Source organism: Streptomyces sp. NPDC107521, from assembly GCF_055598485.1.
In genome coordinates this window covers 115,343-170,592 of the sequence record NZ_JBVKAT010000012.1, presented here as the reverse complement: position 1 = coordinate 170,592, position 55,250 = coordinate 115,343, and the positions used below count along the sequence as shown (strand labels likewise).

Sequence of the window (55,250 nt, the reverse complement as noted above, 5' to 3'; positions counted from 1 at the left end):
TCAGCCGCCGCTCCTGCTCGTCCCGCACGAAGGGCCGGGGCAGGTCGCGGGGGTCCTCCGGACCTTCCGGGGGCCGCTCCCCCTCGGCGGGGGGCGAGGGGGGCACCGGCCGGTGCGGCCCGTACTCGGCCACCAGCGCCCCCGGTTCGACGCCCAGTTCCTCCAGCGCCCTCGTCTCCAGCTGCTCGATGCGCAGCCGCTTCTCGGCGCCGAGCACCTCGCCGCGGTGGACCGAGTCCGTCAGGGTGTCGAGCCGCGCGGTGAGATCGCGCGCGGCGGCCCGGGCGGTGGCCAGTTCGCCCTCGCACGCGGTCCGGGCCGTCTCGGCGGCGGCGCGCTCCGTCCCGGCGCGGACCAGGGAGACCTCGATGTGCGCCAGCAGTTGCCGGGCACCGGAGGCGACGGCCCCGGCGACCGCGGCCTCGTGGCGCAGCCGGGCCCGGCGCCGCTCGGCGCGGGCGCGGGCCTCGCGCTCGGCGCGGGCGGCGCGGTCGAGGGAGTCGGCGCGCCCGGCGAGCGCCTTGACCCGTTCCTCGTGGGTACGGGCCTGGAGACGGGCCTCCATCTCGGTCTGGCGGGCGTTGGCGCCGTCGGCGGCGAGCCGGTCACGGACGGCGGTGTCGGGCTCCTCCTCCACCGGCATCTCCTCGGCCGCGGTGAGCCGCTCCTCCATCTCCCCGGCCTCCGCCAGGGCGGTGTCCAGCGCCTCCTGGGCCCGCTCGGCCGCGGCGGCGGACCGCTCGGCCTCCCCGGCCGCGCCGCGCGCCTGCCCGGAGAGCCGTCCGAGGCGCTGGGCGACGGCGGACTTCTCCCGGTCGGCGGTGCGGCGCCGCTCCCCCAGTTCCTCGACGAGCCCGGCGGCCCCGGCGCGCTCCCCGGCGGCCGTGTCCTGGGCGGTTGCCAGCTCCCGGCAGCGCACGTCGAGTTCGGCGAGTTCGGCGGCGGCCTCGTCGACGGAGGCCCGCACCTCCAGCAGACTGGGCGCCCCGGCGGAGCCGCCGTGGGCGAAGTGGGCGCCGAGCAGGTCGCCCTCGGCGGTGACGGCGGTCAGCGCGGGCCGGGCGCGGACCAGTTCCTCGGCGTCCTCCAGGGTGCCGACGACGACGATCCCGCGCAGCAGGCGCCGTACGGCGGGCATCAGGTCGGCGGGGGCGCGCACCAGGTCGGCGGCGTAGCGGGCCCCGGCGGGCGGGGGCGGGGCCGTGTCGGCGGGGTCGTCGGGGCCGCCGGCGAGGAGGAGGGCGGCGCGGCCGGCGTCCTGCTTGCGCAGCAGCCGCAGGGCGTCGGCGGCGGCAGCGGCGGAGGTGACGGCGAGGGCGTCGGCGGCGGTGCCGAAGGCGGCGGCGAGGGCGGTCTCGTGACCGGGCGCCACGGTGAGGAGTCCGGCGGCGGGGCCGAACACACCGCCGAGCCGGTCCCGGGCGGCGAGCAGCGCCCCGGTGCCGTCCTTGCGGCGCAGCCCGAGGGCGAGGGCGTCGTGCCGGGCGCGGGTGGCGGCGCGGGCGCGCTCGGCGGCGGTGGCGGCCTCCCGGGCGGCGGCGAGGGCGGTCTCCGCCGAGGCGAGCCGCTGCCGGGCGGCCTCGTGCCGGGCGGCCAGGTCCCGGTCGTCGGCGTCGAGGGCGTCGACCTCGGCGCGCAGCGTCTCGTACTCCTCCCGGGCGGTGGCGGCGCGTTCCCGGGACTCGTCGCGGGCCGCGGCGAGGCGTTCGATCTCGGCCTGGGCGGCGGCGGCGCGCGAGCGGGCGGCGGCGGCCCGGCCGCTGAGCCGGGCGAGTCCCTCGCGGCGGTCGGCGAGGGCGCGGGCGGCGTCCTTGAGACGGCGTTCCTCGTGGGCGAGGGCGCGTTCGAGGTCGGCGCGGTGAGCGACGGTGTCCTCCAGGGCCCGTTCGGCGGCCTCCAGGGCGGCTTCGAGTTCCGCCTCCTGCTCGCGGACGCGGGCGGCCTCGCGTTCGAGTTCACCGGGGTCGCGGCCGGTGCGCTCCTCGGGGGGCGCGGAGGTGGCGCTGCGCACCCGGGCGTCGGCGAGGGAGACGGTGCCGCGCACCCGCTCGGCCAGTTGGGACAGTTCGTACCAGGTCTGCTGGGCGCGCCGGAGGCGGGGCGCGAGCCGGCGCGTCTCGTCCTCCAGGGCGGCCTCCCGGCTCAGGGCGGCGGCGAGGTCGCGTTCGGCGGCCTCCTTGCGTTCCTTGAGCGCGGCCTCGTCGGCGATCTCGGTGCTCAGGGCCTCGCGCAGCCGGACGAGGTCGTCGGCGAGCAGGCGCAGCCGGGCGTCGCGCAGGTCGGCCTGGATGACGGCGGCGCGGCGGGCGACGGCCGCCTGGCGGCCCAGGGGCTTGAGCTGGCGCCGGAGTTCGTCGGTGAGGTCCTGGACGCGGGCGAGGTTGGCCCGCATGGCGTCGAGTTTGCGGAGCGCCTTCTCCTTGCGCTTGCGGTGCTTGAGGACGCCGGCGGCCTCCTCGATGAAGGCGCGGCGGCCGGTGGGGTCGGCGTGCAGGACGGAGTCCAGGCGGCCCTGGCCGACGATGACGTGCATCTCGCGGCCGATGCCGGAGTCGGAGAGGAGTTCCTGGATGTCGAGGAGGCGGCAGGTGTCGCCGTTGATCCGGTACTCGCTGCCGCCGTTGCGGAACATGGTCCGCGTGATGGTGACCTCGGCGTACTCGATGGGGAGGGCGCCGTCGGAGTTGTCGATGGTGAGCGACACCTCGGCCCGGCCGAGCGGCGGGCGGCCGGTGGTGCCGGCGAAGATGACGTCCTCCATCTTGCCGCCGCGCAGGGTCTTGGCGCCCTGCTCGCCCATGACCCAGCTCAGCGCGTCGACGACGTTGGACTTGCCCGAGCCGTTGGGCCCGACCACGCAGGTGATGCCGGGTTCGAAGCGGAGCGTCGTCGCGGAGGCGAACGATTTGAAGCCGCGCAGGGTCAGGGCCTTCAGGTGCACGCCGCCGGACTCTACCGTCCGCCGGTGTCTCACTCCATGAACCGGTGAACGGCCGCGGTTTCGCCGGTGAACGCGGGGGGCACATCACGGTGAGAAGAGGGAGGGACGACGCGGGGGCGGAGAGGGCCGTCGGGCCGGGGCGCCGAGGACGGGCGGGAAGAAGAGAAGGGACGCCGGGGCGTCCCTTGCGACTCCGGCGGTTCAGCGACCGGGAGGTGAGTCCCGCCGCTGTCGCCGTCGTGGAGCGGTGCGGATGATGCGGTGATCAGGTGAGCGCAGGCTCCGCCTGGTGTGCGTCAACGCTCTCCATGATCCTGTCGTGAGAAGCGGCAGCCGCGAGTGCGTCGTTCTCCGCCTGGATGCGGAGGAGTTCCGATTCCAGGTCCTGGACGCGCTGCTGGAGCCGTCGCATCTCGGCGAGGAGTCGCGGGTCGGAGCCGCCGACGTAACCGAGAAGCGCCTTTGCCATGATGGATGGTCCTCCACAATGAGTGACCGACCGAAGCGGTGTGGGTCGTGAGGGATCGCACCCGCGGTGCTTGGCACTCTGGAGTTCTTGCGTGTTCTTGCTGGCCTTCGACCATGCCAAACAGCGGAGGTGCGCGGGGCTTTCAGCCTCTCACCAAAAAGTTTGACGGTCAACACGATCACGCCCCGCACGGGCCTCCGCCCGGGGGACGCGCGGCTCCGGCGCGGCGCGGCGGCGGCGCTTCGGGGGCCCGGGGGGCGTGGCGGTCGTTCCGTGCGGCGGAGCCTGTCACGGTGCGGCGTTCTTGGCAACCACCTGCCCGTTCTCCCTCCGGGCGGCCCGGCGACGGCCCGTCGTCCGAAGGCCGCCGCCGGGCCGCGGTCAGCGGATGGCGAAGCCCTCGTAGCCGCCCCGGGGTGTGTCCCAGATCTCGGTGACGCCGTCAACACGGCCGGGCGTGTCGTCCCCGTGCAGCCACTCCAGCAGCGCCTCGCAGCGCTCCCGGGGGCCCTCCGCGACCACCTGGACCCGCCCGTCGGCCACATTGAGAGCAAAACCACTCAGGCCCCCGAGCTCCAGCGCCCTGGCCCGCGTGAACCAGCGGAATCCCACGCCCTGCACCTGTCCGCGCACCCACGCGACCAGTCGTACGTCCTCGTTCATGAGTGCAACCTAGCCAACTGGTGCCACTCGGCACACTTCCTCCCCTTGCGTCATGGGGTACCGTCCCGACCCAGTGAACTCTTGAGCAAACTCACTCGATCGTGTGAAGTTCGCAAGGGTGATCGTTGCCATGGTGAACGTGGGGCCGCGGGGACGCGCACGGGCGCCGGCACGAGGAAGGCCAGGACAGAGGAAGGCCAGACATGGGACGCCACCGCCGCTCCGACGCCGGCCGTGCCGGAGGGGACCGCCCCGAGGGGGCCGGGCAGCCGGACGGCGCCGCCCCCGAGGGCCGCGCGCCGCGCTCCCCGGAACCGGTGGAGCACCCGCCCACCATGGGCTCCGCGCCCTACCTGGACTCCGACGCCTACGCCGAGGCCCGTGCCCGGAGCGACGCCTACCTGTACGCCTCCGGCGAGCCGGCCGGGGACGGCGGCTCCGGGTCCGGCCGCGCGGGACGGGCCCCGGAGGAGGCCGCGGGCTCCCCGCCCGCAGGCCGGGGCGCCGGGGACGCGGAGCGGGGCCGCCGCAGGCGTCTGGTCACCCCCGTCCGCACCGGGCTGCTCGGGATCACCGCCGCCGTCGCCCTCGGCACGGTCGCGGTGGCCACGGGCGCGGTGCCCGGCCTGGACAGCTACACCCTCGGCGGCAGCGGCTCCGGCGGCGAGCGCGCGCGGTCCGCCGGGGCACCGACCAACTCCCCCGCCGGTCAGGGCGGCACCTCCGGCGCCGTCGAGGAGGGCCCCTCCGGCGGCGGCACCGGCACCGGCCGGGGCACCGCCCCCTCCACCGGCTCCACCGCCCCCTCCGCGTCCGCGACGGACCCGTCGGCACCGGCGTCGGCGTCCCCGTCGCCCTCCACGCCCCCCTCCCCCTCCGCCTCCGCGCCGTCGGCGGCGGCGACCCCGGAGCCCGCGGCGCCGTCCCGGACGCCCTCCCGCGCCGCCGGGCCCGGCGAGGACCGGCCGGACACCGCCGCGCCGGACACCGGGGCGCCGGAGTCCGCCGCGCCGGCGCCCGCCCGCCCGCGCGCCCTCCCCCGGCCCCCCGCGCCCAGCGCCCCCGCTGCCGCGCCCGATCCGGCGGTCGCCGCCGCCGAGGCCGTCGCCCTCGTCAACGAGGAGCGGGGCCGGGCCGGGTGCAGCCCCGTCGCCTCCAGCAGCGCGCTGCGGGAACTCGCCGAGGCGTTCAGCCGGGCCATGGCCGCGCAGGGCTTCTTCGACCACACCGACCCCGCCGGGGCCACCCCCTGGGACCGTGCCGAGGCCGCCGGGATATCCGGTCTGGGCGCCGAGAACATCGCCCGCGGCCAGTCCGGCGCCCGGTCCGTCATGGACGCCTGGATGGACAGCCCGGGCCACCGGGCCAACATCCTGAACTGCGACTTCACGACCCTGGGCGTGGGCGTCCACTTCGGCGCCGGCGGTCCCTGGTGGACCCAGGAGTTCGGATACTGAGACGGCTCCGGGCCGGGGACCACCGGGACCACCGGCCTCCGGGCCCCCCGGGGCGCGGATGGCCGGGGCCCGCCGCGCCGGCGGCCGGAAAGGGTGTCCTGCGCGGACGCCCCCGGGTCCCTACGCTGGGGACATGTCGACCTCGCGGCCGGAGTCCCCGTACGACGTGTTCTCCCGGGAGTGCCCCTCGCGCGCCGCCCTGGAGCACGTGACCGGACGCTGGGGCGCGCTGACGCTCGGCGCGCTGGCCGGGGGGTCGCTGCGCTTCAACGAGCTGCGCCGCCGGATCGGCGGGGTCAGCGAGAAGATGCTGTCGCAGACGCTGCACGCCCTGGAGCGCGACGGCCTGGTGCACCGCGAGGCCCGGCTCACCAATCCGCCCCGGGTCGACTACGAGCTGACACCGCCGGGCCGCGAGGTCGCCACCCGGCTGACGGCGCTCTTCGCGTGCCTGGAGGAGCGGATGGACGGGGTGCTCGCCTCCCGCGAGCGCTACGACGCCCGCCCGGCCCCGGAGCCGCGTCCCTAGGGGATGCCCCGGACGGGCCTTCGGGGGGCCGTCCCCGAGAAGCCGTCCGCGGCGGGCGCGAGAGGGCGCCGTCCCTAGGCGTCCGTCCGCGGCGGGCGCTGGCAGCGGGGGCAGTAGTGGCTGGAGCGGTTCATCCACGGGCGGCGGCGCATCGGTGTCCCACAGCGGCGGCAGGGCAGGCCCTCGCGGCCGTAGGCGTCCAGGGAGCGGTCGAAGTAGCCGGACTCGCCGTTGACGTTGACGTAGAGGCTGTCGAAGCTGGTGCCGCCGACGTCGAGGGCGGCGTTCATCACGTCCCGGACGTGGCCGAGGAGTTCCAGGGCGCGGGGGCGGGTGAGGGAGGCGGTGGGGCGGTCGTAGTGCAGGCGGGAGCGCCAGAGCGCCTCGTCGGCGTAGATGTTGCCGACGCCGCTGATCAGGGACTGGTCGAGCAGGGCCCGCTTGACGGTGGTGCGCTTGCGGCGGAGCGCCCGGTGGAAGGCCTCGTCGTCGAAGAGCGGGTCGAGGGGGTCGCGGGCGATGTGCGCGATCACCTCGGGCAGCCCGTCGGCCCCGGTGTCGTGGAGCGAGAGGCCCCCGAAGGTGCGCTGGTCGACGAAGCGGAGTTCGGTGCCGAGGTCGTCGTCGAAGCCGACGCGGACCCGCAGATGGGTCTCGGCGGGTGCCTCGTGCGGCTGGACCAGGAGCTGGCCGCTCATGCCCAGGTGGGCCAGGACGGCCTGACCGCTCTCCTCCAGCGGCAGCCAGAGGTACTTGCCGCGGCGGCGGGGGACGCCGACGCGGTGGCCGCGCAGCCGGTCGGTGAAGTCCAGGGCTCCGGCCGGATGGCGGCGCACGGCGCGCGGGTGCAGCACCTCGGCGTCGGCGACGGTGCGGTGGGCGACCCACCGTTCCAGTCCGCGCCGGACGACCTCGACCTCGGGCAGTTCGGGCATGTGCGTCTCCCACGGCGGGCACGCCGAGCGCCCGCCCCGGACGGGGACGGGCGCTCGGGCCGTGCGGTGTCGGTCAGGCCGGTGCGGACGTCCCGTCGGCGGACGTCCCGCCGGCGGTGGCGTCGACAGCGGTGGCGTCGACGGCGTCCGCTTCCGCGCGGGCGCGTTCGTCGGCGGCGGCGCGGATGGACCGCCAGGCGGATTCCGCGGCCTGCTGTTCGGCCTCCTTCTTGCTGCGGCCGGTGCCGGTGCCGTACGAGACGCCTCCGACGCGGGCGGCAGCAGTGAAGGTCTTCTCGTGGTCCGGGCCGGTCTCCGTGACCAGGTACTCGGGGACACCGAGCCCCTCGGTCGCGGTGAGCTCCTGGAGACTGGTCTTCCAGTCCAGTCCGGCACCGAGGTTGGAGGACTTCTCGATCAACGGGTCGAACAGCCGGTGCACCAGCTCCGACGCCGCGTCCAGACCCCGGTCGAGGTAGACGGCGCCGATCACCGCTTCGAGGGTGTCGGCGAGGATGGACGCCTTGTCCCGGCCGCCCGTTCCCTCTTCACCGCGGCCGAGCCGGATGAAGGAGCCCAGGTCGAGCCCTCGGCTCACCTGTGCCAGCGCACGCGAGTTGACCACCGCGGCCCGGAGCTTGGCCAGCTGGCCCTCGGGCAGGTCGGGGTGGGTGCGGTACAGCGTGTCGGTGACGACGAGGCCGAGGACGGAGTCACCGAGGAACTCCAGCCGCTCGTTCGTCGGCAGACCGCCGTTCTCGTACGCGTAGGAACGGTGGGTCAGCGCACGCACCAGAAGGGCGGACTCGATCTCATAGCCGAGCCGCCCTTCCAGAAGCGTGTGGGACGAGGCCTGCTTGTCGCCCGCGGCGCCCCCGCGTCGACGGGGACCGCTGGCTTCGGCGTCTTCCGCCTTCTTGGCAGTGGACACAGTGCCTCTCACCAGCCGCTCAGACCTCGAGGACCTGGCGCTTGTTGTAGGTGCCGCACGACGGGCACGCGATGTGCTGCAGCTTGGGCTCGTGGCAGCGCTCGCACGCAACCAGGGTGGGGACCGCAGCCTTCCACTGCGACCGGCGGTGGCGCGTGTTGCTGCGCGACATCTTCCGCTTCGGAACAGCCACGGCTACTTCTCCTGCTTCTCGGCGGCGTCTGCTGAACGAGGCGCGTCGCCGCTCATATCGTCCTTCTCGCCGTCTCCGAGTGATCCGGCGAGTCCCTGCAATGCCGCCCAACGGATGTCGACGGCGTCGTGGTGGTGGTCCGGATCGTCCGCCAGGCGCGCTCCGCACTCGGAGCACAGACCCGGGCAGTCCTCCCGGCACACCGGCTGCATCGGCAGTGCGAGCACCACCGCATCACGCAGCACGGTCTCGAGGCCGATCAGACCGTCCTCGACGAAGAGCCTGTCCTCGTCGTCCTCGGCGTCGTCGCCCGGTTCCGCGGTCACGCGGCCCCGGTCGTCGGCGTCAGGGTACGAGAACATCTCCTGGAACTCCGCTTCGAGCTGCTGCCCGACCGGCTCCAGACACCTTACGCACTCCCCCTCGGCCCGGGCACGGGCGGTGCCCGTGACGAGCACCCCTTCCATGACCGACTCCAGCCGCAGCTCCAGCTCCAGCGGGGCGCCTTCCGGCACTCCGATGACTCCCGGGACACCGAGGTCCCGGGGAGCGTCGACCGTGCGGGTGAGGCGCTGGAGCGCACCGGGCCGCCGTCCCAGCTCGTGTGTGTCGAACACGAGGGGATCGCGGTGGTCGAGGCGCGTGTTCAGGGCCGTCCTGCTTTCGGTCTTCATGGCTGGATCTTCACGACGGGGGGAGGAACGCCGCCCTGCGGTGTCCCCGGGCAGCGCTGATCGCGGACATAGGCGCGACCGAGGAGCCAGGATACTTGACCATCGGCTCTCGTCCCAATCCGGTTCCCGGCGGCCCCTGCGGCCGGGCTCCGCCGGGGGCGGCCCGGCTCAGAGACCGCGCCCCTGCTCGTAGGCCCTGAGCTGCTCGGCGCTGATCATGCTGGTGTCGAAGAGACTGGTCTCGTCGAGGGCCTGCGGCTGCTGCGGCGCGGTCCCCGGGGGCGGCGGGAGCTGCTGCGGCTGGGCGTAGGACGGGGTGGCGTCGTAGGCGGCCTGCTGCCCGCCGTCGTAGCCCTGGTAGGCGTAGGGGTCGGGCTGCCGGTCCGGGTAGCCGTAGGCGTCCCGGCCGCCGTCGTATCCCTGCTGGTAGCCGCCGCCGTACGGGTCGGCGTCCTGCTGCGGGTAGCCGTACGCCGGCTGGGGCGGCTCCGGGGCGGCGTGGGCCACCGCGGGCTCCGGGACGGCGTACTCCCGCTGCCGGGGCGGCCCGGCCGGGGTCTCGGCGAGGCCGGCGAGGTCCGCGAGGTAGTCGGCGTCGCTGGAGTGCTGGAAGGTGGTCGGGTCGTCGGCGAGGGCGCCGAGGTCGTCGGTGGCGATCCGGCCGTGGAGCTTCTGGCGGCCCCGGCCGACCGCCTCCAGGGTCTTGGCGAGCACCGCCTCGAAGGCCCCGAGCTTGGCGTCGACGTAGGCGTCGGCGTCGCGGCGCAGGATCTCCGGGTCGTGGCTGCGCTCGGGGGCGTCCTCGTCCTCGTAGCCGTTCTCGTCCAGGCCGGGTCCGGTGCCCAGGAGCTTCTCCCGGCCGCGGCCGACGGAGCCGAGGGTCTTGGTGAGGACGACCTCGAAGTTGGCGAGCTTGGAGTCGACGTAGTCGTCGGCCTCGGCGCGGACCTCCTCGGCCTCCTGGCGGGCGTCGGTGAGGATGCGGTCGGCCTCGGCCTGGGAGCGGCGGGCCACCTCGGTGCCGGAGATCAGGGAGCCGCGCTCGGCGTGCGCGCCCTCGATGATCCGCCCGGCCTCCTCGCGGGCCCGGGCGACCATCTGCTCGCGGTCGCCGATCAGCTCCTGGGCCTGGGCGAGGGAGCCGGGCAGGTCGGCGCGGAGCTCCTCCAGCAGGGCGAGCAGCTCGGCGCGGTTGATCACGCACGAGGCGGACATGGGCATGGCGCGGGCGCCCGAGACCAACCCGGTGATCTCGTCGAGCTTCTTCTGCACGTCCACCGTGGCTCGCCACTCTCTACGACTGTGTTGGAGACGGACGGGACGACTGTACGACCCCGGGGTGCCGGTGGGACACCGGGTGACGGTTTGTCAGGCTCCCGGCCCGGCGCCCGGCGCGGTCACTCCCCCCGCAGCCGTGCGGTGAGGGGGCCCAGGACCAGTGGCGGCACCAGGTGGGAGACGTCGCCGCCCCACGTCGCGACCTCCTTGACCAGGGAGGAGGACAGGAAGCTGTAGGTCGGGTTGGTGGGGATGAAGAGGGTCTCGACACCGGAGAGGCCGTTGTTCATCTGGGCCATCTGGAGTTCGTAGTCGAAGTCGCTGACGGCGCGCAGGCCCTTGACGATGGCGGGGATCTCGCGCTGCTTGCAGAAGTCGACGAGGAGCCCGTGGAAGGACTCCACGCGGACGTTCCCGTACTCGGCGGTGACCTGGCGGATGAAGTCGATGCGCTCCTCGATCGTGAAGAGGCCCTTCTTCGACTGGTTGATCATCACCGCCACATAGACCTCGTCGTAGAGGCTGGAGGCACGGGCGATGATGTCGAGGTGTCCGTTGGTGATGGGGTCGAACGACCCGGGACAGACGGCGCGGCGCACTTGGGTTTCCTCGCTCTCCGGTCCGGTCATCGTGCGGCTTCGCACGCGGGGGCGGCGCGACCGTACCAAAACGTTCCCTCTCCGTAGCGACGGGAGCGGAGCGCGTCGAAGCCGTGCGGCCAGCGGAATTCACCGCCTCTGGTGCTGCGCTCCACGGTGACGAGCGCGTCGGCGGTGAGCCACCCCCGGGTGCGGAGTGTGAGGAGGATCTCGCGGAGATCGTCGTCGGAGACGGCGTAGGGCGGGTCCAGGAAGACGACGCCGTACGGCTCGGCCGGGGGCGCGGCGTGGACGATCTGCTCCGCCCGGCCCGGCCGGACCTCGGCGCCGGGGAGCCCGAGGGCACGGGCGTTGTCGCGGACGGTGCGGGCGGCGCGGGCGTCCGCCTCGACGAGCAGGACGTGGCCGGCGCCCCGGGAGAGCGCCTCCAGGCCGACGGCGCCGGAGCCGGCGTACAGGTCGAGGACGCGGTCGCCGTCGAGCGGGCCGCCGAGCAGGGACTGCCAGGTGGAGAAGAGTCCCTCGCGCGCGCGGTCGGAGGTGGGCCGGGTGCCGGTCCCGGGCGGGACGGCGAGGCGGCGTCCGCCGGCCTTGCCGGCGATCACGCGGGTCATCTGGGGGTCCTTGGTCGAGAGGGCGGCGGGGGGGCACGGGGGGCGGAAGGGCGGGGCCCGGCCGGGGCGGTACGGGCCCGGGGCGGCCGGGGATCGCGACGGTGCGGGTCCAGTCTGGCAGGCGCCGGGCACCGGTGCGCTCCCGCCGGGCCGGGCTCAGCCCTTCTCCAGGTACCGCTCCCGCTCCTCGTCCAGGAGCGCGTCCAGGGCGGTGCGCAGCGCGGGCAGCCCGGCCAGCTCCGGGTCGGCGGCCACGGTGGCGGCGGCCTCCTCCCGGGCCTGGGCGATGATCTCCTCGTCCTCGATGACGGTGAGCACCCGCAGCGAGGTCCGGACGCCGGACTGGGCCTGGCCGAGGACGTCGCCCTCGCGGCGCTGTTCGAGGTCGAGCCGGGACAGCTCGAAGCCGTCCAGGGTCCCGGCGACGGCGTCCAGCCGGGTCCGGGCGGCGCTCGCCGCGGGCATCTCGGTGACCAGCAGGCACAGCCCGGGGGCGGAGCCGCGGCCGACCCGGCCGCGCAACTGGTGGAGCTGGGAGACGCCGAAGCGGTCCGCGTCCAGGATCACCATGGCGGTGGCGTTGGGCACGTTGACGCCGACCTCGATGACGGTGGTGGCGACCAGGACGTCGGTCTCGCCGGCCGTGAAGCGGCGCATGACGGCGTCCTTGTCGTCGGGCGGCATCCTGCCGTGCAGCACCTCGACCCGCAGCCCCCGCAGGGGCCCGTCGGCGAGCTGCTCGGCGACGTCGAGGACGGCGAGCGGGGGGCGCCGGTCGGCCTCGGCGTCACCGGCCGGCGCCTTGCCGCCGGGGGCGTCCTCCTCGTCGCCGATGCGCGGGCAGACGACGTACGCCTGGTGGCCGCCGGAGACCTCCTCGCGCACCCGCTCCCAGGCGCGGGTGAGGAAGTGGGGCTTGTCGGCGGCCGGGACGACATGGCTGGCGATCGGGGAGCGCCCGGCGGGGAGCTGGTCGAGGACGGAGGTCTCCAGGTCGCCGAAGACGGTCATGGCGACGGTGCGCGGGATGGGCGTGGCGGTCATCACGAGCAGGTGCGGGGGCTGCGCGCCCTTGCCGCGCAGGGCGTCGCGCTGCTCCACGCCGAAGCGGTGCTGTTCGTCGACGACGACCAGGCCGAGGTCGTGGAAGCGCACCTTGTCCTCGATCAGGGCGTGGGTGCCGATGACGATGCCGGCCTCGCCGGTGACCAGGTCCAGCAGGGCGGCGCGCCGGGCGGCGGCGCCCATGGAGCCGGTGAGCAGGGTCACCCCGGTGGCGTGCTCGGCGGCGCCGAGGGTGCCGCCCTCGGCCAGCGCGCCCATCATCTCGACGACCGACCGGTGGTGCTGCTGGGCGAGCACCTCGGTGGGCGCGAGCATCGCGGCCTGCCCGCCCGCGTCGACGACGGCGAGCATGGCGCGCAGGGCGACCATGGTCTTGCCGCTGCCGACCTCGCCCTGGAGGAGGCGGTGCATGGGGTGGTCGGTGGCGAGGTCGTCGAAGATCTCCCGGGAGACCCGCGTCTGGCCGTCGGTGAGGGTGAAGGGGAGCCGCTCGTCGAAGGCGGCGAGCAGCCCGTCCGGCCCGGGTCTCCGGGGGACGGCGGGGAGCTGGGTCTCGGCGTGCCGGCGGCGGGCCAGGGCGACCTGGAGGACGAACGCCTCGTCCCACTTGAGGCGGGCGCGGGCGTCCTCGACGTCCGCCCGGGTCCTCGGGCGGTGGATCCTCCGCAGGGCCTCGGGCAGCGGGAGCAGGCCCCGGCCCTCGCGCAGGGACCCGGGGAGCGGGTCGACGGCCTCCTCGGCGCTGGGCAGCACCGTCTGGACGGCCTTGGCGAGCTTCCAGGACTCCAGCTTGGCGGTGGCCGGGTACAGCGGGATCAGAGTGCCCGCCCAGGACTCGGCGGCCTCCCCGTCGCTCTCGCCGCTCAGCGGTTCGTAGGCGGGGTGGGCGAGCTGGAGACGGCGGTTGAAGACGGAGACCTTGCCCGCGAACATCGCGCGGGTGCCCGGCAGCAGGTCCTTGTGGGGCTTGTGGACGCCGTTGCCGAAGAAGACGAGCTGGACCCGGCCGCTGCCGTCCGTGATCGTGACTTCGAGGCGCTGGCCCTTGCCGCGCGGCGCCCTGGAGGAGGCGAAGGTGTGCAGCCGGGCGTCCGCTACCTGGGCGACCACGGTGACGTGCTCGTCCATGGGGAGGTCGGCGAGGTGCGTGAGCTGGCCGCGCTCCTCGTATCTGCGGGGGTAGTGGTGCAGGAGGTCGCCGACGGTGTGCAGGCCGAGGTACTCGGCCATCACCTTCGCGGTGGCGGGGCCGAGCACCGACGTCAGCGGCTGTCGCAGGGAATCGCGCGGTTCGGACACGCCCCCCATTGCACACCACGCCACCGACAACCACGGCCCGCCACCCGCCCGGAACCTCCACGGCCGCCCCTGTCACCTCGCCCGGGGGCCAGGGACCGGGGGTCCGGTCACTCCACGCCGATGAGGAGCAGGGACCCCTGGTGGCCGCCCCGGTAGGTGACGGTGTCGACGGCCAGGTAGGAGTCCCGCACCCGGGCCTCCAGGTACGGGGCGACGGCGGCCGGCGCCCCGGTGCCCAGGACGAGGGTGACGAGCTCCCCGCCCGCCGCGAGCATCCGGTCCAGGACGGTGGCGGCGACCTGGGCGACGTCCGTGCCGATGACGGCCACGTCCCCGTCGACGAGGCCGAGCACGTCACCGGCCTGGCAGATGCCCGCCGAGGTCCAGGACCGGTGCTCGGCCACGGTGACCTCCGCGTGCCGGGTCGCCCCGGCCGCCGAGGTCATCGCCACCACGTCCTCGTCGAAGCGCCGCTCCGGCTCGTGCACCGCGAGCGCGGCGATGCCCTGGACCGCCGAGCGGGTCGGGATCAGGGCGACCCGGACGCCCTCGGCGCGCGCCTGCTCGGCCGCCGCGGCGGCGGTGTGGCGCAGCTCGTCGTCGTTGGGCAGCAGCACGACCTCCCGGGCGTGCGCCAGCCGCACGGCCTGCACCAGCTCCCCGCTGGCGGGCGGCTCCCCCGGCCGGGCGAGCACCGCGGTGGCGCCCGCCCCGGTGTACAGCCCGGCCAGTCCCTCGCCCGGCACGACGGCGACCACGGCCCGCTGCGCCCGCTCGCGGGCCGGGCGCTCGGCGCCGGCCGCGTGGCCCTGACCGGCGCCGAAGTGGGTGATCCGGATGCGGTGGGGCCGCCCGGCCTCGACGCCCGCCTCCACGGCGGCGCCCGCGTCGTCGACGTGGACGTGCACGTTCCACAGCCCGTCGCCGCCGACCACCACGAGGGAGTCCCCGAGGGAGTCGAGCCGCCCCCGCAGCCGGGCGACGGCCTCGTCGCCCGCCTCCAGCAGATACGTCACCTCGAAGGCCGGTCCGGCCCCGGCGCCGTCGTCGCAGGCGCACCCCCCGGCGCCGGGCGGGGTGTCCGCCGCCCGCGCGGGCGCCACGAACGCGGGGACCGGCCCCCGGCCCGGATCGGGCGGCTCCCCCGTCAGCGTCTGGACCAGCGCCCCGAGCACCGCCACCAGTCCGCGTCCCCCGGCGTCGACGACCCCGGCGCGGGCCAGTACGGGCAGCCGCTCCGGTGTCCCGGCGAGCGCCTCGCGGGCTCCGGCGTACGCGGCGCGGGCCACCTCCCCGCAGCCGTCGCCCGCCGCGTCGGCGGCGTCGGCGGCGGCCGAGGCGACGGTCAGGACGGTGCCCTCGACCGGGTGGGCCACGGCCTGCCGGGCGGAGTCGGCGGCGCGGCGCAGGGCCCGCCGCAGCTCCGGGCCGCCGGCGGGGGAGGACTCCGGCCCGGCGGTCAGCACCTGGGCCATGCCGCGCAGCAACTGGGCCAGGATCGTGCCGGAGTTGCCGCGCGCGCCGATCAGCGCGCCGTGCGCCATGGCCTCCGCGGCCTCGGCCGTCGTCGGGCCCCCGGCGCCGTCCCCGGTGTCCGCGCCCGCGCCCATCGCGTGGGCGGCGAACACCGCCTCCACGGCGGCGGCGGCGGACTCCACGGTCAGGTACATGTTGGTGCCGGTGTCCCCGTCCGCGACCGGGTAGACGTTGATCGCGTCGATCTCCTCGCGCGCCCCGCCCAGCGCCCGCAGCGCCAGCCCGCACCAGGTGCGCACCGCCAGAGCGTCGAAGAACCTCTGCGGCACCTGCGCCACCTGTGCCTCCCTGGGCTGCCGGACTGGCTGGCAGCGTAGACCGTGGGAGGGCGCCCACCGGAAAGCGGGCCGGGGACGGTGGTCCGGACCTCCGTGGTAGTTTCGTTGTACGGGAGCAGTCGTTGTATGCTGCTCCGGTTGCCCGATCCGATCGGGCTCTCCCCCTGGCACCGCCACTCTGGTTCCCGTCCGCTCACGCGGCCCGAGTTCCCGATCCCGGCATGCCGGGATCAACCGTAAGTGCATCTGAAGTCTTTGGAGTGACCCGTGGCTGCCAACTGCGACGTCTGCGGCAAGGGGCCGGGCTTCGGCAACAACATCTCGCACTCGCACCGCCGTACGTCCCGTCGCTGGAACCCGAACATCCAGCGTGTGCGTACCGTGGTCGGCGGGACGCCGAAGCGCGTTAACGCCTGCACCTCGTGCATCAAGGCCGGCAAGGTCTCGCGCTGACGCGTCAGCTTGAGCGCGCGGCCACTGCCTTGCTCGCCGCACGGAGCCGGTCCACCGTCAGGTGGGCCGGCTTTCTGCTGTCCGCGGGTCCGCCGGACCTCCGCGTGCCGTGACCCGCGGCCTGCCGTGACCGGCCGGGGCCGGGGCGGCCCGCCGGGGCCCGGCTGACTCCCGCGCCCCCGCCCTGCCCTGACGGGCACCGGGCGCTCCCCGCCAGGTGGCCGCCCGGCTCCGGACCGCCCGCCGCCCGGTCCCATCCGGCGGCCCGGGTCCTCCCGGTTCCGGACCGTCCGACCCGTGACGTCCGACTCCGGCGCCTGATACGGACCACCCGATTCCGGACCGCAGTCACCGTCCTCCCGTCCCGCACAGCCCCTCCCCCGGCCGCCCCGGCGCCGGTTTCCCGGGTGCCGGACGGACCGACGGGCGCAGACGGACCGGCGGCCGAGCCCCTCGCCACCCCGCGGCGGAGGGCGTCACCGCCCGGAGCCCGGGCCCCACCGCCCGACGGCGGAGCCCGTCACCGCCCCGCGGCGGAGGCCCGTCACCGCCCGGCGGTGTCCCCTCCGGCGGTCTCCCGGCCGGCCGGGTCCCGTCCGAGCGCCCACCCGTGGTCGACCGGGCCGATGCCCTCGCCGAGGGCGAAACCGGCGGCGATGGCCCCCGTGACGTACTCCTTGGCCTCATGGACGGCGCGCGGCACGGACCGCCCCTTGGCCAGCCCGCAGGCGATGGCCGAGGCGAGGGTGCAGCCGGTGCCGTGGGTGTGCCGGTTGTCCAGGCGCGGCGCGCTCAGCCAGTGCTCCTCGGAGCCGTCGGTGAGCAGGTCGACGGCGTCGCCGGAGAGGTGGCCGCCCTTGATCAGCGCCCAGCGCGGCCCGAACCCCAGCAGCGCGTCCGCGGCCCGGCGCAGATCGTCCCGGGACTCCACGCGCACCCCGGTGAGCTGGGCGACCTCGTCGAGGTTGGGGGTGGCGACGGTGGCGGCCGGCAGCAGCGCGGTGCGCACCGCGTCCAGGGCGGAGGCGGCCAGCAGCGCGTCGCCGTGCTTGGAGACGCCGACCGGGTCGACGACGGCGGGCGCGTCGGTGTCCGCGATCAACTCCGCGACGGCCGCGACGAGTTCCGCGGAGGAGAGCATGCCGGTCTTGACCGCCTGGACGCCGATGTCGTCGACGACGCTGCGGTACTGGGCGCGGACCGCCTCCACCGGCAGTTCCCAGGCGCCCTGCACGCCGAGCGAGTTCTGCGCGGTGACGGCGGTGAGGACGCTCATGCCGTGGGTGCCCAGGGCGAGCATGGTCTTCAGGTCGGCCTGGATCCCGGCGCCGCCGCCGGAGTCGGAGCCGGCCACCGTGAGCACCAGGGGCGGCCTCATCCCTCGACCTCCCCGCCGAAGTGGTCCCAGCCGCCCTTGCTGGTCCAGGGCGCGCCGTCCACGGTGACCTGGGGCAGCGCGGAGGGGTTGAGGACCTCGCCGATGACCTTCCAGCGGGCGGGCAGCTTCACGTCCGGCGGGAAGGTGGCCACGATCGCGTGGTCCTCGCCCCCGGTCAGCACCCACTGCATGGGATCGACGCCGACGGCCTGGCCGATGTCGTTCATCTGGGACGGGATGTCGATCTGCCCGGAGGCGATGTCGATGCGCACCTTGCTGGCCTCCGCGATGTGGCCGAGGTCGGCGATCAGGCCGTCGCTCACGTCGCACATGGCGGTGGCGCCGAGCCCGGCGGCGGCCGGACCCGCGTGGTAGGGCGGCTCGGGGCGCCGGTGGGCCTCGACGAAGGCGCGCGGGGAGCGGAACCCCCGGGACAGCACCGCGAAGCCGGCCGCGGACCAGCCGAGCCAGCCGGTCACCGCCACGAGGTCGCCGGGCCGGGCGCCGCCCCGGGTGACCGGCTCCTGGTTGCGCAGGTCGCCGAGGGCGGTGATGGAGACGGTGATGGTGTCGCCGCGCACCACGTCGCCGCCGACCACGGCGGCCCCGGCGACCTGGCACTCGTCGCGCAGCCCGTCCATCAGCTCGGTCGGCCAGGTCACGGGCAGCTCGGCGGGGACGACCAGGCCGAGCAGGAGCGCGGTGGGCACGGCGCCCATGGCGGCGATGTCCGCGAGGTTCTGCGCCGCGGCCTTGCGGCCGACGTCGTAGGCGGTGGACCAGTCACGGCGGAAGTGGCGCCCCTCGACGAGGATGTCGGTGCTGGCCACCACCCGGCGGTCGGGCGCGGCGACCACGGCCGCGTCGTCCCCGGGGCCGACCCGGACCGCCGGCGTGGTGGTGAGACGGGAGGTGAGCTCCCTGATGAGCCCGAACTCCCCGAGCTCACCAACAGTGCCCTTCATGTGCCTTGGCTCCCCTTCTGTCCCTGTCCGCGCCCGGTCGCGCGGCGTCCCGGTGCTGGCTGCGGTCGCACGGACCGCCGGTGCGGCCGGCGTTGTCGTCAACGTGGTGTCGTGTTCTCACCCCGGCGCGCGGTGTCACCGCCCGCAGGTCTCCCCGCGGACGGCGGCGACGCGATACCGTGGCGTTCCTTTTCCCCCACATGATCCTCGTGGCCGCTCTGGAGGTTCCGTGGTACAGGCGTACATCCTGATCCAGACGGAGGTCGGCAAGGCGTCGGCCGTCGCCGGGACGATCCGGGGGCTGCCCGGGGTCGTCCAGGCCGAGGACGTGACGGGTCCCTATGACGTCATCGTCCGTGCCCGGGCCGACTCCGTGGACGAACTGGGCCGCATGGTGGTCGCCCGGGTCCAGCAGGTGGAAGGCATCACCCGGACCCTGACCTGCCCCGTCGTCCATCTCTAGCCCCCGACTACGCTGTGCCGGTGAACTCCTCTCGTCACCGGCTCCTCGGCCTGTCCGCGTCCGCCCTGCTGATCGTCGCCGCGGGCTGCTCCTCCGGGGACGGCAGCGCGGCGGTGGCGGTTCCGAGCCCGGACGCGTCGGTCGCCGGGATGTGCCAGAACCTGGACGAGGCGCTGCCGTCAACGGTGGACGGCCTGGAACGGAAGGATCCCACTCCCGCCTCCGCGTTGACGGCGGGCTGGGGAAACCCGCTGATCATACTGCGCTGCGGGGTGCCCCGGCCGCCCGAGATGGACGATCCGAAGGCCGACGGCGTGGAGGTCGACGGGGTGGGCTGGATGCTGAGCGAGCGGGACGACGGGGGCTTCCGGTTCACCACGACCCTGCGCGAGGCGTACGTCGAGGTGTCGGTGCCCGAGGAGCGGGTCCCGGACGGGATGGCGCCGCTGGTCGACCTGGCCCCGGCCGTGAAGAAGGCGATCCCCGAGGGGATCGCCTCCTGAGCCGCCGGGTCCGCCCGGTCAGCGCAGGCCGGTGGAGCGCCGCAGCGCCGCCTGGATGAGCCGGTCCACCAGCTCCGGGTAGGACACCCCGGTCGCCCGCCACATCTGCGGGTACATGGAGATCGGCGTGAAGCCGGGCATGGTGTTGATCTCGTTGATCACGAACTCCCCGTCCTCGGTGAGGAAGAAGTCCGCGCGCACCAGCCCCTCGCAGGAGACCGCGTCGAAGGCCGCCACGGCGAGCCGCCGCACCTCGGCGGTCTCCTCCCCGGTCAGCGGGGCGGGGACCACGCCGGGGGTGGAGTCGATGTACTTGGCCTCGAAGTCGTAGTAGGCGTGCGCGGCGGGCGGCGGGATCTCCGCGGGGACCGAGGCGCGCGGGCCGTCCTCGAACTCCAGCACCCCGCACTCGATCTCGCGTCCGCGCAGGGCGGCCTCGACGAGGATCTTCGGGTCGTGGCGCCGGGCCTCCTCGATGGCCGCGTCGAGGCCCTCGGGGCCGTCGACCTTGGTGATGCCGATGGAGGAGCCCGCGCGGGCGGGCTTCACGAAGAGCGGCCAGCCGTGCTCGCCGGCGAACTCCGCGACGCGGCGGCGGGCGCCGTCGCGGTCCCGGTCCCATTCGCGGGGCCGGACCACCAGGTACGGGCCGACCTTCAGCCCGTAGGAGGTGAACACCCGCTTCATGTACTCCTTGTCCTGGCCGACGGCGGAGGCCAGGACGCCCGAGCCGACGTACGGCACCCCGGACAGCTCCAGGAGTCCCTGGAGGGTGCCGTCCTCCCCGTAGGGGCCGTGCAGGACGGGGAAGACGACGTCGACCTCGCCGAGCGCCTTGGGCACCGCACCGGGTTCGGTGTAGACGACCTCGCGGTCGGCGGGGTCGACGGGGAGCACCACGGTGCCCTCGGTGGACTCCGCGATCTGGTCGACGCTGGGGGTGCGGCGCTCGGTGATCGCCATGCGTTCGGGCTCGTCGGCGGTGAGCGCCCAGCGGCCGTCCTGGGTGATGCCGATCGGCAGGACGTCGTAGGCCGTCCGGTCGATGGCCGCGAGGACGGCGCCGGCGGTGACCACGGAGATGCCGTGCTCGGAGCTGCGCCCGCCGAACACGACGGCCACCCGCGGCCTGCGGGGCGGCTGTTCGGGGCTCTGGGGGAGGTTCTCGGTGCTCATATCGGGTCGAGAGTACCCGCCCCGGGGTCCCGGAGTACGCGTCGGCCGGGCCGCGCGGCGCGGGCCGTCACCGGGTTGGCGTCCCCGGCGCGGCCCGCGTCGCTCAGCGTCGTTCGGGCTTCGCGCTGCGCGACATCAGTTCCTTGACGGCGGCCACCGGGGACTTGCCTCGGTGCACGATGGCGACGACCGTCTCGGTGATCGGCATGTCGACGCCGTGCCGCCGGGCCAGATCGAGCACCGACTGGCAGGACTTGACGCCCTCGGCGGTCTGCCTGGTGACGGCGATGGTCTCCTCCAGGGTCATGCCCCTGCCGAGGTTGGTGCCGAAGGTGTGGTTGCGGGAGAGCGGGGAGGAGCAGGTGGCCACCAGGTCGCCGAGCCCGGCCAGCCCGGAGAAGGTCAGCGGGTCGGCGCCGAGGGCGACCCCGAGCCGGGTGGTCTCGGCGAGGCCGCGGGTGATGAGGGAGCCCTTGGCGTTGTCGCCCAGGCCCATGCCGTCCGCGATGCCGACGGCCAGCCCGATGACGTTCTTGACGGCGCCGCCGAGTTCGCAGCCGGTCACGTCGGTGTTGGTGTACGGGCGGAAGTAGGACGTGTGGCAGGCGGTCTGGAGCCGCCGGGCGACGGCCTCGTCGGGGCAGGCGACGACGGCGGCGGCGGGCATCCGGGCGGCGATCTCACGGGCCAGGTTGGGGCCGGTGACCACGGCGACCCGGTCGGCGCCGACCCCGGCGACGTCCTCGATCACCTCGCTCATCCGCATCGCGGAGCCGAGTTCGACGCCCTTCATCAGGGAGACCAGGACGGTGCCGGGCGCGAGCAGCGGCTTCCACTCGGCCAGGTTGGCGCGGAGCGTCTGGGAGGGCACGGCGAGGACGGTGAAGTCGGCGCCCCGGGCGGCCTCGGCGGCGTCGGTGGTGGCCCGCAGGTTCGGGGGCAGCTCGACGCCGGGCAGGTAGTCGGGGTTGACCCGGGTGGAGTTGACGGCCTCGGCGAGGGCGGCGCGGCGCCCCCAGAGGGTCACCTCGCACCCGGCGTCGGCGAGGACCATGCCGAAGGCGGTGCCCCAGGACCCGGTGCCGAACACGGCCGCCCTGAGCGGCGCCGCCGCCGGGGCGGTCCCGGCCGCCGGCGCGGGGTCCGGGTCGGCGGGGACTGATTCCCGCCCGCTGTCGGGCCCGTTCACGCGCCCCGCCCTTCCGCCCGCTGCTCCCGGGCGCCGGTCTCCGTCTGCGCCTGGGTGCGGCGCCGCTGCTCGATCCGCTCCCGGCGCGGGTCGTAGGGGGTCTCGGGGGCCCGCTCGCCGCGGACCTCCTCCAGCAGGGCGGTGATGGCGGCCATGATGACCTCCGTCGCCTCCTTGAGGACCTCCGCGGTCATCTCGCGGTCGTAGAAGCGCGACAGGTCCACCGGCGGCCCGGCCAGCACCCGGTGGGTCTTGCGGGGCAGCAGGCGGGGCTTCTTCGCGTACGGCGGCAGGATCTCGTTGCAGCCCCACTGGGCGACGGGGACGACCGGGCACTTGGTCTGCAGGGCGACGCGCGCGGCGCCGGTCTTGGCCGTCATCGGCCAGCCGTCGGGGTCGCGGGTGAGGGTGCCTTCGGGGTAGAAGGCGACGCACTCGCCGCGCTCCACGGCGTCGATGGCGGCCCGGAAGGCGCTGAGCGCGTCCGTGGACTCGCGGTAGACGGGGATCTGCCCGGTGCCGCGCATGGCGGCGCCGACGAGGCCCTTCCGGAAAAGCCCGCTCTTCGCGAGGAATCGCGGCACGCGGCCGGTGTTGTACTGGTAGTGCGCGTACGCGAAGGGGTCGATGTGGGAATTGTGGTTCACGGCGGTGATGAATCCGCCGTCGGCCGGAATGTTCTCCATTCCCCGCCAGTCCCGCTTGATCAGAACCACCAGCGGCGGTTTGCAGATCACCGCGGCGAAGCGGTACCAGAAGCCGATTCTGCGGCGGGGCACGCGAACACCTTTCTTCCATGGCCTGGGGTCGGACAAGTGTCGCCCGGGGCCGCCCGTGTGTCGAGGACACCGTACGCCCCGCGCCGTGGAGCGCCGGGGGCCCAGGTCGGAATGGCGCGACGAGAAGAGGACGGAACGCTCGTGCAGTGGACCCTGGTCGTACCCGTGAAGGCCCTGGAGCGGGCCAAGAGCAGACTCTCGGACACCGCGGGGGACGGGCTCCGGCCGGGTCTGGCGCTGGCCTTCGCGCAGGACACCGTGAGCGCGGCCCTGGCCTGTCCGGCGGTGGCGGATGTGGCGGTCGTCACCGAGGACCGCCGGGCGGGCCGGGCGCTGGCGGCGCTGGGCGCGGGGATCGTCGCGGAGGAACCGGGCGGCGGGCTGAACGCGGCGCTGGCGCGGGGGGCCGCCGCGGTGCGGGCGGTGCGGCCCCGGCGTCCGGTGGCGGCGCTGAACGCCGACCTGCCGGCGCTGCGCCCCGGGGAATTGGCCCGGGTGCTGGCGGCGGCGGGGCAATTCCCGCGCGCCTTCCTCCCGGATGCGGCGGAAATCGGCACCACCCTGCTGACGGCGGCCCCCGGCCGGGAATTGGCCCCGGCTTTCGGCGGGGATTCGCGGGCCCGGCACCGGGCCTCGGGCGCGCGGGAGCTGCTCCTGGCGGCGGTCGACTCGGTGCGCCGGGACGTGGACACCGGCGCCGATCTGCGGGCGGCGCTGTCGCTCGGGGTGGGGCCCCATACGGCCGCGGTGGCCGCGCGGTTGCCGATCACCGGGCAGTAGGCTGCGGGCATGCAGGCGACCGCGTACACGTACGACCCCGACAGCCGCAGCGGGCAGGTGCTGCTCGACGACGGCACGCCCGTGCCGTTCGACGCGGCGGCCTTCGACGCGGGCGGGCTGCGGCTGCTGCGGCCGGGGCAGCGGGTGCGCGTGGAGACCGAGGGGGCGGGCGCGGAGCGCCGGATCACCCTGGTGACGCTGCAGACGTTCTGAGCGGCTCCCCGGGCCGTTCCACGACGCCGCGGGCCGGACTCCGGCGGGGAGTCCGGCCCGGCGCGTGAAATGCCCTGTGCCCGTGCCGCGTCCGTCCGGCGCGTCCGCCCGCGCGGTCCCCCGACCGTGCGTGGCGTCCGTGCGGGATGCGGGGTGCCGCTACTTCTTGCGGGCGGTGGCCTTCTTGGCGGTGGTCTTGCGGGCCGTCGACTTCTTGGCGGGCGCCTTGGTGGCCGTGACCTTCTTGGCGGGGGCCTTCTTGGCCGCCGTCTTCTTCGCCGCCGCGGTGGTGGTCTTGGCCGCGGTCTTCTTGGCGGTGGCCTTCTTCGCCGCGGCCGCCGCCGTCTTCGCCGTGCCCGCGGTCTTCTTGGCGGTGGTCTTCTTCGCCGCCGCGGTGGTGGTGGCCTTGCGGGCGGTCGCCGCCTTCTTCGCCGCGCCCGTGGCCTTCTTGGCGGCGGCCTTCTTGCCCGCGGCCTTGGCGATGGTGGGCGAGGGGCCGGAGAGGCTGCCCTTGGGGGCCTTCTTGACCGCGATGTCGTTCTTCGGAAGCTTCTTCGACCCGCTCACCAGGTCCTTGAAGCCCTGGCCCGCGCGGAAGCGGGGCACGGAGGTCTTCTTGACCCGAACCCGCTCGCCCGTCTGGGGGTTGCGGGCGTAGCGGGCCGGACGCTCGACCTTCTCGAAGGAGCCGAAGCCGGTGACCGAGACCCGGTCGCCCGCGACCACCGCGCGGACGAGGGCGTCCAGGACCGCGTCGACGGCGTCGGCGGCCTGCTGCCGTCCTCCCAGCTTGTCGGCAATCGCTTCTACGAGCTGCGCCTTGTTCACGTCTTCCCCTTCGGAACTTCGCCAGAACGAATGTGTTCAAGCTTTTTCGCACGTTAGGCAGATATATACCGCAAATCAAACACGAAACGGGCTAATCACCCTTGTGCCGCAACGGACTCGGTCGGCCCGGACCGTTCAGCGTTCCTCTCCGGGGAATCGCCCCGCGTCGAGGTCCGCGGTGAACCGGTCCAGACGCCGTACCGCGCCGGCCAGATCGTGTTTGGCCGCGGCCGTAATGACCAGCAGCTTCCGGGTCAGCGCCATCCGTACGCCCTCCGGGACTTGCAGTGCGCGCACTCTTGTGTGCGCCTCTTTCAGCCGGACCGCGACCGCCGCATACAGCTGGAGTTGGCCGTCGTGGTCCATGCACAGATTGTGCCATCTAGGGCGAGTTGTCACCTGCGCAGGGGGCAACTCCCGCCCGGCGAGCCCTTTCCGGCTCCCCCGGAGGGTGCCGTTCCACCCTCCGCTTACCCGGCCAACCAGGCCCGTAACCTGCGAAGTTGGGGTTTCGGAGGGGTGTCCGGCGGGCGGGCCGGGGCAGAAAAAAGGCTGTACCCCCGATCGGACCGATCGGGGGTACAGCGGGTGTGTCGGGTGGCCGAAAAGAGACCGTGGTCAGACGGGGAGGGTCCTCGGCTTGTGCGAGGGGCGCCGGGACTCGTACGCGGCGATGTCCTCCTCGTTCTGGAGGGTGATCGAGATGTCGTCCAGCCCGTTCAGCAGCCGCCAGCGGGAGTTCTCGTCCAGCTCGAAGGCGGCGGTGACGCCCTCGGCGCGCACCTCGCGGGCCTCCAGGTCGACGGTGATCTCGGCCTGCGGGTCGGCCTCGGTGACCGCCCAGAGGGCGTCCACGGTCCCCTGGTCCAGGACGACCGTGAGCAGACCGTTCTTCAGCGAGTTCCCGCGGAAGATGTCGGCGAAGCGGGAGGAGATCACGGTCCTGAAGCCGTAGTTCTGCAGGGCCCAGACCGCGTGCTCGCGGGAGGAGCCGGTACCGAAGTCGGGTCCGGCGACCAGGACGGAGGCGCCCTGCCGCTCGGGACGGTTGAGGACGAACTCCGGGTCCTTGCGCCAGGCCTCGAACAGCCCGTCCTCGAACCCGTCCCGGGTCACCTTCTTGAGCCAGTGGGCGGGGATGATCTGGTCGGTGTCGACGTTGCCGCGGCGCAGCGGGACGGCCCGGCCGGTGTGGGTGGTGAAGGCTTCCATGACTCTCAGACTCCAGCGGGCGTGGGGACGTCGGCGGCGGACAGGTCGGCCGGGGAGGCCAGGTGGCCCAGCACCGCCGTCGCGGCGGCGACCTGCGGCGAGACCAGATGGGTACGGCCGCCCTTGCCCTGCCGCCCCTCGAAGTTGCGGTTGGAGGTGGAGGCGGAGCGCTCACCGGGGGCGAGCTGGTCCGGGTTCATGCCCAGGCACATCGAACAGCCCGCGTGCCGCCACTCGGCGCCGGCCTCCTTGAAGACCGCGTCCAGCCCCTCGGAGACGGCCTGGAGGCCCACCCGGGCGGAGCCGGGGACGACCAGCATGCGTACGCCGTCGGCGACTTTGCGGTCCCGGACGATCTCGGCGGCGGCGCGCAGGTCCTCGATGCGGCCATTGGTGCAGGAGCCGACGAAGACGGTGTCCACGGCGATGGACCGCAGCGGCTGCCCGGCCTCCAACCCCATGTACTCCAGGGCCTTTTCGGCGGCCAGGCGCTCCGAGGCGTCCTCGTAGGAGGCCGGGTCCGGCACGGCGGCGGACAGCGGCGCGCCCTGGCCCGGGTTGGTGCCCCAGGTGACGAACGGCGACAGCTCGGCGGCCTCGATGACGACCTCGGCGTCGAACTCGGCGTCGTCGTCGGTGCGCAGGGTGCTCCAGTAGGCGACGGCCTCGTCCCAGTCGGCGCCCTCGGGGGCGTGCGGGCGGCCCTTGAGGTAGGCGAAGGTGGTCTCGTCGGGGGCGATCATGCCCGCGCGGGCACCGGCCTCGATGGACATGTTGCAGATGGTCATGCGGGCCTCCATCGAGAGCTTCTCGATGGCCTCGCCCCGGTACTCCAGGATGTAGCCCTGGCCGCCGCCGGTGCCGATGCGGGCGATGATCGCCAGGATCAGGTCCTTGGCCGTGACGCCCCCGGGCAGCTCGCCGTTCACGGTGATCGCCATGGTCCTCGGACGGACCAGCGGGAGCGTCTGGGTGGCCAGCACGTGCTCGACCTGGGAGGTGCCGATGCCGAACGCCAGCGCGCCGAAGGCACCGTGCGTGGAGGTGTGCGAGTCGCCGCAGACCACGGTGGTGCCGGGCTGGGTCAGGCCGAGCTGGGGGCCGACGACGTGCACCACGCCCTGCTCGATGTCGCCCAGCGGGTGCAGCCGGACACCGAACTCCGCGCAGTTCTTGCGCAGCGTCTCCAGCTGGGCCCGGGAGACCGGGTCCGCGATGGGCTTGTCGATGTCGAGCGTGGGGGTGTTGTGGTCCTCGGTGGCGATGGTCAGGTCGAGCCGCCGCACCGGCCGGCCGCCCTGGCGGAGGCCGTCGAAGGCCTGCGGGCTGGTCACCTCGTGCAGCAGGTGCAGATCGATGAAGAGGAGGTCGGGCTCGCCCTCGGCGCGCCGGACGACGTGGTCGTCCCAGACCTTCTCCGCGAGTGTCCTACCCATCGCTTTCCCTCCGGTCGGCGACGAGGCGCCGACCCAACTAGAGATTCTGAGGAAGCGGCGCCCCCACCCCTGGAATCCGGGCGACCGCCACCGGGCCCGCACGTCCGGGGCCCCTGTGCCTTCGTGCCCTCCAGAGTGGCGTGTTCCACGGAAAATTGAACTTGCGTTTCACAGAGTGAGACGCGAGTATCGTTGCATGGACAACAGTAGCGGCGTCGGCGTTCTGGACAAGGCGGCCCTCGTCCTCAGCGCTCTGGAGTCCGGTCCGGCCACCCTCGCGGGTCTGGTCGGTGCCACCGGACTGGCACGACCCACGGCCCACCGCCTGGCCGTGGCACTGGAACACCACCGTATGGTGGCGCGCGACATGCAGGGCCGCTTCATCCTCGGCCCGCGTCTGGCCGAGCTGGCCGCGGCGGCGGGCGAGGACCGCCTGCTCGCCACGGCGGGCCCGGTCCTCACCCACCTGCGCGACATCACGGGCGAGAGCGCCCAGCTCTACCGCCGCCAGGGCGACATGCGCATCTGCGTGGCCGCCGCCGAGCGGCTGTCGGGGCTGCGGGACACCGTCCCGGTCGGCTCGACGCTCACCATGAAGGCCGGGTCCTCGGCGCAGATCCTCATGGCCTGGGAGGAGCCGGAGCGGCTGCACCGGGGGCTCCAGGGCGCCCGCTTCACGGCGACCGCCCTGTCGGGCGTGCGGCGCCGCGGCTGGGCGCAGTCCATCGGCGAGCGGGAGCCCGGCGTCGCCTCGGTCTCCGCGCCGGTGCGGGGCCCCTCCAACCGCGTGGTCGCCGCCGTGTCGGTCTCCGGCCCCATCGAGCGGCTGTCGCGCCACCCGGGGCGGATGCACGCCCAGGCGGTCATCGACGCCGCCGGGCGCCTCTCGGAGGCGCTGCGCCGCAACGGCTGATCCCCCTTCCTCCGGTACCCGGTCACCCAGGGCCCGCCTCAACGCCGCGGCGGGCCCGGCGCGACCGGGTTCTTCTTTTGCCCGCGCCGCCGGTGCCGTACGGGGACCGCCCGGCCCCGCTCCCCGGTGGCGTCCCCGGAGCACCCGATCCCGCCCCCGGACCGCCACGGTTCCGCTCCGGCACCCCGGCCCCTCCCCCGGCGCCATCCCGGCCGCGCCGCCCCGGCCGCGCAGCGCCCGGCCCACTCCCCCGGCGCCACCGGCCGCGCCACCCCGGCCCGACAGCGCGCCGCCCGGACCCCGCCGCCCCGGCCCCGGGCCGCCCGGCTGCGCGCCCGCCGCGCGCCGGAGGCACTCCCGGCCCCGGTCCTCCGCCGGCGGCGCCCCCGCCCTCAGCCCTCCGCCTGCGGCGCCCCCGGCTCGGGGGCGGTCCGCCCGGGCGCGCGGTGGGCCAGCCGCTCCGCCGCGCTCCGGCCGCGCCGCTCGACGGGCACCTGGCCGTGGGCCGCGGCGAGCCCGAAGGGCGGCATGTCGACGTAGACCGACTCGTGCGAGCCCTCCGGGACGAGGTACGTCTCGTGCCACAGCCCCACGTGCCCCCGCCCCGCCGCCTGCCGCCGCCGGCGGTTGAAGGCCGCCCAGGCCGGGTGGTGGGTCAGGCCGGGCGCGTGGGCGTAGGCGCGCAGCTTCTCCCCGGACTCCCAGTACTGGACGAGATAGAGGACCCGGGGCGAGCCCATCAGCAGGACGTGGCCGAGCAGCCCGCTGTCCGGGTCCGCGGCCAGTTCGCGCAGCATCCGCGGCATGGCCAGGAAGACCGGCAGCCAGTGGCGCACGGCCCGGAAGCGGTTGATCCGCATCCCGATGAGCAGGACGGCCACGTCCCCCTCGGTGTCCGCGGTGGTCCGGCCCGCGGTGACGGACGTGCCGGGCATGGGGTCCCCCTGTCGTCGGTGAGCGGCACTCTCCAAGTGCGCATGCTTGGATAGTGCCGCTATCCATGAGGGAGGCGCAAGGGATGCGGCTGTCCGTACTGAGCGAGCGGAGCGGGATCTCCACCGCGACGATCAAGTACTACCTGCGGGAGGGCCTGCTGCCGCCGGGCCGGGCGGTCAACGCGACGACGGCCGAGTACGACGAGGGGCACCTGCGGCGGCTGCGGCTGGTGCGGGCGCTGATCCACGTGGGCGGGGTGCCGGTGGCGACGGCGCGCGAGGTGCTGGGGTACGTCGACGACGACTCGCTGGACCACCGGGCCCGGCTGGGCGCGGCCATGTGGGCGCTGCCCCAGGACACCGGGCCGGCCCGGCCGGACGGGCCGGAGGAGGAGGACCCGGCGACGACGTCGGCGCGGGCGGAGGTGGACCGGCTGCTGGAGCTGCTGGGCTGGGAGTGCGCGCGCGGTTCGGCGGCCGTCTCCCCGGCGCACCGTTCGCTGGTGGCGGCGGTGGCGGCGCTGCGGCGGCTGGAGTACCCGTGGGACGCGGAACGGATGGCGCCCTACGCGGAGTTGATGCGCGAGGTGGCGCGGCGGGACCTGGACTTCATGGAGACGTACGGGTCTCCGGCGGAGCGGACGGAGGTGGCGGTGGCGGCGGCGGTGCTGTTCCCGCCGGTCCTGCTGGCGCTGCACCGGCTGGCGCAGCAGGAGGAGACCGCGCGGCGCTACGGCACGGGGTGAGGGCCGCGCGGCGGCGCGCGGGAACGACGCGCGGTACGCGGGAACGCCGAAGGGGCCCTCCGCGAACGGAGGGCCCCTTCGGACCGTGTACCCCCGACCGGATTCGAACCGGCGCTACCGCCTTGAGAGGGCGGCGTGCTAGGCCGCTACACAACGGGGGCCTGGACTCTGCGTTTCCGCAGGCCCGAGCTGGTCTACCTGGACTCGAACCAAGACTAACTGAACCAGAATCAGTCGTGCTGCCAATTACACCATAGACCAATGATGGTTTAGACCAGTCAGTACCCCCGACCGGATTCGAACCGGCGCTACCGCCTTGAGAGGGCGGCGTGCTAGGCCGCTACACAACGGGGGCCCTAGCGATCCTGCATCGAGAGCGGCGGGAGCTACCCGGACCACCCTCGCGGGAAGGATCTGTACCCCCGACCGGATTCGAACCGGCGCTACCGCCTTGAGAGGGCGGCGTGCTAGGCCGCTACACAACGGGGGCTTTGCGGAGAGAGGATCTCCACGGCGCAGATGAGCTCTGCGAGCTGGCCTACCTGGACTCGAACCAAGACTAACTGAACCAGAATCAGTCGTGCTGCCAATTACACCATAGGCCACTGAAACGCAAGCCCCTGAGGACTTTTCGCTCCTGTCTCACGCTTCCGGTTCCGGCCTTTCGGCCCGCTCCCCGGCGGCGCAGGAAGAACATTACCCGAAGGTGGACGGCGCTCCAAAACGAGTTCCGGTGCGCAGCAGCGCGGGCAGTTCGGCCAGTGACGCGATGCGGTGCGGACCGGACGGCGCCTGCGGGCCGGCGGGCCGGCCGCCCCGGTCGATCCACACCGACAGCAGTCCGGCCTCGGCGGCGCCCCTGCCGTCGATCTCCGGGTGGTCGCCGACGTAGGCCACCCGGTCCGGGGCGAGGCCGAGCGCGTCGCAGGCGGCGAGGAAGGCCCCCGCCTCCGGCTTGGAGACGCCCAGCTCGGCCGCGCACAGGACGGCCTCGAAGCGGTCGTGGACGCCGAGCACGCGCAGCTTGCGGTCCTGGACCGTGAGGCTGGAGTTGGAGAGCACGGCGTGCCGGTGGCTGGCCGCCAGGGCGTCCAGGACGGGCAGGACGTCCGGGAAGAGCGCCCAGGCGGCCTCGTAGTGGGTGACGTACCGGTCGAACCACGCGTCGGCCTCGGTGTCCGTCAGTCCGGGCGAGCCGAGGAAGACCCGGGTGCGGTCGCGCCGCTGTGTGACGAAGTCCACCTCCCCGGCGGCGAACCGGGCCCACTGCCGGTCGGTGATCTCCCGCCACCGCGCCAGCGCCTCGTCCGCCGAGCCGTACCCGGCGAGCAGCCCCTCGGCCGCGAGGTGCTCGCGCATCCCCCGGCGGTCGGCGCTGGTGTAGTCGAACAGGGTGTCGTCGATGTCCCAGACCACGGCTTCGATCGGCATGGCACCCAGCCTAGGGTCTGTCGTTCGGATCCGGCCTGATCCAGACGAGAGGCCCTAAGCGGCCCCGGGCCCGGGGGACACGGCTCCCGGGAGCCGGACCTCCGCGTACACCGTCTTGCCCGGCCCGCCCTCCGCGCGCGGGGAGACACCCCAGCGCTCGGCGAGGGCGTCGACCAGCCAGAGGCCGCGCCCCGACTCGGCGTACGGGCCGGGCGGCGCGGCGGAGGGCTCCGGCGGCATCCGGTCGTCCCGGGTGTCGGTCACCTCGACCCGCACCAGCCGCCCCGGCCCGTCCAGCGTCAGGCGGAGCCTGAAGTCGCGGCCCGGCACGCGCCCGTGCGTCACCGCGTTGGCGGCCAGTTCGCCGACGACCAGGGTCACGGTGTCGTTCGGCTCCGCGTCGTACGGGTGCCCCCAGACGGCCAGGCGGTGCGCGGCGAGGCGGCGCGCCAGCCGGGCGCCGCGCGGCGTCGCGCTGAAGCGCATGTGGAACTCCCCGGCGGACACGGGGCGTCGGCGGGTCTCCACGGAAGGGTGCGTTTCTGTCGTCATGGGCCCGAGCGTGGCCGGACGCGCGTACGTTGACCAGCGACGACATCCCTACACAGCGTGGCTGTGCGACTGCGGTGGGTCTTCTGTCGGGGTCGGTGGTGAGACGGGTGCTGGAGGCGAGACCATGACGCAGGTTCCGGAGCAGACCGCCGTGCGGCGGAGCGAGGACCCGGCCGACGAGCTGCTGCGGTCGTTCGGCCGGCAGGTCAAGATCCTGCGGGAGCGGGCCGGGCACACCCAGGCGGCGCTGGGGCAGCTGCTGGGCTACAGCGAGGCGCAGATCGCGGCCATCGAGCAGGGGCGGCGGATCGCCCGGCCCAACGCCATCGACAGGCTCGACCAACTGCTGGAGGCCGGGGGCATCCTGCTCGCGATGAAGCGGCCGGTGGCGCTGACCCGGTACCCGGCGTTCTTCCGCGACGCGGCGCGGATCGAGGAGACGGCGGTCGAGTTCCACCAGTACGCCCCCCTGATCGTGCCCGGCATGCTCCAGACCGCGGAGTACGCCCGGACCATGTTCACCGTCTGGCGTCCCCGGCGGAACGACTTCGAGATCGAGCAGATGGTGTCGGCGCGTCTGGCCCGGCACAAGCTCTTCGACCGCAAGCCCTCCCCCGTGCTCAGCTTCGTCCTGGAGGAGTCGGTGCTCCAGCGGCCGATCGGCGGCGTCGAGGTGCTGCGGGGGCAGCTCGAACACCTGCTGCTCATCAGCGAGAACCCCAACGTGGAGATCCAGGTGATGCCCACGCGGGCGACGGACCACGCGGGAGTGGACGGTCCCTTCACCCTGATGGTGCCGGAGGGCGGCGAGCAGGTGGCGTACTTGGAGAGCCAGGGCAGCGGCCGGGTGCTCACCGATCGGGAGGCCGTCCGGGGGATCGCGGCGCGGTATGGAATCATCCGGGCACAGGCCCTGTCGCCCGCCGAATCCGGGCGCCTGATCGAGCAGTTGCTGCGAGGAGGAGACCTATGAACACCCAGCAGTCCGAGGTCCCGCAACTTCATTGGTTCAAGAGCAGCCACAGCGGCGGCGCTGGCGGTGACTGCATCGAGGTCGCCACCGCCCCCGCCGTCGTCCACGTCCGCGACTCCAAGACCCCGGCCCACGGCACCCTCACCGTCCGCCCCGACACCTGGACCGCCTTCCTCGGCCTCACCCGACAGGGCTGACCGGGACAGGCACCGCGCTGCGGAAGATCCCGTGGCCGTCCCCTCGGGGGGCGGCCACGGGTGTGTCCGCGGTCCGGATTCACCGGTCCCCGCAAGGGGAATCCCCTCGTATGGCGTCCACGGTTCGGGGCCCCACCCGTGCCGCAACGAGAAGTCGTCGCGAGGAGAGCCGTGAAGATCCCGCAGACCGCAGCCGAACCGCTCCGCTGGGCCAGGAGCACCTACAGCAGCGGCGAGGGCGGCGAGTGCGTGGAGGTCGCCCCGGCCCCCGCCGCCGTCCACGTCCGCGACTCCAAGACCCCGGCGCACGGCACCCTCACCGTCCGCCCCGGCACCTGGACCGCCTTCCTCGGCCTCACCCGACAGGACTGACCGAGGATGCGTGAGGGGCGGCGCCCGTCGGCCGGGTGCCGCCCCTCACGCGCGCCGGGTCAGACGCTCCGCGTCACGCCGCCAGCTTCGCCAGGGCCGCGTCCACGCGGGACAGCGCCTTCTCCTTGCCCAGGATCTCCAGGGACTCGAAGAGCGGCAGGCCGACGGTGCGGCCGGTGACGGCAACGCGGACGGGGGCCTGCGCCTTGCCGAGCTTGAGGCCGTGCGCCTCGCCCGCGGCGAGGACCGCCTCCTTGAGGGACTCGGGCGACGTCCAGTCCGCCGCGTCGAGCTTCTCGCGGGCGGTGCGCAGCAGGGCGTCCGAGCCCTCCTTCATCGCCTTGGCCCAGCTCGCCTCGTCGAGGACCGGCTCCGGCAGGAACAGGAAGTCGACGTTCTCGGTGATCTCGGAGAGCACCTTCAGCCGGGTCTGCGCGTGCGGCGCGACCGCCTGCCACTTGGCCTCGTCGAAGTCCTCCGGGGCCCAGGGGGCGGCGGGGGCGGTCAGCCAGGGGCGGCAGCGCTCGGTGAAGTCCTTCACGTCGAGCATCCGGATGTGGTCGGCGTTGACCGCCTCGCACTTCTTCAGGTCGAAGCGCGCCGGGTTGGGGTTGACGTCGGCGACGTCGAAGGCGGCCACCATCTCGTCGATGGAGAAGATGTCCTGGTCGGCGGAGAAGGACCAGCCGAGCAGCGAGAGGTAGTTCAGCAGGCCCTCGGGGAGGAAGCCGCGCTCGCGGTAGAGGTTGAGGCTCGCCTGCGGGTCCCGCTTGGAGAGCTTCTTGTTGCCCTCGCCCATCACGTACGGCAGGTGTCCGAAGGCGGGCATCCCCTTGGCCACGCCCAGCTCGATCAGCGCCTTGTACAGGGCGATCTGGCGCGGGGTGGAGGAGAGCAGGTCCTCGCCGCGCAGGACGTGGGTGATCTCCATGAGGGCGTCGTCGACGGGGTTGACGAGCGTGTAGAGCGGGGCCCCGTTGGCGCGGACGATGCCGTAGTCCGGGACGTTCTCCGGGAGGTAGGTGATCTCGCCCCGGACGAGGTCGGTGAAGGTGATCGCCTCGTCGGGCATCCGGAACCGGACGATGGGCTCGCGGCCCTGCGCCACGTACGCCTCCACCCGCTCGGCGCTCAGCTCGCGGCAGTGCCCGTCGTAGCCGGAGGGCTTGCCGGCGGCGCGGGCGGCCTCGCGGCGGGTGTCCAGCTCCTCCTGGGAGCAGTAGCAGTGGTAGGCGTGGCCGGCGTCCAGGAGCCTGCGGGCGACGTCGGCGTAGACGTCCATGCGCTGCGACTGGCGGTAGGGCGCGTGGGGGCCGCCGATCTCGGGGCCCTCGTCCCAGTCGAAGCCCAGCCAGCGCATCGCGTCCAGCAGTTGCCCGTAGGACTCCTCGGAGTCGCGGGCCGCGTCGGTGTCCTCGATGCGGAAGACCAGGGTGCCCTCGTTGTGCCGGGCGAACGCCCAGTTGAACAGGGCGGTGCGGACCAGGCCCACGTGGGGGTTGCCGGTGGGGGACGGACAGAAACGGACGCGTACGGGAGTGCCGGGTGCGCTAGCCACGCTTGACAACCTTGTTGGTGAGAGTGCCGATGCCTTCGATGGTGACGGCGACTTCGTCGCCGACGTGGAGGGGGCCGACACCGGAGGGGGTGCCGGTGAGGATGACATCACCCGGGAGGAGGGTCATCGCCTCGGAGATGTTGACGATGAGGTCCTCGACCGGGTGAATCATCTCGCTGGTGCGGCCGAGCTGGCGCTGCTCGCCGTTGACCGTGAGCCGGATGGCCAGGTCGGAGGGGTCGAGATCGGTCTCCACCCAGGGGCCCAGGGGGCAGGAGGTGTCGAAGCCCTTGGCGCGGGCCCACTGCTTCTCCCGGCGCTGGACGTCGCGGGCGGTGATGTCGTTGGCGCAGGTGTAGCCGAGGACGACGTCCTTGACGCGCTCGCGCGGGACCTCGCGGCACATGCGCTTGATGACGACGGCCAGTTCGGCCTCGTGGTGCAGCTCCTCGCTGTACGCGGGGTACTGGACGGCGTCGCCGGGGCCGATGACCGAGGTGGACGGCTTGAAGAAGGCGAACGGGACGTCCGGCACCGCGTTGTCCAGCTCATGGGCGTGCTCGGCGTAGTTGCGGCCGTAGGCGACGACCTTGTTCGGCAGGACCGGCGGCAGCAGCCGCACCTTGCTCAGCGGCACCTTGGTGCCGGACAGCTCGAAGTCCGCGAAGGGGATGCCCTTGATGATGTCGAGGACCAGCTCGTCGGGCTGGTCGCCCTCGACCGCGCCGAACGCGACGTTGCCGTCGATGGAGAACCTGGCGATGCGCACGGGTGGTGTCGCCCCTTGACTGGACCGGCTGGAGTCTGAGCCTCCAGGCTAACGCGGCAGGGGGCGCGGCCCGCGCGCGGTCGCCGCGTCCGCCGGGGGGAATCCCCGCGGGGCGGGCCGCCGCGGGGGCCGGGCGGCCGGGGCGGCGCCGCTCCGGTACGGGCGGGCCGCGGCGGCGGCCGGAAGAGGGCCGGAGGGGGTCCGGCCGGGGCCGGGGCGGGCCCTGGGGGCCCGGACCCCGGGGACCGGTCGCTACTCGGCGACGGCGACGGCCGGGGCGGGGATCTCCATGAGGATGGTGCGCCGGGGGTTCGCGGTCTGGGCGGGCAGCTCGACGGCGTGCTCCGGCGGTTCCGGCGTGCGCAGCGCCTCGGCGTTCTCGAGGTGTGCCAGCGTCGTGCGGCGGGGGTTCGCGGTCTTGGGGAACGTCGTCGTGGTCTTCACGGTGGTGGGGGAACCCTGTCCTGTCCGGGCGCCGGCCGGGGTGGTTCCCGAGGGCGCGGGTGGTCGGTTGTGCCTTCTCAGTAAAGCGTCAGGCTAAACACGCGATTCCCCCGCCCGTCCGGGAGATGTCACGATCAGGGTGTGAGTTTCCTCACTCAAGCAGGGGTAAAACGGTCAATTCAACCCTCGCCCTCACGGGGGCGAAGAGGACATTCCCCTTCCGAACCACCCATTCCTCTCCTGATCATGAAGACTGGGACACTCTTCCCAGGTCAACGGGTTGTTGTGGTACGCCCGAAATGCACCTGATCATCTTCTACATGAGGTGATACGACCCTCACGGCCCGTCACGTATGTCACGGCCTGGGCCGTGGCCCTTGTTGGAGATCCTGCACTGTGCTGGAATTCCACGGAACCGCCGCGGGGATCGGGCCGGCGCACAGGGGGGCGCACAGGAGCGCCGCGCGGCGGCACGAGGGGGAAATTCCGAGGCCGGTCTTTCACGACCACCACGAGGACGCATTCAGGGCGTTCCCATGGTGCCGACACCGTGTCCGTCCGCTCACGCGGAGGGGCGCCTGGTTCAGAGGTTGCGACGCTAGTGCAGGGACGTTTCAAGAGGGATGGCAGCGCTTCGGCCGAGCCGGAGCCGCACGGCGGGACTGGCCCCAAGGCCGTCGGCTCCTCGCCCCAGCACGCCCACAACCAGGGTCAGACCCCGGCCGGTGACCACGGCGGGCGTCCCGGGGCGACCGGTTCCCCGGCCGTGGCCGACAGCCCGGCCGCGGCCCCGAAGCGGGCCAAGAGCCCCGGCCCCGGGCCGCGAATAGCCCTGCGGAACTGGCGGATCTCCACCCGTCTGGTCTCGCTGCTCGCGCTGCCGGTGGTCGCGGCCACCTCGCTGGGCGCGATGCGCATCAACCAGTCGATGGACGACATCCAGCAGCTCGACAACATGAAGCTGCTGACCGAGATGACCAAGCAGGCCACCGAACTGGCCGCCGCGCTCCAGGAGGAGCGCGACCAGTCGGCCGGTCCGCTCGCGCACGGCTCCAAGAGCAGCGCCATCGCCGTCAAGGGCGACCGCGAGAAGACCGACCGCGCCCGGAAGAACTTCCTCGACCGGTCCCAGGCCATCGACGCCGCCAGCAAGGAGGGCAACCTCGTCGGCGTCCGCGACAGCCTCGTCGGCATCGCCAGCGACCTCAACGGCCTGGAGCGCATCCGCAGCAGCGCCTACCAGTCCAAGGGCAACTCGACCCAGACCGTCGAGGGCTACCACCGCCTGATCACCCATCTGCTGGACCTCTCCCAGGACATGGCCGAGGCCACCAGCAACCCGGAGATGATCCAGCGCACCCGCGCCCTGTCGGCCTTCTCCTCGGCCAAGGAGTACGCCTCCGTCCAGCGCGCCGTGCTCGCCGCCGCCCTCCCGGCCAACAACACCGACAAGGGCCGGCTCTCCGAGAACGACCGGCTCTACGCCCAGTCCGCGCTCCAGAGCCAGAAGTCCGAGATCCGCAGCTTCACCAGCATCTACGGCAACGGCGCCGAGGACCTCCTCAAGCCGATCTCCCAGGGCAACCCGGTCATCGAGGCCTCCGACCAGTACGCGGGACGGGCCTTCGACGACAAGAACGGCCTGAACAACCTGGCCAAGCGCTCCTACCAGGACTGGCTGGACGACAGCTCCACCAAGATCCAGCAGATGAAGAACATCGAGCTGAAGCTCCTGGAGGACATGGAGCAGCAGGCTCGCGAGCTGCGCAGCGAGTCGGAGCAGGAGGCCATCGTCTCCGGTGTCCTGATCCTGCTGGTGCTCGGCGTCTCCCTGGTCGGCGCGTTCGTCGTGGCGCGGTCCATGATCCGCTCGCTGCGCCGCCTGGAGGACACCGCGACCAAGGTCGCCCAGGACCGCCTGCCCGAGCTGGTCAAGCAGCTCTCGGAGAGCGACCCGCAGGACGTGGACACCTCCGTGGAGTCCGTCGGCGTGCACTCGCGCGACGAGATCGGCCGGGTGGCCGCGGCCTTCGACGACGTGCACCGCGAGGCGGTCCGCCTCGCCGCCGAGCAGGCCCTCCTGCGGGGCAACGTCAACGCGATGTTCACCAACCTCTCGCGCCGCTCCCAGGGCCTGATCCAGCGACAGCTCTCGCTCATCTCCGAGCTGGAGTCCCGCGAGGCCGACCCCGACCAGCTCTCCTCGCTGTTCAAGCTCGACCACCTCGCCACCCGCATGCGCCGGAACGGCGAGAACCTCCTCGTCCTCGCGGGCGAGGAGCCCGGCCGCCGCTGGACCCGCCCGGTCCCGCTGGTCGACGTGCTGCGCGCCGCCGCGTCCGAGGTGGAGCAGTACGAGCGCATCGAACTGGCCGCCGTGCCGAGCACCGAGGTGGCCGGACGGGTCGTCAACGACCTCGTCCACCTGCTCGCCGAGCTGCTGGAGAACGCGACCTCGTTCTCCTCCCCGCAGACCAAGGTCAAGGTCACCGGTCACGCCCTGCCCGACGGGCGGGTGCTGATCGAGATCCACGACACCGGCATCGGCCTCTCCCCCGAGGACCTGGCCGCGATCAACGAGCGGCTCGCCTCGCCGCCCACCGTGGACGTCTCCGTCTCCCGCCGCATGGGCCTGTTCGTGGTCGGCCGCCTCTCGCAGCGCCACGGCATCCGCATCCAGCTCCGCCCCTCCGACTCCGGCGGCACGACCGCGCTGGTCATGCTGCCCGTCGACGTCGCCCAGGGCGGCCGCAAGCCGCAGCCCAAGCCCGGCCAGCCCGGCGTGGGCGGCCCGGCCGCCGCGCAGGCGGCGGCGGGCGCCGCGGCGGCGCGGCGCGCCGGTGGCGGCGGCAACGGCAACGGCGGCCCCGGCGGTGCTCCCGGGGGCGGTGCCTTCGGCAGCGGCGGCGCGTTCGGCGCCGGTGCTCCCGGCGGCGGACGGCTCGGCGCGGCCCAGGGCCCGCGGGCCGCGCTGCCCGGCCGGGACGCGGGCGGTCGCCCGGGTGCCTTCGGCGGGCAGCGGGGACCGCAGCCCCCGGCGCCGCCGCACCAGGGCCGTCCGGCTCCGGCGGGCGCCGGCGCGGGACAGGCGTTCGGCGGCGGACCGCTGGGCCCGCAGGGCCCGGGCGCGCCCGCCCCGCAGGCCCCCGCCCCGCAGGCCCCCTCCGCGCACGGCCAGGACGCCTTCGGCGGCGGCCGGGCCCCGGTGCCCCCGCAGCGCGGCGGCGAGGCCGGCCAGGACCACCGCCCGCAGCTCCCGCCGCGCGGCGGACCGCGGGCCGAGCTGCCCGGCGGCAACCCGCCGCCGCGGGTGCCGAGCTGGGGCGACGAGAACGCGCGGCCCTCCGCGCCCGGCGCCCCCGACGTCCCGCGCGGCCACGAGGAGGCCGCCGCGACCACCGAGCTGCCCGCCGTGCCCCGGTTCGGCGAGCCGCAGGTGCCGTCCGCGGTCCAGGGCGCCGGTGCCACCGCCGAGTTCGCCCGCCCCGACTTCGGCGCCCCGGCCCCCGGCCCCGGCGCGGACCAGGACACCGGCCAGTACCAGCGCCCCGACCCGGCGCCGTACGGCCGGGACGAGCGGCACACGCCCCGGGACGACCAGTTCCCGCGCGCCGAGCCCGGCGCCCCGCGGCAGGACGGCCCGTTCGTCCGGCCCGACGTCTTCGGCCCGCACTCCGCCGGCCAGGACCGCCCCGGACCGCAGGACCCGGCGTCCACCGCCGCGTTCGGCGCCCCCCAGGGCTACCGCGACGGCTCCACCGGGCAGCACGCCCTGCCGGAGCGCCCGCGGGCCGACGTCACCGGACAGTTCGACCGGCCGCAGCCCGACGCCCCGCACGGCGGCGAGGGCTACGGCTACGGCGCACCGCAGCGGCAGCCCGACGGCCGCGAGCCCGAGCCCGCCGGTCCCGCGCAGCGGCCCGCCGACGGCTGGGCCCTGCCGCCGGCCTCCGGGCCCGGCGACGGCCGCACGCCGCTGTACGACACCCTGGAGACCAACTGGTTCCACGGCGACCGGCGCCCGCAGGGCGACGCCCCGGCCCCCGCCGCGGACCCGCAGTCTCCGTCACAGACCCCGGCGGCCCCCCAGCGGCCCGCCGCCTCCACCTGGCGCAGCTCGCCCAACGACGACCTCGTCCGGCAGGCCGAGCGCGTCCGGCAGCCCGCCGCGGGTGGAATCACCACCTCCGGCCTGCCGCGCCGGGTGCCCAGGGCCAACCTGGTCCCGGGTACGGCGCAGCAGCAGTCGCACCAGAACGGTCCGCAGGTCTCGCGTGCGCCCGACGACGTGCGCGGCCGGCTGACCAATCTCCGTCGGGGAATCGCACAGGGCCGTCAGGCCGGTACCAACCAGACCGGCAGCCACCCGCGGCCCACTCACCAGCAGGAGCGTTAGTTGAGCCAGATGAGCCAGGCGGCACAGAACCTCAACTGGTTGATCACGAATTTCGTGGACAACACCCCGGGCGTGTCCCACACTGTCGTCGTGTCAGCCGACGGACTCCTTCTGGCGATGTCGGAAGGGTTCCCCCGGGACCGCGCGGACCAGCTCGCGGCCGTCGCCTCGGGGCTGACCTCGCTGACCGCCGGGGCGTCCCGGATCTTCGAGGGCGGCAACGTGGCCCAGACGGTCGTGGAGATGGAGCGCGGCTTCCTCTTCCTGATGTCCGTCTCCGACGGGTCGTCCCTGGCCGTGCTCGCGCACCCGGAGTGCGACATCGGCCTGGTCGGCTACGAGATGGCCCTCCTGGTCGACCGCGCGGGCGCGGTGCTCACCCCCGATCTGCGTGCCGAGCTACAGGGAAGTCTGCTGCACTGATCGGTCCCGGCACCACCCGCGTCACCACATCACCGTCCGGCCGCCACATTCCCCCCACCGGCCCTGTCAGACGGCACGACTGACCCACCTGCTGTCCCGCCCGGAGGACTCATGACCCCGCCCACCGCCTCTCATGATCCGTACGCGGAGCCGTACGAGGACGAGGGCGACCAACCGCTGGTACGTCCCTACGCGATGACCGGTGGCCGGACGAGGCCGCGCTACCAGCTCGCCATCGAGGCGCTGATCAGCACGACGGCCGACCCGGCAGCGCTCATGGGACTGCTTCCCGAGCACCAGCGCATCTGCCACCTGTGCCGTGAGGTCAAGTCGGTGGCCGAGGTGTCGGCCCTGCTGTCGATGCCACTCGGTGTGGCCCGGATCCTCGTCGCGGACCTCGCGGAGGCCGGGCTCGTCGCCATCCACCAGCCGGGCGGCGATGAGAACAATGGCGGTGCGCCGGACGTGACACTGCTCGAAAGGGTGCTCAGTGGACTTCGCAAGCTCTGACGGAGGCCGGGCGACCACCTCCGCGAAGATCGTGGTGGCCGGCGGCTTCGGGGTCGGCAAGACCACGTTCGTGGGCGCCGTCTCGGAGATCAACCCGCTGCGCACGGAGGCCGTGATGACCTCCGCCAGCGCCGGGATCGACGATCTCACGCACACCGGGGACAAGACGACCACCACGGTCGCCATGGACTTCGGCCGCATCACGCTCGACCAGGACCTGATCCTGTACCTGTTCGGCACCCCCGGCCAGGACCGCTTCTGGTTCATGTGGGACGACCTGGTGCGCGGCGCCATCGGCGCGGTCGTGCTCTGCGACACCCGCCGGCTGGCGGACTGCTTCCCGGCGGTCGACTACTTCGAGAACAGCGGCCTGCCGTTCGTCGTGGCGCTCAACGGCTTCGACGGCCAGCAGCCGTACACCCCGGACGAGGTCCGCGAGGCGCTCCAGATCGGCCCGGACACCCCGATCATCACCACCGACGCCCGGCACCGCGCCGACGCGAAGAGCGCGCTGATCACCCTGGTGGAGCACGCGCTCATGGCCCGGCTGCGGTAGCTCCGGTCCAGGTCACAGCCAAGTCGGCAACGCCATACGGCAGTTGCCGTAGGCCGGTTGGAGCCGACTGTGTCGTTTGACACGGTCGGCTTCGCTGTTCATAACGTTTCGGCAGAGGAAATCGGGTGGCACCGACACGCGTCGCGGTCACCCCGTGCCGCTGCGCGTACAGGGGGCCCGTCTTTTGCACGGGCCTCGCTCTTTTTGACCGTTTTACGTAGGGCTTACCTCACATGTGACCCGCGAATCCGACTGTTTGGAGGAGCACAGCCGGTCGTGCTGGAATGCCAGGACCGCCCCGCAGCCCCCGCCGTACTCAGCGGTAGTGCGTACGCGAAGGCGAACAGGGCCCTGATTCACAGCGGCACGACGCAGGTGCCGACCGCGGAGAGGTTGCTGGTCGAGTGAGGCGAAGCACGAACGGCCCCGAGCCATCGGCCCGGGGCAACTTCACCCCGCCGCGGGCGGCGGACGGGCCCGCCGTGCCGGAACCGCCGGCGGCCCCCTCCCCCGCCCCGCGCGGCGGACGCCTTTCCCCCCGCAACTGGCGGGTGGCCACCCGGCTCAACGCGATCCTGCTGATACCCGTGGCCGTCGGCCTCGTCCTGGGCGGCGTCCAGGTGAAGGGCTCCCTCGACACCTGGCAGGACGCGGACGACGCCGAGAGCACCGCGCGCCTGGTCCGCGCCTCCCTCGGCTACGCCGGAGCCCTCTACCACGAACGCGACGTCAGCGCCGAGCCCCTGCTGCGGGGCAGGGGCGGACGGGACGCCGAGGTCGCCAAGGCCCGCCGGGCCACCGACGACGCCGCCGACGCCTTCGACGAGGCGGCGCGCGCCATGCCCGGCACCCCCCGGCTCGAACGCCGGCTCAAGATCTTCCGCGCCGAGGAGCCCCGCCTCCAGTCGCTGCGCGCCGCCGCCTACACCTCCGAACTCAAGGGCGTGGAGACGGAGGAGGGCTACACCGGCGTCGCCCACCCGCTGATGGAGTTCGCCAACGAACTGGGCCTGGGCACCGGCAACGTCACCTCCTACGGCCGCACCGTCTACGCCGTCTCCCTGACCAAGGCGGCGCTGTCGCTGGAACGTTCCATCGGCATGCACATGCTGGTCCGGCCGGGCCCCGAGCCCGGCCACCTGGCCAGCCAGCGCGTCGCCCTCTCCTCCTACGCCTATCTGGAGCGGATCGCCGCCGAGGAGTACCTCGGCGGCGGCACCGAGCAGGACGCGCAGAACCTGAAGGACGCCGAGAAGAAGGTCAAGGACGACATCGCGGCCCTCGTCCAGGAGTCCCGCGCCAAGAACCCCGGCGGCACACCGCCGCCCGCCGACCCGGCCACGATGGTCTCCGAGCTGGCCCGGCTGGACTCCACCGACGCCGCCGCCCGGGAGACCCTGGCCCAGCGGGGCATCACCCCCGAGAACTGGTGGGCCGTCACGACCCTCAAGTTCGACGCCTACGGCGGGATCGAGGCCGCCCTCGCGGACAACGCGGTGACCGAGGCCGCCGCCGTCGCGGACGACGCCGAGCGGGACGCCTACCTCACCGGCGCCGCCGTCGTCATCGCCCTGCTGGCCGCGTTCGTGCTGGCCGGAATCGTCGCCCGGCAGATGAGCCGCTCCATGCGCGAGCTGCGCAACGCCGCCTTCGGCATCGCCGAGCAGCGCCTCCCGATGCTGGTCGACCAGCTCTCCCGGACCGACCCGGGCCGGGTCGACACCCGGGTCGCGCCGCTGCCGATCTCCTCCACCGACGAGATAGGCGAGGTCGCCCGCGCCTTCGACCAGGTGCACCGCGAGGCCGTCCGGCTCGCCTCCGAGCAGGCCCTGCTGCGCGGCAACATCAACGCCATCTTCACCAACCTCTCCCGGCGCAACCAGTCGCTCATCGAGGGGCAGATCGGCCTCATCACCCACCTGGAGAACCACGAGGCCGACCCGGACCAGCTGGAGAACCTGTTCCGGCTGGACCACCTCGCCACCCGGATGCGGCGCAACGGCGAGAACCTCCTCGTCCTCGCGGGCCAGGAGCCCGGCCGCCGCTGGGACCAACCGGTACCCCTGGTGGACATCCTGCGCGCCGCCTCCTCCGAGGTGGAGCAGTACGAGCGCATCGAGCTGTCCGGGGTGCCGGAGGCCGACATCCACGGCCGGGCCGTGACCGACCTCGTGCACCTGCTGGCCGAGCTGCTGGAGAACGCCACCACCTTCTCCTCCCCGCAGACCAAGGTCAGGGTCACCGCCACCCGGCTGCCCGACGGCCGGGTCGTGATCGAGATCCACGACAAGGGCATCGGCCTCACCGCCGAGGACTTCGCGGACATCAACCACAAGCTGGCCAACCCGCCCACCGTGGACGTCGCGATCTCCCAGCGCATGGGCCTGTTCGTGGTCGGCCGGCTCTCCGACCGGCACGGCATCCGCGTCCAGCTCCGCCCCTCCGGCGAGCAGGCGGGCACCACCTCGCTGGTCATGCTGCCGGACGCCATCACCCACGGCGGCGGCGGGGAGCAGCAGCAGCGCGACGAGTTCACGGTCTCCCAGATCATCCCCGAGCAGGACGCCCGGGGCCACGGCTTCGGCCGCCCCCAGCAGCAGCCCCTGCGCACCGCCGCCGAACTGGGCTTCGACGACAGCCGCTACGCCGACGGCGGCGGGACCGGGCCGGACCCGGTGGGCCGCTCCCTGCACCGCGGGGGGCGCCGCGCCGCCCCGGGACACCGGGGCGGCCCCGGGCAGCCCGGCACGGAGCGCCCCGCGCCCTCCGCCGGGGACACCCCCTCCGCCGGGACCGGCTCCCCCGCGCAGCCCTCCGCCCACGAGCACCCCGGCCCGGCGGCCCCCGGCGGCCCGGCCGGGTACGGCGACCCGTCGGCGTACGAGGGGCCGCGAACGGCCCACGACGGGCAGCACGCGGACCCGGGCGCCCCGGCGGCCGGATACGGCGGCAACGGCGCCCCGGCGGCCGGATACGGCGACCAGGGCGGCGGTCACCCGCAGCAGGCGGGGTACGGCGACCAGGGGGCCGGGTACGGCGACCCGTCCGGGGCCGCGCACACCGCGTACACCGCGTACGACGGCGGCGTCCCGGGCGGGTACGGGGAACAGCGGCCCGGGTACGGCGAGCAGGCCGGGTACCCGCAGCAGGCGGGATACGGCGAGCAGGCGGGGTACGGCGAGCAGCGGGCCGGGTACGGCGACCCGTCGGGGGCCGCGCACGCCGCGTACGACGGGGGCGTCCCGGGGCAGGTCCACGGGGACCCGTCCGCGTACTACGCCCCCGGCGCGCCGCAGGCCCCCGCCCGCCCCGGGCCGGGAGCCGACGGCCATCCCGCGCCCGGCGGCCAGGCGGCCCCTCCCGGCCACGGGTCCCCCCTGGACGACCGGCCGGGGCCGGACGGATTCCCCGGCGGCCACCCCGCCCAGTACCCCGCCGGCGCCCCCGAGGGGGACGCCGGGCGGGCCTCTGACGGGAACGGGGCGGACCGCGTAGGCTTCGACCGTCCGGGACCGGCCACCTCCGCCGCCCACGAGCTCACCGACGCCGGCCTTCCGCGCCGCGGTTCCGCCGCGGGCGGTCCGGGCGGGGCACCGCGCGCCGACCGCGGAGCGACGCCGCCCGAGGCCGAGGCGGGCAGGGGCGACGGCGACTGGCGGTCCGCCAACGACGAGCGCTGGCAGCAGGCTTCGCGCCTGCGCAAGCCCAAGGCGGGCGGGATCACCCCCTCCGGCCTGCCGAGGCGGGTGCCCAAGGCCAATCTGGTCGAGGGAACCGCCGAGACCACGCTCCAGAACGGCCCGCAGATCTCCCGTGCCCCGGAGGACATCCGGGGCAGGCTGAGCAACCTGCGGCGCGGCGTCGAACGCGGCCGCAACGCAGGCAGTGAACAGAACACCCAGGCCACAACCAGTGAACAGCGTGGTCCTGACAGCACCTACGACCAGGAGCGTTAGTGTGAGCCCGATGAGCCAGGCGGCACAGAACCTGAACTGGTTGATCACCAACTTCGTGGACAACACCCCGGGGGTGTCCCACACGGTGGTGGTCTCCGCCGACGGACTCCTTCTGGCGATGTCCGAAGGGTTCCCCCGTGACCGCGCCGACCAGCTCGCCGCCGTCGCCTCCGGCCTGACCTCGCTGACGGCCGGCGCCTCGCGGATCTTCGAGGGCGGCAGCGTGAATCAGACAGTTGTGGAGATGGAGAGGGGATTCCTCTTCATCATGTCCATCTCCGACGGTTCGTCCCTCGCCGTCCTCGCCCACCCCGAAGCGGACATCGGTCTCATTGGGTACGAGATGGCCCTTCTGGTCGACCGCGCGGGCTCGGTGCTGACACCGGACCTGCGGGCCGAACTCCAGGGCAGCCTCCTCAACTAAGGGGCGGACCGTGCGTTTTGGCGTCCCGGGGCCTTAAGGTTTCGGGACGCGGCTCCACAAGGGATGGGCGCCAGGCACAGTCGGAGGAGGAGAAAAGTGGCAACACCCCCAGGCGTTCCGTCGTCGGACAACTGGCCGTACGGTCCCGGTCAGGGACACGGCGGCGGCCCGGCACACGGATACGGCTACCCCTCCGGACCCCACCACGGGCAGCCGTACGCGCCGCAGGGCCCCGGCCCTTCGCCGTACGACCAGCCCTACGACCAGCCGCACGCCCCCCGCGTCCAGCCGCAGCGCCGTGCTCCGGCACCGGCCCCCTCGGGGTCGGCGAACAACCCCCTGGTGCGCCCGTACGCCATGACGGGCGGCCGCACCAGGCCCCGCTACCAGCTCGCCATCGAGGCACTGGTGCACACCACCGCGCAACCGCACCAGATGCAGGGCCAGTTGCCCGAGCATCAGCGGATCTGCCATCTCTGCCGGGAGATCAAGTCGGTGGCCGAGATCTCGGCCCTGCTCGCGATCCCTCTCGGCGTGGCCAGGATCCTCGTCGCCGACTTGGCGGAGGCGGGACTGGTCGCCATCCATCAGCCCGGCGGCGACGACAGCGCCGGCGGCCAGCCAGACGTGACACTGCTCGAAAGGGTGCTCAGTGGACTTCGCAAGCTCTAGCGGCGGTCCTTCCCGCTCCACCACCTCAGCGAAGATCGTGGTGGCGGGCGGCTTCGGCGTGGGCAAGACCACGTTCGTCGGCGCCGTCTCGGAGATCAACCCGCTGCGCACAGAGGCCGTGATGACATCCGCGTCGGCGGGCATCGACGACCTCACCCACACCGGGGACAAGACGACCACCACGGTCGCCATGGACTTCGGCCGCATCACGCTCGACCAGGACCTGATCCTGTACCTGTTCGGCACCCCCGGCCAGGACCGCTTCTGGTTCATGTGGGACGACCTGGTGCGCGGCGCCATCGGCGCGGTCGTCCTGGTCGACACGCGGCGGCTCGCCGACTGCTTCCCCGCGGTCGACTACTTCGAGAACAGCGGCCTGCCGTTCGTCATCGCGCTCAACGGCTTCGACGGCAGCCAGCCGTACAACCCCGACGAGGTCCGCGAGGCGCTCCAGATCGGCCCCGACACGCCGATCATCACCACCGACGCCCGGCACCGCGCCGACGCCAAGTCGGCCCTGATCACCCTGGTGGAACACGCCCTCATGGCGCGCCTGCGCTAGGTCCCGCCGTCAGATTCCCCTCGTCCGCCCGAGGACCGGGCCCGGCCGCGCCGGGTGCGGGCTCCCGGCGGGCCGGGCAGACGGGAATGTGACGACAGGGCCTGGCCCCGCGCGGCCCCGACGGGCCCGGACCGTGCCCCCTCCCGACAAGGGGGGCACGGTCCTTTTTTCCGTCCGGAACCTGCACAGCCCCGGGGCATCCTTGGTAACTTGACCGTCCGTGGTGAACCGCTGACCCAGAGGGGTGCGCCGGTTCCCCACGGGTCGCAGGGGGACACATGGACATGTACACCGGCCCGCGGCGCATCGGGAACTTCACCGTCATCGAACCGCTGGGCCGCGGCGGGATGGGCGTCGTCTACCTGTGCCGCACACCGGGAGGACAACGCCTCGCGGTCAAGGTCATCAGGGACAGCCTCTCCGAACACCCGGAGATCCGATTACGGTTCGCCCGCGAGGTCGCCGCGCTGCGCGAGGTGCACAGCCCGTACACCGTGCCGGTCTACGCCGCGGAGACCCAGCGCCCGCCGCTCTGGCTCGCCACCCGGTACGTCGACGGGCCCACGCTGCGCCAGCGCGTCCACGCCGACGGGCCCCTGGACACCCGCGCGGTCATCCGGTTCGGGCTGATGCTCGCCGAGGCGCTCGCCACCGTGCACGAGCGGGGCGTGATCCACCGCGACCTCAAGCCCGGCAACATCCTCTTCGAGGGCGACGAACCGCGTCTCATCGACTTCGGCATCGCCCGCTCGGCGGCCGCCGTCAGCGGACTGACCGACCCCGGGGTGCAGCTCGGCACCTCCGGGTACATGGCGGCCGAGCAACTGGCGGGGGACAAGCCGTCGCCCGCCGTGGACGTCTTCGCCCTCGGCGCCGTCCTCACCTACGCGGCGACGGGCATGCTCCCCTTCGGCCAGGGCCAGGCCGCCGACGACCGCATCCGCCGCCGGGAGCGGCCCGACCTCGGCGGCCTGGACGGCTCCCTGCGGGAGCTGGTCGCCGCCTGCCTCGCCCACGACCCGCTCGCCCGGCCGGGACCCCAGCGGGTGATGAGCGCGCTGACGGCCTGCGGGGCCGAGGAGGCCGCCCGGCGGGAGCCGGAGCGGGACGGCCCGTCCGGGACGGGGCTGCTCCGGCGGAGGCCGCCGGAAGCGCCGGGGCTGGGCGGGAGGGCTCCGGGCGGAGCGGGCGGCCGGCCCGCCGACGGGTCGGGGGGCGGGCCGGGCCAGGGCGACGGCGGGCCGGGCGGCGAGGCCCTCGGCGGGTCCGTCGGCGGGGCCCCCTGGGCCGAACCGCGGGACGCCTCGCGGGAGATGGCGGACGGCGCGCATGAATGCCGGCTGCCGGGGCAGAACGGCGGCTGTGTGCTGCACGCCGTCGCCGCGGGACTCCTCGACGCCGGCCTCACCCCTGCTCTGATCAGGAAGGCGCTGGTGCGCCATGACCACTGAACCACTGGTCCCGCTGCACGGCGGCTGGGAGACGCTGGCCCGCGGCTGGGCCCGGCGCCGGGGTGCCCGCGCCACCGCCGAGCAGGGCGGGCTGAACGTCGACATCCTCACCGGCCGCCCCGCCCGGAAGCACACCGTGGGCTTCACCCCCACGGGCCGGACCCTGGTGCTGATCGTCACCGACGGCACCCTGGTGACGCGGGAGCGGCTGGCGTCGACCGCCGCCGCGGCCACCGCCTGGAACGCCCGCGAGGTGAGCCCGACGGCCGTCCTCGGCTACGACCGCACCGAACTGCTGCTGCTCTCCGCCGTGTCGACCCTGCCCCTCGCCGCCCACATGGCCCCCACCGACTTCGCGGCCACGCTGAACGACCTGCTGGAGCGGGCCACCCGGCTGCTCTCCGAATGCGACGACCTCGGCCGGATCCTGCCGGACGGTGCCGACCAGGACCCGCGGAGGTGAGCCGTTGACCACCCTGATCCTGCCGCTCGCCGGGCTGGCCGCCCTCATGCTGGTGGTGCTCGCCGTCCTCTGGACGCTCGCGGGCACCTCTTACACCCGGCCGCCCCGCCCCGGGCGGGAGCCCGAGCAGCGGCGGCCCGACGACGGACGCGCGCCCCGGCAGCACCCGCCCGCGGTGCGGGACCCCTGGGGCCGGGAGGCGCAGGACCCGCGGCAGGCCCCCGGGACCGGCCCCCGGCCGGACTCCCGGCGGGACTCCCGGCGGGATCGGGACGACCGTCGGGGGGACTCCCGGCGGGACCGGGACGACCTCGGGGGAGCCCCCGGGACCGATCCCCGCGGAACCTCCGGGACCGGTCCCCGGTGGGACCGGAGCCTCACCCGGGGGGACCCCCGTACCGACCCCCGCGCCGACCGGTGGGACCCCCGCCTCCCCGGAGGTCCGGGCCACCGGCTCCCGGCGGGGTGGGACCGCCGCACCCCGGCCGAGCCGGGCCGGTGGGTCCCGGACGAGCCCCTGCCCGCGCCGGAGGACTCCCGCCCGGCCCCGGAGGACCCCCGGCCGCCCGCCGACCGGACGGGACGGCGGCTGGCCTCCGACGCGGCACGGCTGGCGCGGTACTCGGGGCTGCTGGCCGGCCGGGCCCTGTCCGCCCTCTCCCCCCGGTCCGATCCCCGGGCCGATCCGCGGTCCGGCCCTCGGACACCGCCCGGCGGGACCGCGCTCCCCCCGCCGTCCGCGCCGCACGGCTCCCCTCCCCCGCCCGGGACGCCCGGCGCCCCGGGGTCCCCGTCCGACCGCTCGGGCCCCACCGCCGCCCCGCCCCCGGCCGACGGGCGCCCGGACCGCACCCCGGCCCCCGGCACCTCCCTCCCGGCGTCCTCCGGCCCGGGCCCCGGCGACCGCGCCGACGGCCCCGGCCCGGCCACCGACCGCCACCGCTCCGGCGACCGCCCCGCGCGGACCGACGGCCGGGGCGGGCGCGCCGACGGCCCCGGCAGGCCCGAGCACGGCCACGGCGCCCGCCTCCCCGCCGCCCCGCGCCCCCAGGGGCCTCAGGGGCCTCAGGGGCCTCAGGCTGCCCAGGGCTCCCAGGGTGCTCACCGCACCCCGCCCCGGGCCCTCCGGACCGGCCCGTACGACCGCGCCGCCTCCGGGCCCGGCGACGGGGCCGGGCCGCCCCGGACCGCCGCCCCCTCCGCCCCGCTCCCCGCCGCGTACCGGCAGGGACCCCACGACCACGACACCCTCCCCCTCGGCCCCGGGGGCCGCACCGCCACCGCCCTCACCTGGCTGCGCCCCCAGGGCTACGTGAGCTGGGAGGGCGCCCTGCACCGCGCCCGCTGGCACGGCCCCACGACCCGCTTCCCCGGTCCCGGCACCCTGGTCCGCATCGAGGCCGACCCCTCGCTCGACCCACCCCGCCTGGACGCCTACCCCCTGGGCTGAACCCGCCCGCACCACCGCTCCACCGTCCACATCCCGCGACAGCACCACGGAGAAGTCGTGTTTGCCAACCCAGGTTCCGCCGAACCCCCCCTGCCCATGCCGTACACGGGCTTCGAGTTCGACAGCGCCCAGCGGCTCCCGCTGCTGCTGTGCCTGGACACCTCCAGCTCGCTCTCCAACAACGGCGCCATCACCGCGCTCAACAGCGCCCTCGCCTCCTGGGCGAAGAGCCTGGTCGACGACATGGCGCTCAGCGCCGCCGTCGACGTCGCCGTGATCACCTTCGGCGGAAGCGAGCAGATCACCGTCTGGCAGGGCGACATACCGCTCGGCCGGACGGCCCCGGTGTGGCCGCAGAGCCCCTTCGTGCCGGCCCACGAGTTCCGGCCGCCGGTCCTCAAGGCGCACGGCGTGACCCTGCTGGACCGGGCGCTGCGGCTGGCCATGGAGGTCGTCGCCGACTACAAGGCCGGGCTGCGCACCTCCGGCCTGACCTACTACCGGCCGCAGATCTGCGTGGTCACCGACGGCTACCCCAGCGACGAGACCGGCAAGTTCTCCTACGGCTACCGGGAGTTGCTCCCCGAACTGCGCCGCGCGGAGGAGGAGCGCCGCTTCCGGCTGTTCGCCGTGGGCGTCGGCGAGCGGCACACCGGGGCGGAGGACGTCCTGAAGGACCTGGCCCCGCAGTACCACGCCTGGCTGGACGGCTTCCCGTTCAAGGAGCTGCTCGCGGCGATGTCGCACAGCGCCAGGGCCACCCAGGGCGGCGCGGACGAGGCGGAGTTCCACGAGATCTTCGCCCGGCTCAAGAACCGCCGGGGCGGCGGGCAGGTGCCCGCGTGAGCGGAGCCCTCCCCCGGCCGCCCGGCCGCTGGCGGGTGCACGGCATCAGCGCCACCGGCTACCGGCACCTGCGCGACCGGCTCCCCTGCCAGGACGCCTGGGACTACGAGCGGACCCCGGACGGCCTGGTCCTGGCCGTCGCCGACGGCGCGGGCAGCGCACCCTACTCCCAGAACGGCTCGCGCGCCGTGGTGGGGATGGCCATGAACGCCTTCCTCCCCCTGGCGACGCCCTGGGCCCGGCTGCCCGACCCCGAGGCGCGCCGACGGCACCTCACCGAGGCATTCCGCCTCGTCCGCACCGAGTTCCTGCGCCGCTGCGGCCCGGACCCCTCCCTGTACGCGACGACCCTGACGGTGGTCGTCGCGGGCGAGGGCTGGCTCGGCCAGCTCTCCGTCGGCGACGGGCTCGTCCTGCTGCGCACCGGTGGGGAGGGCGACGGCAGCGCCTACCACCTGCTCCCCCGCCCCGCCGCCCGCAGCGAGTACGCCAACGAGACCGTCTTCGTCGGCTCCCCCGGCGCCCTGGAGCAGGCCCGGGTGGACTGCGTGCGCGACGACGGCGTCGACGGGGTGCTGCTGTCCACGGACGGCCTGACCAACGCCCTGCTCAAACGGAGCGGTGCGGCGGCGCCGCTGCCCCACGACGACTTCGTGGGCCACCTCTTCGAGCGTCTCTCCCATCCCGCGTACGACCGCGCCGAGGAGGACCGGTGGCTGGCCGCGTTCCTCGCCTCGGACCAGATCAGCCGGGTCACCGGTGACGACAAGACTCTCCTGTGGGCGGTACGGACATGAACGCGTACGACACCACCGACCTGGCCTTCGGCGACGGCACCCGGGTCCTGCGCGAACAGCGGCCGCTCGGGCAGGGCGGCCAGGGCAGCGTCTGGGGCGTGAGCGACCGCGACGACCTCGTCGTCAAGATCTACGACCGCTCCCCCGACGACGCGCAGCTCCGCAGGCTGGCGGCCATGCTGCGGGCCCGGCCGCTGGAGCAGGAGGACCTGCTGCCGGACCAGCCGCCGCTGCTGGTGTGGCCGACCTCGCTGGTCGAGGCCGGCGGGCGCCCCGTCGGCTACGGGATGCCCCGCCTCCCCTCCTCGCACATCCCGCTGACCGGGCTGCTGCAGAAGCAGGTGCGGCTGCGCCGCTTCGAGGGGCGGGCGCACTGGAGGTTCCTGCTCGGGGTGGCCGCGAACCTCGCCTACATGACGGCGGGACTGCACGCCGAGGGGTTCGTGGTGGGCGATCTGTCCAGCACCAACGCCGTCGCCGACCACCGGGGCTTCATCACCCTCCTGGACTGCGACTCCTTCGCCTTCCGGGACGCGCTGACCGGGGAGGACTTCGGCTGCGACGTCTTCACCGACGACTACGCCGGGCCCGAGCGGCACGCCGGTGAGCAGCCGACCGCGCACTCGGACGACTTCGCCCTCGCCGTGCTCGTCTACCAGCTGCTCACCGGCGGCAATCACCCGTTCGACGGAGCGCCCAAGTACGGGTCCGAGGAGTCCACCCGCAAGGACAACATCCTCGCGGGCACCTCGTTCCTCATCCACCCGGACCGGGTGCTGACGCCCGCGCAGCTGCTGCCGCCCGAGGTGGTGCCGCCGCAGCTGCTGCGGCTGGCGAGGCAGGCGTTCGGACCCGGGCTGCGGAATCCGGAGCGGCGGCCCCGGTCCACGGCCTGGCTGGACGCGCTGGACGAGGCCCGCGCCAGGGTCCTCCAGTGCCCCGAGGTGCCGGTGCACTGGTACGGCGGCCATCTCACCGCCTGCCCGTGGTGCCGGCGGCAGGCGGACCGGCAGTCGGACCCGTTCACCGCGCTGGGGGGCCGGGTGCCCGGTCAGGGATCGGCGGCGTGGTCGGCGCGGGCCACCCCATCGGCCCAGGCGTCGGCCTCGGCGTCGGCCTCCGCGTCCGCTCCGGCGGGGGCCTCCGCTTCGGCCCCGTCCGGTGCGCCCGGGTCCTCTGGTGCGCCCGGGTCCTCCGGGGCGCCGGGGGCGGGCGCCTCCGGCGGACCGGCCCCGTCCGGCGGGACCGGGACGGCGGCACCGTCCGGTGGGCCGTCCCCGTCCGGCCCTTCCGGCACCGGTGCGCCGTCCCATGCCGCCGGCGGGCCGACGCCCCCGGGACCGGCCTCGCCCGCGGCACCGGAGCCCTGCGCGGGCCCCGAGCCCGAGCCGGAGCCCGGCGCGGACGGGGCGGCGCACGCGGAGGAGCCCGTGGGCGTCGGCGCCACCTGTCTGGGGCTGCTGATCCTGGTCGGCCTGCTCGCGCTGCTGGTCTGGGGCATCGTCACCGCGGTGCGGGCGGTGTTCTGACCCACGGCGAAGGGCCGGTACCCCGGACGGGGGTACCGGCCCTTCCCGGGGACGGGGGGCGCTCAGCGCCAGCTGTGCGGGGCGCGGAAGCCGGGCTCGCGCTCCAGGCGGCGCCAGCCGGCCCGGACCCTGCCGCCGTGGGCCGGGGCCAGCTCGGCGGGGCGGGCCGCGGCGCGGGCCATCAGGAGGGCCGTGATCGCGGCGACCTCCTCGGGCTCGGCGTGGCCCTTCTCGACACGGATGTCGGGAGTGCTCATGGACATGGCTCCTCGGGTCACTGCGGCGGGTTGCCGTGCTTGCGGCTGGGCAGGTCGGCGTGCTTGGTCTGGAGCATCGCGAGGGAGCGGATGAGGACCTCGCGGGTCTCGGCGGGGTCGATCACATCGTCCACGAGGCCGCGTTCGGCCGCGTAGTACGGGTGCATCAGCTCGGCCTTGTACTCCTTGACCATCTTCTGCCGCATGGCCTCGGGGTCCTCGGCGGCGGCGATCTGGCGGCGGAAGACGACGTTGGCGGCGCCCTCCGCGCCCATCACGGCGATCTCGTTGGTCGGCCAGGCGTAGGTCAGGTCGGCGCCGATGGACCGCGAGTCCATGACGATGTAGGCGCCGCCGTACGCCTTGCGCAGGATCAGGGAGATCCTCGGCACGGTGGCGTTGCAGTACGCGTACAGCAGTTTCGCGCCGTGCCGGATGATCCCGCCGTGCTCCTGGTCGACGCCCGGGAGGAAGCCGGGGACGTCCAGCAGGGTCAGGATCGGGATGTTGAAGGCGTCGCACATCTGCACGAAGCGGGCGGCCTTCTCGGACGCCTCGATGTCCAGGACGCCGGCCAGGGACTGCGGCTGGTTGGCGACGATGCCGACGACCTGTCCGTCCAGGCGGGCCAGGGCGCAGATGATGTTCCGCGCCCAGCGCTCGTGGACCTCCAGGTACTCGCCGTCGTCGACGATCTCCTCGATGACCTTGGCCATGTCGTACGGCCGGTTGCCGTCGGCGGGGACCAGGTCGAGGAGGGCCTCGCCGCGCCGGTCGGCGGGGTCGGCGCACTCGGTGCGGGGCGGGTTCTCCCGGTTGTTCTGCGGGAGCAGGGAGAGGAGGTAGCGGACCTCGGCGATGCAGGTCTCCTCGTCGTCGTAGGCGAAGTGCGCCACGCCCGAGGTCTCCGCGTGCACGTCGGCACCGCCGAGGCCGTTCTGGGTGATCTCCTCGCCGGTGACCGCCTTGACGACGTCCGGACCGGTGATGAACATCTGCGAGGTCTCACGGACCATGAACACGAAGTCCGTCAGCGCCGGGCTGTAGGCCGCGCCGCCCGCGCACGGCCCCAGCATCACGCTGATCTGCGGGATGACGCCCGACGCCCTGGTGTTGCGCTGGAAGATGCCGCCGTAGCCGGCCAGCGCCGAGACGCCCTCCTGGATACGGGCACCCGCCCCGTCGTTCAGGGACACCAGCGGAGCACCGGCCGCGATGGCCATGTCCATGAT

At 74.3% G+C, this 55,250-nt stretch carries 55 protein-coding genes and 5 tRNA genes (2 of these 60 running past the window's edge); 26 read left to right on the top strand and 34 right to left on the bottom strand.

Annotated elements, in window-relative coordinates; genetic code table 11:
• The 3 genes from smc to ACZ7LB_RS19635 all read right to left on the bottom strand — a co-directional run.
• Nucleotides 1-2,941, bottom strand: partial view of a chromosome segregation protein SMC gene (gene smc, locus ACZ7LB_RS19645; protein WP_471469728.1) — the 5' portion only. It extends 620 nt beyond the left edge of the window; 2,941 of the gene's 3,561 nt are visible here — the first part of the coding sequence; the start codon lies at nt 2,939-2,941; its stop codon lies off the left edge, out of view.
• Between the two features lie 265 nt (nt 2,942-3,206).
• On the bottom strand, nt 3,207-3,410 hold the full coding sequence (locus ACZ7LB_RS19640; RefSeq protein WP_471469727.1) for a hypothetical protein: 204 nt from the start codon (nt 3,408-3,410) through the stop codon (nt 3,207-3,209).
• A gap of 381 nt (nt 3,411-3,791) precedes the next feature.
• Nucleotides 3,792-4,073, bottom strand: a complete 282-nt coding sequence (locus ACZ7LB_RS19635) for an acylphosphatase (RefSeq protein WP_161225549.1) — start codon at nt 4,071-4,073, stop codon at nt 3,792-3,794.
• Between the two features lie 203 nt (nt 4,074-4,276).
• Between ACZ7LB_RS19635 and ACZ7LB_RS19630 the strand changes: the two genes are divergently transcribed.
• Nucleotides 4,277-5,530, top strand: coding sequence for a CAP domain-containing protein (locus ACZ7LB_RS19630; protein ID WP_471469725.1), 1,254 nt, complete (start codon nt 4,277-4,279; stop codon nt 5,528-5,530).
• A gap of 133 nt (nt 5,531-5,663) precedes the next feature.
• Nucleotides 5,664-6,059 (top strand): winged helix-turn-helix transcriptional regulator, encoded by a 396-nt coding sequence (locus tag ACZ7LB_RS19625; RefSeq protein WP_471469723.1) that lies wholly within the window; start codon nt 5,664-5,666, stop codon nt 6,057-6,059.
• A gap of 74 nt (nt 6,060-6,133) precedes the next feature.
• Here the strand turns inward: ACZ7LB_RS19625 and mutM are convergent, their stop codons facing one another.
• The 9 genes from mutM to ACZ7LB_RS19580 all read right to left on the bottom strand — a co-directional run bounded on the left by mutM (nt 6,134) and on the right by ACZ7LB_RS19580 (nt 15,461).
• A complete protein-coding gene (gene mutM / locus ACZ7LB_RS19620; protein ID WP_471469722.1) occupies nt 6,134-6,994 on the bottom strand; it encodes a bifunctional DNA-formamidopyrimidine glycosylase/DNA-(apurinic or apyrimidinic site) lyase in 861 nt (286 codons plus the stop codon).
• Between the two features lie 73 nt (nt 6,995-7,067).
• A complete protein-coding gene (gene rnc, locus ACZ7LB_RS19615) occupies nt 7,068-7,937 on the bottom strand; it encodes a ribonuclease III (protein WP_471469721.1) in 870 nt (289 codons plus the stop codon).
• Nucleotides 7,938-7,944: 7 nt separating this feature from the next.
• Nucleotides 7,945-8,118: a 50S ribosomal protein L32 gene (gene rpmF / locus ACZ7LB_RS19610; RefSeq protein WP_007493396.1), complete on the bottom strand. Its 174-nt coding sequence runs from the start codon at nt 8,116-8,118 to the stop codon at nt 7,945-7,947.
• Nucleotides 8,119-8,120: 2 nt separating this feature from the next.
• Entirely contained in the window at nt 8,121-8,792 is a 672-nt protein-coding gene (locus tag ACZ7LB_RS19605; protein WP_265294504.1) for a YceD family protein, read from the bottom strand.
• Nucleotides 8,793-8,960: 168 nt separating this feature from the next.
• Nucleotides 8,961-10,070: an ATP synthase F0 subunit B gene (locus ACZ7LB_RS19600; RefSeq protein WP_471469719.1), complete on the bottom strand. Its 1,110-nt coding sequence runs from the start codon at nt 10,068-10,070 to the stop codon at nt 8,961-8,963.
• A gap of 119 nt (nt 10,071-10,189) precedes the next feature.
• Nucleotides 10,190-10,669 (bottom strand): pantetheine-phosphate adenylyltransferase, encoded by a 480-nt coding sequence (gene coaD, locus ACZ7LB_RS19595; RefSeq protein WP_471469717.1) that lies wholly within the window; start codon nt 10,667-10,669, stop codon nt 10,190-10,192.
• Nucleotides 10,670-10,695: 26 nt separating this feature from the next.
• Nucleotides 10,696-11,283, bottom strand: coding sequence for a 16S rRNA (guanine(966)-N(2))-methyltransferase RsmD (gene rsmD / locus ACZ7LB_RS19590; RefSeq protein WP_471469715.1), 588 nt, complete (start codon nt 11,281-11,283; stop codon nt 10,696-10,698).
• A 156-nt stretch (nt 11,284-11,439) separates the two neighbouring features.
• Entirely contained in the window at nt 11,440-13,656 is a 2,217-nt protein-coding gene (recG, locus tag ACZ7LB_RS19585) for an ATP-dependent DNA helicase RecG (protein WP_471469713.1), read from the bottom strand.
• 98 nt (nt 13,657-13,754) lie between these two features.
• Nucleotides 13,755-15,461, bottom strand: coding sequence for a DAK2 domain-containing protein (locus ACZ7LB_RS19580; RefSeq protein WP_471469711.1), 1,707 nt, complete (start codon nt 15,459-15,461; stop codon nt 13,755-13,757).
• Nucleotides 15,462-15,728: 267 nt separating this feature from the next.
• Here ACZ7LB_RS19580 and rpmB point away from each other — a divergent pair, with 267 nt between their 5' ends.
• Nucleotides 15,729-15,914: a 50S ribosomal protein L28 gene (gene rpmB / locus ACZ7LB_RS19575; protein ID WP_003993230.1), complete on the top strand. Its 186-nt coding sequence runs from the start codon at nt 15,729-15,731 to the stop codon at nt 15,912-15,914.
• Between the two features lie 544 nt (nt 15,915-16,458).
• Here rpmB and thiD read toward each other — a convergent pair.
• Nucleotides 16,459-17,292, bottom strand: coding sequence for a bifunctional hydroxymethylpyrimidine kinase/phosphomethylpyrimidine kinase (gene thiD, locus ACZ7LB_RS19570; protein ID WP_471469709.1), 834 nt, complete (start codon nt 17,290-17,292; stop codon nt 16,459-16,461).
• Nucleotides 17,289-18,257: a thiamine-phosphate kinase gene (locus ACZ7LB_RS19565; protein ID WP_471469707.1), complete on the bottom strand. Its 969-nt coding sequence runs from the start codon at nt 18,255-18,257 to the stop codon at nt 17,289-17,291. Before ACZ7LB_RS19565 ends, thiD begins: the two co-directional genes overlap by 4 nt.
• A gap of 229 nt (nt 18,258-18,486) precedes the next feature.
• Here ACZ7LB_RS19565 and ACZ7LB_RS19560 point away from each other — a divergent pair, with 229 nt between their 5' ends.
• Both ACZ7LB_RS19560 and ACZ7LB_RS19555 read left to right on the top strand, forming a co-directional pair.
• Entirely contained in the window at nt 18,487-18,720 is a 234-nt protein-coding gene (locus ACZ7LB_RS19560) for an Lrp/AsnC family transcriptional regulator (protein WP_471469705.1), read from the top strand.
• Between the two features lie 20 nt (nt 18,721-18,740).
• Nucleotides 18,741-19,223, top strand: a complete 483-nt coding sequence (locus ACZ7LB_RS19555; protein WP_471469704.1) for a DUF3515 domain-containing protein — start codon at nt 18,741-18,743, stop codon at nt 19,221-19,223.
• A gap of 18 nt (nt 19,224-19,241) precedes the next feature.
• Here the strand turns inward: ACZ7LB_RS19555 and ACZ7LB_RS19550 are convergent, their stop codons facing one another.
• The 3 genes from ACZ7LB_RS19550 to ACZ7LB_RS19540 form a co-directional block, all read right to left on the bottom strand.
• On the bottom strand, nt 19,242-20,399 hold the full coding sequence (locus ACZ7LB_RS19550; protein WP_471469702.1) for a D-alanine--D-alanine ligase family protein: 1,158 nt from the start codon (nt 20,397-20,399) through the stop codon (nt 19,242-19,244).
• Nucleotides 20,400-20,502: 103 nt separating this feature from the next.
• On the bottom strand, nt 20,503-21,489 hold the full coding sequence (locus ACZ7LB_RS19545) for an NAD(P)H-dependent glycerol-3-phosphate dehydrogenase (RefSeq protein WP_471469806.1): 987 nt from the start codon (nt 21,487-21,489) through the stop codon (nt 20,503-20,505).
• 95 nt (nt 21,490-21,584) lie between these two features.
• Entirely contained in the window at nt 21,585-22,367 is a 783-nt protein-coding gene (locus ACZ7LB_RS19540) for a lysophospholipid acyltransferase family protein (protein ID WP_471469700.1), read from the bottom strand.
• A gap of 141 nt (nt 22,368-22,508) precedes the next feature.
• Between ACZ7LB_RS19540 and cofC the strand changes: the two genes are divergently transcribed.
• Both cofC and ACZ7LB_RS19530 read left to right on the top strand, forming a co-directional pair.
• Nucleotides 22,509-23,147, top strand: coding sequence for a 2-phospho-L-lactate guanylyltransferase (gene cofC / locus ACZ7LB_RS19535; RefSeq protein WP_471469699.1), 639 nt, complete (start codon nt 22,509-22,511; stop codon nt 23,145-23,147).
• 9 nt (nt 23,148-23,156) lie between these two features.
• Nucleotides 23,157-23,360, top strand: coding sequence for a hypothetical protein (locus ACZ7LB_RS19530; RefSeq protein ID WP_161225522.1), 204 nt, complete (start codon nt 23,157-23,159; stop codon nt 23,358-23,360).
• A gap of 159 nt (nt 23,361-23,519) precedes the next feature.
• Here ACZ7LB_RS19530 and ACZ7LB_RS19525 read toward each other — a convergent pair whose 3' ends face one another.
• The 4 genes from ACZ7LB_RS19525 to leuC all read right to left on the bottom strand — a co-directional run bounded on the left by ACZ7LB_RS19525 (nt 23,520) and on the right by leuC (nt 26,836).
• Nucleotides 23,520-24,188, bottom strand: coding sequence for an HU family DNA-binding protein (locus ACZ7LB_RS19525; protein WP_471469697.1), 669 nt, complete (start codon nt 24,186-24,188; stop codon nt 23,520-23,522).
• A gap of 135 nt (nt 24,189-24,323) precedes the next feature.
• Nucleotides 24,324-24,554: an SCO5555 family protein gene (locus tag ACZ7LB_RS19520; RefSeq protein ID WP_365208753.1), complete on the bottom strand. Its 231-nt coding sequence runs from the start codon at nt 24,552-24,554 to the stop codon at nt 24,324-24,326.
• A 252-nt stretch (nt 24,555-24,806) separates the two neighbouring features.
• Entirely contained in the window at nt 24,807-25,400 is a 594-nt protein-coding gene (gene leuD, locus ACZ7LB_RS19515) for a 3-isopropylmalate dehydratase small subunit (RefSeq protein ID WP_471469695.1), read from the bottom strand.
• A gap of 5 nt (nt 25,401-25,405) precedes the next feature.
• On the bottom strand, nt 25,406-26,836 hold the full coding sequence (gene leuC / locus ACZ7LB_RS19510) for a 3-isopropylmalate dehydratase large subunit (RefSeq protein ID WP_471469693.1): 1,431 nt from the start codon (nt 26,834-26,836) through the stop codon (nt 25,406-25,408).
• A gap of 196 nt (nt 26,837-27,032) precedes the next feature.
• Here leuC and ndgR point away from each other — a divergent pair, with 196 nt between their 5' ends.
• The gene (ndgR, locus tag ACZ7LB_RS19505) at nt 27,033-27,749 is read left to right on the top strand and encodes an IclR family transcriptional regulator NdgR (protein ID WP_161225517.1); all 717 of its coding nucleotides are present in this window, start codon (nt 27,033-27,035) and stop codon (nt 27,747-27,749) included.
• Nucleotides 27,750-28,141: 392 nt separating this feature from the next.
• Here ndgR and ACZ7LB_RS19500 read toward each other — a convergent pair whose 3' ends face one another.
• Entirely contained in the window at nt 28,142-28,684 is a 543-nt protein-coding gene (locus ACZ7LB_RS19500) for a DUF4188 domain-containing protein (protein ID WP_471469691.1), read from the bottom strand.
• Between the two features lie 83 nt (nt 28,685-28,767).
• Here ACZ7LB_RS19500 and ACZ7LB_RS19495 point away from each other — a divergent pair, with 83 nt between their 5' ends.
• Nucleotides 28,768-29,430 carry a MerR family transcriptional regulator gene (locus ACZ7LB_RS19495; protein WP_471469805.1) on the top strand — a complete coding sequence of 221 codons (663 nt, stop codon included), beginning with the start codon at nt 28,768-28,770 and terminating at the stop codon, nt 29,428-29,430.
• Nucleotides 29,431-29,518: 88 nt separating this feature from the next.
• Here ACZ7LB_RS19495 and ACZ7LB_RS19490 read toward each other — a convergent pair.
• From ACZ7LB_RS19490 to ACZ7LB_RS19460, 7 genes are all read right to left on the bottom strand, one after another.
• A tRNA-Glu gene (locus tag ACZ7LB_RS19490) sits at nt 29,519-29,591 on the bottom strand.
• 28 nt (nt 29,592-29,619) lie between these two features.
• Nucleotides 29,620-29,691: transfer RNA gene (locus ACZ7LB_RS19485), tRNA-Gln, on the bottom strand.
• 21 nt (nt 29,692-29,712) lie between these two features.
• Nucleotides 29,713-29,785 (bottom strand) — tRNA-Glu (locus ACZ7LB_RS19480).
• A gap of 62 nt (nt 29,786-29,847) precedes the next feature.
• A tRNA-Glu gene (locus ACZ7LB_RS19475) sits at nt 29,848-29,920 on the bottom strand.
• Nucleotides 29,921-29,963: 43 nt separating this feature from the next.
• A tRNA-Gln gene (locus tag ACZ7LB_RS19470) sits at nt 29,964-30,035 on the bottom strand.
• A gap of 91 nt (nt 30,036-30,126) precedes the next feature.
• Nucleotides 30,127-30,861: an HAD family hydrolase gene (locus tag ACZ7LB_RS19465; protein ID WP_471469690.1), complete on the bottom strand. Its 735-nt coding sequence runs from the start codon at nt 30,859-30,861 to the stop codon at nt 30,127-30,129.
• Between the two features lie 54 nt (nt 30,862-30,915).
• The gene (locus tag ACZ7LB_RS19460) at nt 30,916-31,413 is read right to left on the bottom strand and encodes an ATP-binding protein (RefSeq protein ID WP_471469688.1); all 498 of its coding nucleotides are present in this window, start codon (nt 31,411-31,413) and stop codon (nt 30,916-30,918) included.
• A gap of 124 nt (nt 31,414-31,537) precedes the next feature.
• On the opposite strand from ACZ7LB_RS19460, the gene ACZ7LB_RS19455 reads away from it, so the two are divergent.
• The 3 genes from ACZ7LB_RS19455 to ACZ7LB_RS19445 all read left to right on the top strand — a co-directional run bounded on the left by ACZ7LB_RS19455 (nt 31,538) and on the right by ACZ7LB_RS19445 (nt 32,955).
• Entirely contained in the window at nt 31,538-32,386 is an 849-nt protein-coding gene (locus ACZ7LB_RS19455; RefSeq protein ID WP_265294534.1) for a helix-turn-helix domain-containing protein, read from the top strand.
• Entirely contained in the window at nt 32,383-32,583 is a 201-nt protein-coding gene (locus ACZ7LB_RS19450) for a DUF397 domain-containing protein (RefSeq protein ID WP_471469686.1), read from the top strand. Before ACZ7LB_RS19455 ends, ACZ7LB_RS19450 begins: the two co-directional genes overlap by 4 nt.
• A 171-nt stretch (nt 32,584-32,754) precedes the next feature.
• On the top strand, nt 32,755-32,955 hold the full coding sequence (locus ACZ7LB_RS19445; RefSeq protein ID WP_471469684.1) for a DUF397 domain-containing protein: 201 nt from the start codon (nt 32,755-32,757) through the stop codon (nt 32,953-32,955).
• A 73-nt stretch (nt 32,956-33,028) separates the two neighbouring features.
• Here ACZ7LB_RS19445 and gltX read toward each other — a convergent pair whose 3' ends face one another.
• The 3 genes from gltX to ACZ7LB_RS19430 form a co-directional block, all read right to left on the bottom strand.
• Nucleotides 33,029-34,513, bottom strand: coding sequence for a glutamate--tRNA ligase (gltX, locus tag ACZ7LB_RS19440; RefSeq protein WP_365208736.1), 1,485 nt, complete (start codon nt 34,511-34,513; stop codon nt 33,029-33,031).
• On the bottom strand, nt 34,506-35,282 hold the full coding sequence (locus tag ACZ7LB_RS19435) for a fumarylacetoacetate hydrolase family protein (protein WP_265294541.1): 777 nt from the start codon (nt 35,280-35,282) through the stop codon (nt 34,506-34,508). Before ACZ7LB_RS19435 ends, gltX begins: the two co-directional genes overlap by 8 nt.
• A 252-nt stretch (nt 35,283-35,534) precedes the next feature.
• Nucleotides 35,535-35,726 carry a hypothetical protein gene (locus ACZ7LB_RS19430; protein WP_161225509.1) on the bottom strand — a complete coding sequence of 64 codons (192 nt, stop codon included), beginning with the start codon at nt 35,724-35,726 and terminating at the stop codon, nt 35,535-35,537.
• 601 nt (nt 35,727-36,327) lie between these two features.
• Between ACZ7LB_RS19430 and ACZ7LB_RS19425 the strand changes: the two genes are divergently transcribed.
• From ACZ7LB_RS19425 to ACZ7LB_RS19360, 14 genes are all read left to right on the top strand, one after another.
• Complete coding sequence (locus ACZ7LB_RS19425; protein WP_471469681.1) at nt 36,328-40,122, top strand: sensor histidine kinase; 3,795 nt, start codon at nt 36,328-36,330, stop codon at nt 40,120-40,122.
• A 9-nt stretch (nt 40,123-40,131) separates the two neighbouring features.
• Nucleotides 40,132-40,545, top strand: coding sequence for a roadblock/LC7 domain-containing protein (locus ACZ7LB_RS19420; protein ID WP_003973453.1), 414 nt, complete (start codon nt 40,132-40,134; stop codon nt 40,543-40,545).
• A 111-nt stretch (nt 40,546-40,656) separates the two neighbouring features.
• On the top strand, nt 40,657-41,055 hold the full coding sequence (locus ACZ7LB_RS19415; RefSeq protein ID WP_003997626.1) for a DUF742 domain-containing protein: 399 nt from the start codon (nt 40,657-40,659) through the stop codon (nt 41,053-41,055).
• On the top strand, nt 41,036-41,611 hold the full coding sequence (locus ACZ7LB_RS19410) for a GTP-binding protein (RefSeq protein ID WP_161225507.1): 576 nt from the start codon (nt 41,036-41,038) through the stop codon (nt 41,609-41,611). Before ACZ7LB_RS19415 ends, ACZ7LB_RS19410 begins: the two co-directional genes overlap by 20 nt.
• A 404-nt stretch (nt 41,612-42,015) precedes the next feature.
• Nucleotides 42,016-45,567 (top strand): nitrate- and nitrite sensing domain-containing protein, encoded by a 3,552-nt coding sequence (locus tag ACZ7LB_RS19405; RefSeq protein WP_471469679.1) that lies wholly within the window; start codon nt 42,016-42,018, stop codon nt 45,565-45,567.
• A 10-nt stretch (nt 45,568-45,577) separates the two neighbouring features.
• A complete protein-coding gene (locus tag ACZ7LB_RS19400; RefSeq protein ID WP_039658182.1) occupies nt 45,578-45,991 on the top strand; it encodes a roadblock/LC7 domain-containing protein in 414 nt (137 codons plus the stop codon).
• A 96-nt stretch (nt 45,992-46,087) separates the two neighbouring features.
• Nucleotides 46,088-46,663 carry a DUF742 domain-containing protein gene (locus tag ACZ7LB_RS19395; RefSeq protein WP_471469677.1) on the top strand — a complete coding sequence of 192 codons (576 nt, stop codon included), beginning with the start codon at nt 46,088-46,090 and terminating at the stop codon, nt 46,661-46,663.
• Nucleotides 46,644-47,225, top strand: coding sequence for a GTP-binding protein (locus ACZ7LB_RS19390; RefSeq protein WP_265294553.1), 582 nt, complete (start codon nt 46,644-46,646; stop codon nt 47,223-47,225). Before ACZ7LB_RS19395 ends, ACZ7LB_RS19390 begins: the two co-directional genes overlap by 20 nt.
• Before the next feature lie 278 nt (nt 47,226-47,503).
• Complete coding sequence (locus tag ACZ7LB_RS19385) at nt 47,504-48,676, top strand: serine/threonine-protein kinase (protein WP_471469675.1); 1,173 nt, start codon at nt 47,504-47,506, stop codon at nt 48,674-48,676.
• Nucleotides 48,666-49,139: a hypothetical protein gene (locus ACZ7LB_RS19380; RefSeq protein ID WP_471469673.1), complete on the top strand. Its 474-nt coding sequence runs from the start codon at nt 48,666-48,668 to the stop codon at nt 49,137-49,139. The genes ACZ7LB_RS19385 and ACZ7LB_RS19380 overlap by 11 nt, the downstream gene beginning before the upstream one ends.
• A 4-nt stretch (nt 49,140-49,143) precedes the next feature.
• Nucleotides 49,144-50,589 carry a hypothetical protein gene (locus tag ACZ7LB_RS19375; protein ID WP_471469672.1) on the top strand — a complete coding sequence of 482 codons (1,446 nt, stop codon included), beginning with the start codon at nt 49,144-49,146 and terminating at the stop codon, nt 50,587-50,589.
• Between the two features lie 57 nt (nt 50,590-50,646).
• Entirely contained in the window at nt 50,647-51,435 is a 789-nt protein-coding gene (locus ACZ7LB_RS19370; RefSeq protein WP_471469671.1) for a vWA domain-containing protein, read from the top strand.
• Nucleotides 51,432-52,232, top strand: a complete 801-nt coding sequence (locus tag ACZ7LB_RS19365) for a PP2C family serine/threonine-protein phosphatase (RefSeq protein WP_161225499.1) — start codon at nt 51,432-51,434, stop codon at nt 52,230-52,232. The genes ACZ7LB_RS19370 and ACZ7LB_RS19365 overlap by 4 nt, the downstream gene beginning before the upstream one ends.
• Nucleotides 52,229-53,761, top strand: a complete 1,533-nt coding sequence (locus ACZ7LB_RS19360; RefSeq protein WP_471469670.1) for a hypothetical protein — start codon at nt 52,229-52,231, stop codon at nt 53,759-53,761. The genes ACZ7LB_RS19365 and ACZ7LB_RS19360 overlap by 4 nt, the downstream gene beginning before the upstream one ends.
• Before the next feature lie 62 nt (nt 53,762-53,823).
• Here ACZ7LB_RS19360 and ACZ7LB_RS19355 read toward each other — a convergent pair whose 3' ends face one another.
• A complete protein-coding gene (locus tag ACZ7LB_RS19355; RefSeq protein WP_471469668.1) occupies nt 53,824-54,018 on the bottom strand; it encodes an acyl-CoA carboxylase subunit epsilon in 195 nt (64 codons plus the stop codon).
• A 17-nt stretch (nt 54,019-54,035) separates the two neighbouring features.
• A protein-coding gene (locus tag ACZ7LB_RS19350; protein ID WP_471469667.1) for an acyl-CoA carboxylase subunit beta crosses the window boundary here: on the bottom strand, nt 54,036-55,250 show its 3' portion. It continues 369 nt past the right edge of the window; only the last 1,215 of its 1,584 coding nucleotides appear in the window; the start codon falls outside the window, past its right edge — the gene reads right to left on this strand; it ends in the stop codon at nt 54,036-54,038.

What these genes read in the sequence shown, in the direction of transcription:
- thiD (WP_471469709.1), bottom strand. Translation starts at nt 17,292, where the DNA reads ATGAGGCCGCCCCTGGTGCTCACGGTGGCCGGCTCCGACTCCGGCGGC.
- ACZ7LB_RS19455 (WP_265294534.1), top strand. Translation starts at nt 31,538, where the DNA reads ATGACGCAGGTTCCGGAGCAGACCGCCGTGCGGCGGAGCGAGGACCCG.
- recG (WP_471469713.1), bottom strand. Translation starts at nt 13,656, where the DNA reads ATGGGGGGCGTGTCCGAACCGCGCGATTCCCTGCGACAGCCGCTGACG.
- ACZ7LB_RS19415 (WP_003997626.1), top strand. Translation starts at nt 40,657, where the DNA reads ATGACCCCGCCCACCGCCTCTCATGATCCGTACGCGGAGCCGTACGAG.
- leuD (WP_471469695.1), bottom strand. Translation starts at nt 25,400, where the DNA reads ATGGAAGCCTTCACCACCCACACCGGCCGGGCCGTCCCGCTGCGCCGC.
- ACZ7LB_RS19360 (WP_471469670.1), top strand. Translation starts at nt 52,229, where the DNA reads ATGAACGCGTACGACACCACCGACCTGGCCTTCGGCGACGGCACCCGG.
- ACZ7LB_RS19550 (WP_471469702.1), bottom strand. Translation starts at nt 20,399, where the DNA reads ATGAGCACCGAGAACCTCCCCCAGAGCCCCGAACAGCCGCCCCGCAGG.
- ACZ7LB_RS19495 (WP_471469805.1), top strand. Translation starts at nt 28,768, where the DNA reads ATGCGGCTGTCCGTACTGAGCGAGCGGAGCGGGATCTCCACCGCGACG.
- leuC (WP_471469693.1), bottom strand. Translation starts at nt 26,836, where the DNA reads ATGGGTAGGACACTCGCGGAGAAGGTCTGGGACGACCACGTCGTCCGG.
- ACZ7LB_RS19380 (WP_471469673.1), top strand. Translation starts at nt 48,666, where the DNA reads ATGACCACTGAACCACTGGTCCCGCTGCACGGCGGCTGGGAGACGCTG.
- ACZ7LB_RS19635 (WP_161225549.1), bottom strand. Translation starts at nt 4,073, where the DNA reads ATGAACGAGGACGTACGACTGGTCGCGTGGGTGCGCGGACAGGTGCAG.
- ACZ7LB_RS19400 (WP_039658182.1), top strand. Translation starts at nt 45,578, where the DNA reads ATGAGCCAGGCGGCACAGAACCTGAACTGGTTGATCACCAACTTCGTG.
- ACZ7LB_RS19500 (WP_471469691.1), bottom strand. Translation starts at nt 28,684, where the DNA reads ATGCCCGGCACGTCCGTCACCGCGGGCCGGACCACCGCGGACACCGAG.
- mutM (WP_471469722.1), bottom strand. Translation starts at nt 6,994, where the DNA reads ATGCCCGAACTGCCCGAGGTCGAGGTCGTCCGGCGCGGACTGGAACGG.
- ACZ7LB_RS19565 (WP_471469707.1), bottom strand. Translation starts at nt 18,257, where the DNA reads ATGAAGGGCACTGTTGGTGAGCTCGGGGAGTTCGGGCTCATCAGGGAG.
- rsmD (WP_471469715.1), bottom strand. Translation starts at nt 11,283, where the DNA reads ATGACCCGCGTGATCGCCGGCAAGGCCGGCGGACGCCGCCTCGCCGTC.
- ACZ7LB_RS19630 (WP_471469725.1), top strand. Translation starts at nt 4,277, where the DNA reads ATGGGACGCCACCGCCGCTCCGACGCCGGCCGTGCCGGAGGGGACCGC.
- ACZ7LB_RS19625 (WP_471469723.1), top strand. Translation starts at nt 5,664, where the DNA reads ATGTCGACCTCGCGGCCGGAGTCCCCGTACGACGTGTTCTCCCGGGAG.
- ACZ7LB_RS19640 (WP_471469727.1), bottom strand. Translation starts at nt 3,410, where the DNA reads ATGGCAAAGGCGCTTCTCGGTTACGTCGGCGGCTCCGACCCGCGACTC.
- ndgR (WP_161225517.1), top strand. Translation starts at nt 27,033, where the DNA reads ATGGACAACAGTAGCGGCGTCGGCGTTCTGGACAAGGCGGCCCTCGTC.
- ACZ7LB_RS19355 (WP_471469668.1), bottom strand. Translation starts at nt 54,018, where the DNA reads ATGAGCACTCCCGACATCCGTGTCGAGAAGGGCCACGCCGAGCCCGAG.
- ACZ7LB_RS19420 (WP_003973453.1), top strand. Translation starts at nt 40,132, where the DNA reads ATGAGCCAGGCGGCACAGAACCTCAACTGGTTGATCACGAATTTCGTG.
- ACZ7LB_RS19450 (WP_471469686.1), top strand. Translation starts at nt 32,383, where the DNA reads ATGAACACCCAGCAGTCCGAGGTCCCGCAACTTCATTGGTTCAAGAGC.
- ACZ7LB_RS19385 (WP_471469675.1), top strand. Translation starts at nt 47,504, where the DNA reads ATGGACATGTACACCGGCCCGCGGCGCATCGGGAACTTCACCGTCATC.
- ACZ7LB_RS19520 (WP_365208753.1), bottom strand. Translation starts at nt 24,554, where the DNA reads ATGGACCACGACGGCCAACTCCAGCTGTATGCGGCGGTCGCGGTCCGG.
- ACZ7LB_RS19605 (WP_265294504.1), bottom strand. Translation starts at nt 8,792, where the DNA reads ATGAAGACCGAAAGCAGGACGGCCCTGAACACGCGCCTCGACCACCGC.
- ACZ7LB_RS19460 (WP_471469688.1), bottom strand. Translation starts at nt 31,413, where the DNA reads ATGACGACAGAAACGCACCCTTCCGTGGAGACCCGCCGACGCCCCGTG.
- ACZ7LB_RS19530 (WP_161225522.1), top strand. Translation starts at nt 23,157, where the DNA reads ATGCAGGCGACCGCGTACACGTACGACCCCGACAGCCGCAGCGGGCAG.
- ACZ7LB_RS19465 (WP_471469690.1), bottom strand. Translation starts at nt 30,861, where the DNA reads ATGCCGATCGAAGCCGTGGTCTGGGACATCGACGACACCCTGTTCGAC.